Source organism: Pseudomonas entomophila, assembly GCF_013523165.1.
GTDB lineage: Bacteria > Pseudomonadota > Gammaproteobacteria > Pseudomonadales > Pseudomonadaceae > Aquipseudomonas > Aquipseudomonas entomophila_A.
On sequence record NZ_JAAMQI010000004.1, the window covers coordinates 57672 to 114071 of the forward strand.

Below are 56400 nucleotides of genomic sequence, written 5' to 3' on the forward strand. Positions count from 1 at the left end.
CATCCCCGAAGCCCTGCCGCTGTTCGCGCCCAACGTCAACTCGTTCCGCCGCTTCCTGCCCGACACCTCGGCGCCGGTCAACGTCGAGTGGGGCGAGGAGAACCGGACCGTAGGGCTGCGCGTGCCGGACGCCGGCCCACAGAGCCGTCGCGTCGAGAACCGGCTGCCGGGCGCCGACGCCAACCCGTACCTGGCGATCGCCGCCAGCCTGCTGTGCGGCTACATCGGCATGGTCGAGGGGATCGCCGCCAGCGCGCCGGTGCAAGGGCGTGGCTACGAGCGACGCAACCTGCGCCTGCCGCTGACCATCGAGGACGCCCTGGAGCGCATGGAGCAGAGCCGTGCGCTGGAGCAGTACCTGGGCAAGAAGTTCATCAGCGGCTACGTGGCCACCAAGCGCGCCGAGCACGAGAACTTCAAACGCGTGATCAGTTCCTGGGAGCGCGAGTTCCTGCTGTTCGCGGTGTGATCAACCGCCGCCCTGCGGCCGACCGACTTTGGAGAACCCCATGAGCGTCAACGATTCACGAACCCAGCACTGGCAGACCCTGAGCGGCGAACACCACCTGGCGCCGTTCAGCGACTATGGCCAGTTGAAGGAAAAAGGCCCGCGCATCATCACCCGGGCGCACGGCGTGCACCTGTGGGACAGCGAAGGGCAGAAGATCCTCGACGGCATGGCCGGGCTGTGGTGCGTGGCCATCGGCTACGGACGCGAAGAGCTGGTCGACGCCGCGCAGCGGCAGATGCGTGAATTGCCCTACTACAACCTGTTCTTCCAGACGGCCCACCCGCCTGCGCTGGAGCTGGCCCACGCCATTACCGAGGTAGCGCCCGAGGGCATGAGCCATGTGTTCTTCACCGGTTCCGGCTCCGAAGGCAACGACACCGTGCTGCGCATGGTCCGCCACTACTGGGCGCTCAAGGGCAAGCCGCAGAAGCAGACGCTGATCGGCCGCATCAACGGGTACCATGGCTCGACCGTGGCTGGCGCCAGTCTCGGCGGCATGAGCGGCATGCATGCCCAGGGCGGGCTGCCGATCCCGGGCATCGCGCACATTCCTCAGCCGTACTGGTACGGCGAGGGCGGCGACATGACGCCGGAAGCCTTCGGCCTCTGGGCGGCCGAGCAACTGGAGCAGAAGATTCTGGAACTGGGCGAAGACCAGGTCGCGGCCTTCATCGCCGAGCCGATCCAGGGCGCCGGCGGTGTGATCATTCCGCCGGACAGCTACTGGCCCAAGATCAAGGAGATCCTTGCCCGCTATGACATCCTGTTCGTCGCCGACGAGGTGATCTGCGGGTTCGGTCGCACCGGTGAGTGGTTCGGCTCGGACTACTACGACCTCGAGCCGGACCTGATGACCATCGCCAAGGGGCTGACCTCTGGCTACATCCCCATGGGCGGTGTGATCGTGCGCGATTCGGTGGCCCAGGTGCTGGCCGAGGGCGGCGAGTTCACCCACGGGTTCACCTACTCGGGCCACCCCGTGGCAGCCGCGGTCGGGCTCGAGAACCTGCGTATTCTGCGCGAGGAACGCATCATCGAGCGCGCCAGGACGGAAACGGCACCCTATTTGCAACGTCGTCTGCGCGAGCTGGAGGACCACCCGCTGGTCGGCGAAGTGCGCGGTCTGGGGATGCTCGGTGCGATCGAGCTGGTCAAGGACAAGGCCACGCGCAGCCGTTACGAGGGGCAGGGCGTGGGCATGATCTGCCGCAACTTCTGCTTCGCCAACGGGCTGGTGATGCGCGCGGTGGGCGACACCATGATCATCGCGCCGCCCCTGGTGATCAGCCACGAGGAGATCGACGAGCTGGTGGAGAAAGCCCGCCGGTGCCTGGACCTGACCTTGCAGTCGCTCGAATGAGCAATCGACCACCCACGCGTGTTGTAACAGCGGTCGGTAACTTGCCAGACTAGCGAGCGTTCCAGCGCTTGCAGCGATTGGCCTGGCCGCTGAACACAAGAATTCACGAACTATCCGGAGCAAACGCATGAAGAAATTGGGCAAGACGCTGCTGGCCGCTACCCTTGCAGGTGCAGTGGCCACCGCTGTTCAGGCTGACGACAAGGTCCTGCACGTCTACAACTGGTCGGACTACATCGCTCCAGACACGGTCGCCAAGTTCGAGAAGCAGACCGGCATCAAGGTGGTCTACGACGTCTTCGACAGCAACGAGACCCTGGAAGCCAAATTGCTGGCGGGCAAGTCCGGCTACGACATCGTCGTGCCGTCGAACAACTTCCTCGCCAAGCAGATCAAGGCCGGCGTCTACCAGGAGCTGGACAAGTCCAAGCTGCCGAACTGGAAGAACCTCGACCAGGACCTGCTCAAGGCCGTCGGTGACGCCAGCGACAAGGACAACCAGCACGCCTTCCCTTACATGTGGGGCTCGATCGGCATCGGCTACAACCCGGAGAAGGTCAAGGCCGCGCTGGGCGTGGACAAGATCGACTCGTGGGACGCGGTGTTCAAGCCCGAGAACATGGAGAAGCTCAAGAGCTGCGGCGTGAGCTTCCTCGACGCGCCGACCGAGATGATTCCGGCCGCGCTGCACTACCTGGGCAAGCCGACCGACAGCAAGGACAAGGGCGACCTGAAGGCCGCCGAAGACCTGTTCCTGAAAATCCGTCCGTCGGTGGCCTACTTCCATTCGTCCAAGTACATCTCGGACCTGGCCAACGGCAACATCTGCGTCGCCGTCGGCTACTCGGGCGACCTGGAGCAGTCCAAGGCCCGTGCCGCCGAAGCCGGCGGCAAGGTCAAGCTCGACTACGTGATCCCGAAAGAAGGCGCTGGCACCTTCTACGACATGGTTGCCATACCCAAGGACGCCGAGAACGTCGACGCCGCGTACAGCTTCATGAACTTCCTCATGCAGCCGGAAATCATGGCCGAGATCACCAACGCCGTGCGCTTCCCCAACGGCAACAAGGCCGCCACACCGCTGGTGGACAAGGACATCTCGGGCGATCCGAGCATCTATCCCTCCGATGACGTGAAGAAGAAGCTCTACGCGATCAGCGACCAAGAGCCAGCCACCCTGCGCCTGATCACCCGTAGCTGGACCAAGATCAAGTCGGGCAAGTAACCGCTCGACAGGTCCACCGGCCTTGGTCCTGTCAGGGCCGGCGGACCTTCGGGACAAATAAGTTTGCGGCAGCGAAGCTGCGAAGGTAAGTTGCGCGCCGGTTTGACGTATGCGGCAGCGTGCGTCGCGACCACGGGCACTAATTGTGAGGACCAACCCTTGTCCATTTCTGTATTTCGCAAGGCCATGCTGGCCGGAGCGGGTCTGACGCTGGCGCTCGGCGTCCAAGCGGCCCCCACGGTGCACCTGTACAACTGGTCGGACTACATCGGGCCCAACACCCTCGCGGACTTCGAACAGGCCACCGGCATCAAGCCGGTGCAAGACGTCTTCGATTCCAACGAAACCCTGGAAGGCAAGCTGCTGGCCGGTCATACCGGCTATGACGTGGTGGTGCCGTCCAACCATTTCCTGGGCAAGCAGATCAAGGCCGGCGCGTTCATGAAGCTTGACCGCACCCTGCTGCCCAACTATGCCAATCTCGACCCGGCGTTGATGAAGCGCCTGGAGAAGAACGACCCCGGCAACCAATACGCCGTGCCCTACCTCTGGGGCACCAACGGCATCGGCTACAACGTCGAGAAGGTCAAGGCCGCCCTCGGCGTGGACACCATCGACTCGTGGGCGGTGCTGTTCGAGCCCGAGAACATGAAGAAGCTCTCCCAGTGTGGCGTGGCCTTCCTCGACTCGGCGGACGAGATGCTGCCGGCGGTGCTCAACTACCTGGGCCTCGATCCCAACAGCACCAACCCCAAGGATTACCAGAAGGCCGAGCAGAAGCTGCTCGCGGTCCGTCCCTACGTGACCTACTTCCACTCCTCCAAGTACATCACCGACCTGGCCAATGGCGACATCTGCGTCGCCGCCGGTTTCTCGGGCGACGTGTTCCAGGCTAAGGCCCGAGCCGAAGAGGCGAAGAAGGGCGTCGAGCTGGCGTACGCCATTCCCAAGGAAGGAGGCAACCTCTGGTTCGACGTGCTGGCGGTGCCCAAGGACGCCAAGAACGCCAAGGAGGCGCATGCGTTCATCAACTATCTGTTGAAACCCGAGGTCATCGCGCAGGTCAGCGACTATGTCGGGTACGCGAACCCCAACCTCAAGGCCGGCGAGCTGATGGATCAGGACGTGTACAAGGACCCGGCGGTCTACCCCTCGCAGGCCGTGCTGGACAGGATGTTCGTCAACGCCGAGCTGCCACCGAAGGTGCAACGACTGATGACCCGTAGCTGGACCAAGGTCAAGTCGGGCAAATAATCATCCAGGCCCGCCGTCACAGGAGCGGGCCCTAGCAAATCTTGTTGGGAGTTTCATTCATGGCAGTTGCCTCCGGTGCCTCCAAGCCCCCCCTTGACGGTGGTGTCCAGCAGTCCAAGCAGGTGCTGGTCAAGATCGACCGGGTCACCAAGAAGTTCGACGAGACCGTCGCGGTCGACGATGTGTCGCTGGAGATCCGCAAGGGCGAGATCTTCGCCCTGCTGGGTGGTTCGGGCTCGGGCAAGTCGACCCTGCTGCGCATGCTGGCCGGGTTCGAGCGGCCGACCGAAGGGCGCATCTACCTCGACGGCGTCGACATCACCGACCTGCCGCCCTACGAGCGGCCGATCAACATGATGTTCCAGTCCTACGCGCTGTTCCCGCACATGAGCGTGGAGCAGAACATCGCCTTCGGCCTGCAGCAGGACAAGATGCCCAAGGCCGAGATCCAGGCCCGCGTGGCCGAGATGCTCAAGCTGGTGCACATGACCCAGTATGCCCGGCGCAAGCCGCACCAGCTGTCCGGTGGCCAGCGCCAGCGGGTAGCCCTGGCGCGTTCGCTGGCCAAGCGGCCCAAGCTGTTGCTGCTCGACGAACCCATGGGCGCGCTGGACAAGAAGCTGCGCTCGCAGATGCAGCTGGAGCTGGTGGAAATCATCGAACGGGTCGGCGTGACCTGCGTGATGGTCACCCACGACCAGGAAGAGGCCATGACCATGGCCCAGCGCATCGCCATCATGCACCTGGGCTGGATCGCCCAGATCGGCAGCCCGGTGGACGTCTACGAGACCCCGACCAGCCGCCTGGTGTGCGAGTTCATCGGCAGCGTCAACCTGTTCGAGGGCGAGGTGGTGGACGATGCCGAAGGCCACGCCCTGATCGCCAGCTCCGAGTTGGAGCGCAACATCTACGTCGGCCACGGGGTTTCCACCTCGGTCGAGGACAAGCACATCCTCTACGCGCTGCGGCCCGAGAAACTGCTGGTCACGACCGTGCAGCCGACCGACGACTACAACTGGTCCCACGGCAAGGTGCACGACATCGCCTACCTGGGCGGGCATTCGGTGTTCCACGTGCAGCTGCCCAGCGGCAAGATCGTCCAGTCGTTCGTGGCCAACGCCGAACGCCAGGGCGCCCGGCCGACTTGGGGCGACCAGGTCTACGTCTGGTGGGAAAACGACAGCGGCGTGGTGCTGCGCTCATGAAGATCCGCAAGCTCAAGCGAGCGTTCAAGCGCCTGACGCCGGACGGGCGGCAGCTGGTGATCGGTGTGCCGTTCCTCTGGCTGTTCCTGTTCTTCCTGCTGCCGTTCTTCATCGTCCTGAAGATCAGCTTCGCCGAAGCCGACGTGGCGATTCCGCCCTACACCGAGGTCTTCAGCTACCTCGACGACAAGCTTCAGGTGGTGCTGAACCTGGCCAACTACGGCCTGCTCGGCGAGGATGAGTTGTACCTGGCGGCCTACCTGGGGTCGTTGAAGATGGCCTTCGTCAGCACGGTGCTGTGCCTGCTGATCGGCTATCCGATGGCCTACGCCATCGCCAACGCCCGCAAGGAAACCCAGACCGTCCTGCTGCTGCTGATCATGATGCCGACCTGGACGGCGATCCTGATCCGGGTGTATGCCTGGATGGGCATCCTCAGCAACAACGGCCTGCTCAACAGCTTCCTGATGTGGCTGGGGCTGATCGACCAGCCGCTGCAGATCCTCAACACCAACCTGGCGGTTTACATCGGCGTGGTCTATTCGTACCTCCCGTTCATGATCCTGCCGCTGTTCGCCAACCTGGTGAAGCATGACCAGAGCCTGCTCGAAGCGGCCTCGGATCTGGGCTCGAGCACCTTCAACAGTTTCTGGAAGATCACCGTGCCGCTGTCGAAGAACGGCATCATCGCCGGCTGCATGCTGGTGTTCATCCCGGTGGTGGGCGAGTTCGTCATCCCCGAGCTGCTCGGCGGTCCGGAAACCCTGATGATCGGCAAGGTGCTATGGCAGGAGTTCTTCAACAACCGTGACTGGCCGGTGGCGTCCGCGCTGGCGGTGGTGATGCTGGCGATCCTGATCGTGCCGATCCTGCTGTTCAACCGCAGCCAGGCCAAAGAGATGGAGGGCAAGGCATGAAACGCTTTGGTTTCTCGAAACTGATGCTGGTGCTGGGCCTGCTGTTCATCTACCTGCCGATGCTGATCCTGGTGATCTACTCGTTCAACGCCTCCAAGCTGGTGACGGTCTGGGGCGGCTGGTCGGTGAAGTGGTATGTCGGCCTGCTGGACAACACCCAGCTCATGGGGTCGGTCATGCGCTCGCTGGAGATCGCGCTGTATACCGCGATCGCCGCCGTGGCGCTGGGCACCATGGCCGCCTTCGTCATGACCCGCATCCGCCGTTTCAAGGGCCGCACGCTGTTCGGCGGCCTGGTGACCGCACCGCTGGTCATGCCCGAGGTGATCACCGGCCTGTCGCTGCTGCTGCTGTTCGTGGCCATGGCACAGATGATCGGCTGGCCGCAGGAGCGCGGCATCATGACCATCTGGATCGCCCACACCACGTTCTGCTCGGCCTACGTGGCGGTGGTGGTGTCGGCACGCCTGCGTGAGCTGGACTTGTCCATCGAGGAAGCGGCCATGGACCTGGGTGCGCGGCCGTGGAAGGTGTTCTTCCTGATCACCATCCCGATGATCGCACCTTCCCTGGCAGCGGGCGGCATGATGTCATTCGCCCTGTCGCTGGATGACCTGGTGCTGGCCAGCTTCGTGTCCGGGCCAGGCTCGACCACCTTGCCGATGGAGGTGTTCTCGGCGGTGCGCCTTGGCGTGAAACCCGAGATCAACGCCGTGGCCAGCCTGATCCTGCTGTCGGTGTCGCTGGTGACCTTCTTCGTCTGGTTCTTCAGCCGCCGTGCCGAAGAACGCCGGCGCAAGGCTGTCCAGCAGGCCATCGAGGAAGGCGCTGCAGCCAACGCGGCGGCGCCGCCGGTCAAGCGCGCGAGCATCGCGCCGGTCTGAGCCGAACACACCCTGGGGCGGCCCGAATGCCCTCCCAGGGTGAGCGGTGGTCAGGGTCTCCCAGGGGAACATCGCCTCCCCAGCCCCTCTTTCTCGCACTTCCTCACATCCCCCTTGAATCCCGCCGCCCATCATGGAACCCTCACCCGGGCCATCAGTCCATGATCTGATCAATTCGACATACGCAAGGAGCCGGCATGAAAGTAGCGCGTGCGCTAGGGGGGCTGGGCCTCGGAGTGCTGTTCGTGCTGGCCGGCTGCGACAAGCAGACCGCTGAGCCGCATCACCCACGGGTTGGCGTGCAACGGGCCACGTCCGACGCCTTTGCGGCGACCGTCACGCTGACAGGGGACATCCAGGCGCGGGTGCAGACTGACCTGTCGTTCCGCGTAGGCGGCAAGATCATCTCGCGCAGCGTCGACGTCGGTGATCACGTCAAGGCCAACCAGGTGCTGGCGCGACTGGACCCCAAGGACCTGCAGAACAACGTCGCCTCCGCCAAGGCGGAAGTCTTCGCCGCCCAGGCACGGGTCGCCCAGACCAGCGCAGCATTCGTGCGCCAGCAGAAACTGCTGCCCAAGGGCTACACCAGCCAGAGCGAGTACGACACCGCCGAAGCGTCGCAACGCAGCAGCCAGAGCGCGCTCAAGGCCGCCCAGGCGCAATTGGCCAACGCCCAGGAGCAGCTCGGCTACACCGCGCTGGTGTCCGAGGCCGATGGCGTCATCACCGCACGCCAGGCCGAAGTGGGCCAGGTGGTGCAGGCCACCATGCCGATCTTCAGCCTGGCCCGCGATGGCGAGCGCGATGCGGTGTTCAACGTCTACGAATCGCTGCTGGGCGCACCCGACAGCGACAAGCGCCTTACCGTACGCCTGCTGGACGATCCGGCCGTGGTTGCCGACGGCCAGGTGCGCGAAATCACCCCGACCGTCTCCCAGCAGACCGGCACCGTTCAGGTCAAGGTCGCTCTACGCAACGTGCCCGAGCGCATGCAGCTCGGCTCGCTGGTGACCGCCACGGCCAAGGGCCAGGGCACCCCGAGCATCGAGCTGCCGTGGTCGGCCCTGAGCAAGACCGTGCACACGCCGGCGGTCTGGGTGGTCGGCGAGGGTGACAAGGTGGACCTGCGCGAGGTCAGCATTGCCCGTTACCTGACTGGCAGCATCGTCATCGACAAGGGCTTGAAGGGGGATGAAGACGTGGTCGTGACCGGCGCGCAATTGCTGCACCCCGGCATGCAGGTCGAGAAGGTTGCCGTGAAGAAAGCTGTCGAGAAGCCGGGAGGGCTGGCGCCATGATGCGTCTGGCATGGACGTTGTGCGTGGGGGTGGCGCTGGCGCTGGTCGGCTGCTCCGACAAGGAAGAAAAACCCGACCCGGTGCGCCCGGTGCTGTCGATGGAAGTCCAGCCGCAGTTGCAGTCGCAGCTGGGCCGCTTCGCCGGCACCATCCAGGCGCGCTACGAGAGTACCTTGGGCTTTCGGGTGCCCGGGCGCATCGCTCGTCGCTGGGTCGATGTCGGCGCCCAGGTCAAGGCCGGGCAGGTCCTGGCGTCGCTGGACCCCACCGACCAGCAGAACCAGCTGCGCGCCGCCGAAGGCGACCTGGCGCGGATCCAGGCCCAGTGGATCAATGCCAAGGCCAACGCCAACCGTCAGCAGCAGCTGTACGACCGTGGCGTGGGCGCCCAGGCGCAACTGGACATCGCTCAGACCGACCTGAAGACCTCGGGCGCCTCGCTCGAGCAGGCACGCTCGTCGGTCAGCCAGGCGCGTGACCAGCTCAGCTACAGCGAGCTGCGCAGCGATCACGCGGCCGTGGTCACCGAGTGGCAGGCTGAAGCCGGGCAGACCGTCGGCGCCGGGCAGGCCGTGGTGACCCTGGCCCGGCCCGACGTCAAGGAAGCGGTCATCGACCTGCCGACCTCCCTGGCCGAGCAGTTGACGCCCGATCTCGTCTTCACCGTGGCCTCGCAACTGAACCCCGCCATCAGCACCACCGCTACCCTGCGCGAGCTGGAGCCCCGGGCCGATGCGACCACCCGCACCCGACGGGCGCGCCTGACCCTGGCCGAAACGCCGGCCGGGTTCCATCTGGGCACCGCGATCAGCGTGAGCCTGACCCAGGCCGTGTCTCCCCGCAGCGAGCTGCCCCGCACGGCGCTGCTCGAGCGCGAGGGCAAGACCCAGGTGTGGGTCGTGGACACTGAACAGAACACCGTCTCGCTGCGCGACGTCACCCTGATCGAGCGGCACGACGACAGCATCGTCGTGACCGACGGCGTGCAGCCGGGCGAGCGCGTGGTCACCGCCGGCGTCAACAGCCTCAAACAAGGCCAGAAGGTCATCGTCGAGAAGGAATCCACCCGATGAAAGGCAGTTTCAACCTCTCGGAGTGGGCGCTGAAGCACCAATCCTTCGTCTGGTATCTGATGTTCGTCGGCTTGCTGATGGGCGTGTTCTCGTACATGAACCTGGGCCGCGAGGAAGACCCCTCGTTCACCATCAAGACCATGGTCATCCAGACCAGTTGGCCAGGTGCGACCCAGGACGAGACCCTGCTGCAGGTCACCGACCGCATCGAGAAGAAGCTCGAGGAGCTCGATTCGCTCGATTACGTCAAGAGCTACACCCGCCCCGGTGAATCCACGGTCTTCGTCTACCTGCGCGACACCACCCAGGCGGAGGACATCCCGCAGATCTGGTACCAGGTACGCAAGAAGATCAACGATATCCGCGGCGAATTCCCCCAGGGCATCCAGGGGCCGGGCTTCAACGACGAGTTCGGCGACGTGTTCGGCTCGATCTATGCCTTCACCGCCGATGGCCTATCGCTGCGCCAGTTGCGCGACTACGTCGAGCAGGTGCGCGCCGAAGTCCGCGAGGTGGACAACCTGGGCAAGGTCGAGCTGATCGGCCTGCAGGACGAAGTCCTGTACCTGAACTTCTCCACCCGCCGCCTGGCAGCGCTGGGGATCGACCAGCGTCAGGTCATGCAGGCGCTCCAGGCGCAGAACGCCGTGACGCCGGCGGGGGTCATCGAGGCCGGCCCAGAGCGGATCTCGGTACGCACCTCGGGCCAGTTCGCGTCGGAGAAGGACCTGCAGGCCGTCAACCTGCGCATCAACGATCGCTTCTACCGCCTGGCCGACATTGCCGAGATCGAGCGCGGCTACGAGGACCCGCCAGCCCCGATCTTCCGCTACAACGGCCAGACCGCGCTGGGCTTGGCGATCGGCATGAAGAAGGGCGGCAACGTGCAGTCGTTCGGCAAGGCCCTCAAGGAGAAGATGGAGCAGGTCGAAGCGCAACTGCCGGTCGGCGTCGGCGTGCACACCGTGTCGGACCAGTCGCTGGTGGTCGAGGACGCCGTGGGCGGCTTCACCAGCGCCCTGTTCGAAGCCGTGGTGATCGTGCTGGTGGTCAGTTTCGTCAGCCTGGGGATCCGCGCCGGCCTGGTCGTGGCCTGCTCGATCCCGCTGGTGCTGGCGATGGTCTTCGTGTTCATGGAGTACAGCGGCATCACCATGCAGCGGATCTCGCTGGGGGCACTGATCATCGCCCTCGGCCTGCTGGTGGACGATGCCATGATCACCGTCGAGATGATGGTCACGCGCCTGGAGAAGGGCGAAAGCAAGGAGGCGGCGGCCACCTATGCTTACACCTCGACCGCCTTCCCGATGCTCACCGGCACCCTGGTGACCGTGGCAGGCTTCGTGCCGATCGGCCTGAACGCCAGTTCGGCGGGGGAGTACACCTTCACGCTGTTCGCGGTGATCGCCGTTGCCCTGCTGGTGTCCTGGGTGGTGGCGGTGTTCTTCGCGCCGGTGCTGGGCGTGCACATCCTGAGCCAGAACGTGAAGAAGCCCGACGAGAAGCCCGGCCGTGTCGGGCGCGCCTTCGAGGGCAGCCTGGTGTGGTGCATGCGTCACCGCTGGCTGACCATCATCGGCACCGTGGTGCTGTTCGCCCTGGCCTTGTTCAGCATGCGCTTCGTGCAGAACCAGTTCTTCCCCTCGTCCGACCGGCCGGAGATCCTGGTGGATCTGAACCTGCCGCAGAACGCCTCGATCAAGGAAACCCGCCGCGTGGTGGACAGCCTCGAGGCGACGCTCAAGGACGACCCGCAGATCGCCCACTGGAGCACCTACATCGGCCAGGGCGCGGTGCGTTTCTACCTGCCGCTCGACCAGCAGTTGCAGAACCCCTACTACGCGCAGCTGGTGATCGTCAGTACCGGCCTCGAAGAACGCAACGAACTCATCGGCCGCCTCAAGGAGCGCCTGCGCAAGGACTTCGTCGGCATCGGCACCAACGTCCAGTCCCTGGAGATGGGGCCACCGGTAGGGCGCCCGATCCAGTACCGCGTCAGCGGCAAGGACATCGACCAGGTGCGCAAGCACGCCATCGAGCTGGCGACCCTGCTCGACGACAACCCCAACGTCGGCGAGATGATCTACGACTGGAACGAGCCGGGCAAAGTGCTGCGTGTGGACATTGCCCAGGACAAGGCCCGCCAGCTGGGGCTGTCGTCCGAGGACGTCGCCAACGTGATGAACAGCATCGTCAGCGGCGCGCCGGTCACCCAGGTCAACGACGAGATCTACCTGATCAACGTCGTGGCCCGTGCCCAGGACAGCGAACGTGGCTCGCCGGAGACCTTGCAGAACCTGCAGATCGTCAACCCCAGCGGTGTCTCCATCCCCCTGCTGGCGTTTGCCACGATCCGCTACGAGATGGAGCAGCCGCTGGTCTGGCGGCGTGATCGCAAGCCCACCATCACCCTCAAGGCGTCGGTCAACGGCGACATGCAGCCCACCGACCTGGTCGCCGAGCTGAAGCCGAAGATCGACGAGTTCGCCAGCAAGCTGCCGACCGGCTACGAAGTGGCCACCGGCGGCACCGTCGAGGAAAGCGGCAAGGCCCAGGGCCCGATCGCCCAGGTGATCCCGCTGATGCTGTTCCTGATGGCGACCTTCCTGATGATCCAGCTGCACAGCGTGCAGAAGCTGTTCCTGGTGATCAGCGTGGCGCCGCTCGGCCTGATCGGCGTGGTGCTGGCGCTGGTGCCGACCGGTACCCCGATGGGCTTCGTGGCGATCCTCGGCATCCTGGCGCTGATCGGCATCATCATCCGCAACTCGGTGATCCTGGTGACCCAGATCGATGCCTACGAGCGGGATGGCTACACGCCCTGGCAAGCCGTGCTGGAAGCCACCAACCACCGCCGTCGCCCCATCCTGCTGACGGCTGCCGCCGCCAGCCTGGGCATGATCCCGATCGCCCGCGAAGTGTTCTGGGGCCCCATGGCCTACGCCATGATCGGCGGCATCGTCAGCGCCACCTTGCTGACCTTGTTGTTCCTGCCGGCCCTTTACGTGGCCTGGTACCGCATCAAGGAAGATGACGGCGATCAGAAAGGCGCGGCGGGCAGCCAGTCGCAACCGGTGAGCGGCAAGTCGTAAGCGGCGAGCTGCAAGCGAGAGCGGATCGATATCGGCCTGACGGGTATCGATCCGCGCCGACGCCCTTGTGGGAGCGGGCTTGCCCGCGAGGCAGGCGGCGCCGGATCGGACGCTATCGCGGGCAAGCCCGCTCCCACAGGCCCGTGACAACCTGCCTCACTGCGGCGTGGTCAGGGGGGCGCGGTCCTGTCGGGCGGCGGGCGGACGCTCACCGTGATCAGCGTACGGCTTACAGCCAACTGCTCGCGACCTGCCCTTCTCAAACCTATATTTCAGTTATATAAAAATTCTTAAATAGTATTTTTAAGAATAAATCTGCCTGGCTACTATGCGCTCAAGCCAGGCCGCTCTTCCTCATGCTGCCCGGCACTTCGACTCAAGGGAGAACGAGCATGAGTGCATCACTGCGTAGCGTCGACGGTCAGGACGAAGCCACCCTCCTGCGCGAGATCCAGAACGCGCTGCGGGACCTGCGGTTCGGCGCGGTAGAGATCACCGTGCACAACGCCCAGGTCGTGCAGATCGAGCGCAAGGAAAAATTCCGTCTGCAACAGCCGGGCAGCAAGTCCGGCTGATACCGCCCATGTCCAATTAGAAAAAACGCCATTCGGGAGCTTCACCATGTCCATCCGCCGTTACGCGCTCGCCGCTTTGGCCAGTGCCGTGTTTGCCGGTTCTGCCATCGCCAAGGACTACGAACTGCTGAACGTGTCCTACGACCCGACCCGTGAGCTGTACCAGCAGTACAACGCCGAGTTCATCAAGCACTGGCAGGCGAGCCATCCGGACGACACGGTCAAGATCCAGCAGTCCCACGGCGGCTCGGGCAAGCAGGGCCGGGCGGTCATCGACGGTCTGCGGGCCGACGTGGTGACCCTGGCCCTGGCCGGCGACATCGACGAGATCGCCAAGCTCGGCAAGACCCTGCCTGCGGACTGGCAGACGCGCCTGCCGGACGCCAGCACGCCGTACACCTCCACCATCGTGTTCCTGGTGCGCAAGGGCAACCCCAAGGGCATCAAGGACTGGGGCGACCTGGTCAAGAACGACGTGTCGGTCATCACCCCGAACCCGAAGACCTCCGGTGGCGCCCGCTGGAACTTCCTGGCCGCCTGGGCCTACGGGCTGAAGGCCGGCGGGAGCGAGGACAAGGCCAAGGCCTACGTTCAGACGCTGTTCAAGCACGTCCCGGTGCTGGACACCGGTGCACGCGGCTCGACCATCACCTTCGTCAACAATGGCCAGGGCGACGTCCTGCTGGCCTGGGAGAACGAAGCCTTCCTGGCGCTGAAGGAAGACGGCGGTGCCGACAAGTTCGAGATCGTCGTGCCTTCGCTGTCGATCCTGGCCGAACCGCCCGTGGCCGTGGTCGACAAGAACGCCGAGAAGAAGGGCAATACCGAGATCGCCACCGAATACCTCAAGCACCTGTACAGCCCGGCCGGCCAGACCATCGCTGCGCAGAACTTCTACCGCCCGCGCGACGAGAAGGTCGCCGCCGCGTTCGCCAAGCAGTTCCCGACGCTCGACCTGGTCACCATCGACAAGGACTTCGGCGGCTGGAAGACGGCCCAGCCGAAATTCTTCAATGACGGTGGGGTGTTCGATCAGATCTACCAGGCACAATGAACCGTGCCTGACCCACGCGATACCCTTCAGTAGCCTGCACCGGCCCGGGAGTTCTCCCGGGCTTCGTGCGTTCAACCAGGGACTTTTATGTCACGACGCATTTCCCCTGTCATACCCGGCTTCGGGCTGACACTGGGCTACACCTTGGTGTACCTCAGCCTGATCGTTCTCATTCCGCTGGCGGCCATGTTCGTGCACGCCGCGCAGCTCACCTGGGACCAGTTCTGGGCCATCATCAGCGCGCCACGGGTGATCGCCGCGCTCAAGCTGAGCTTCGGCACCGCCTTGTGCGCCGCGCTCATCAACGGCGTCATCGGCACGCTGCTGGCCTGGGTGCTGGTGCGCTACACCTTCCCTGGGCGCAAGGTCATCGACGCGATGATCGACCTGCCGTTCGCCCTGCCCACGGCGGTCGCCGGCATCGCCCTCACGGCGCTGTACGCACCGGCCGGCTGGGTCGGGCAGTTCGCCACCGACCTGGGTTTCAAGATCGCCTACACCCCGCTCGGCATCACCCTGGCCTTGACCTTCGTCACCCTGCCGTTCGTGGTGCGCACGGTGCAACCGGTCCTGGCCGACATTCCGCGGGAAGTCGAGGAAGCTGCCGCGTGTCTCGGTGCGCGGCCCTTGCAGGTGTTTCGCCATGTGCTGGCGCCGGCCCTGCTGCCGGCCTGGCTGACCGGCTTCGCCCTGGCCTTCGCGCGAGGGGTCGGTGAGTACGGTTCGGTGATCTTCATCGCCGGCAACATGCCGATGAAGACCGAGATCCTGCCGCTGCTGATCATGGTCAAGCTCGACCAGTACGACTACACCGGCGCGACGGCCATCGGCGTGCTGATGCTGGTGGTGTCCTTCATCCTGCTGCTGCTGATCAACCTGCTGCAGCGCCGCATCGAAACCCCTTGAAGGAGGCCCGGCCATGTCCCGTTCGACTCTGAACGCCGCCACGGCGGCCAACGCCGCCCGGCGCAGCAGCGCCACCTCGCGGCGCATCCTGATCATCCTCGCCTGGCTGGTGTTCGCACTGTTCCTGGCGTTGCCGCTGGTGATCGTCGTCTCGCAAGCGTTGAAGAACGGCTTCGGCACGTTCTTCGAAGCGATCTTCGAGCCCGACGCACTGGCCGCCCTGCGCCTGACCCTGCTCGCCGTGGCCATTTCGGTCCCGCTGAACCTGGTATTCGGCGTGTGCGCTGCCTGGTGCGTGAGCAAGTACACCTTCACCGGCAAGAGCATCCTGGTGACCCTGATCGACCTGCCGTTCTCGGTCTCGCCGGTGATCGCCGGCCTGGTGTACGTACTGATGTTCGGCGCCCAGGGCCTGCTCGGGCCGTGGCTCCAGGACCACGACATCCAGATCGTCTTCGCCCTGCCGGGGATCGTTCTGGCCACCATCTTCGTCACCGTGCCGTTCGTGGCGCGTGAACTGATCCCGCTGATGCAGGAGCAGGGCACGCAGGAAGAGGAGGCCGCGCGCCTGCTTGGCGCCAATGGCTGGCAGATGTTCTGGCACGTGACCGTGCCGAACATCAAGTGGGGCCTGATCTATGGCGTGGTGCTGTGCACGGCGCGGGCCATGGGCGAGTTCGGCGCGGTGTCGGTGGTGTCCGGACACATCCGTGGCGTGACCAACACCTTGCCGCTGCATGTCGAGATCCTCTACAACGAATACAACCACGTCGCGGCGTTCAGCGTGGCCAGCCTGCTGCTGATCCTGGCGCTGTTCATCCTACTGCTCAAGCAGTGGAGCGAATCCCGAATCAACCGTCTGCGCCACGCCGCAGCGGAGGACTAATCCATGTCGATCGAAGTGCGTAACGTCAGCAAGCGTTTCAACAGTTTCCAGGCCCTGGACGCCATCAACCTGGACATCAACAGCGGCGAACTGGTAGCGCTGCTCGGCCCTTCCGGCTGCGGCAAGACGACCCTGTTGCGGATCATCGCCGGGCTGGAGACCCCGGACCAGGGCAGCATCGTGTTCCATGGCGAGGACGTGTCCGGTCATGACGTGCGCGATCGCAACGTCGGGTTCGTGTTCCAGCACTATGCGCTGTTCCGTCACATGAGCGTGTTCGACAACGTCGCCTTCGGCCTGCGCATGAAGCCCAAGGGCGAGCGGCCGAACGAAACCCGCATCGCCGAGAAGGTCCACGAGCTGCTGGGCATGGTGCAGCTCGACTGGCTGGCCGATCGTTACCCCGAGCAACTCTCCGGCGGGCAACGCCAGCGGATCGCCCTGGCCCGTGCGCTGGCGGTCGAACCCAAGGTGCTGCTGCTCGACGAGCCGTTCGGCGCGCTCGATGCCAAGGTGCGCAAGGAGCTGCGGCGCTGGCTGGCGCGCCTGCACGAGGACATCAACCTGACCTCGGTCTTCGTGACCCATGACCAGGAGGAGGCCATGGAGGTGGCCGACCGGATCGTGGTGATGAACAAAGGCGTGATCGAGCAGATCGGCTCGCCTGGCGAGGTCTACGAGAAGCCGGCCAACGACTTCGTCTACCACTTCCTGGGGGACTCCAATCGCCTGAGCCTGAGCGAAGGCCACCACGTGCTGTTCCGGCCGCACGAGGTCTCCCTGTCGCGCCATGAAATCGAAGGCCATCACCCGGCCGAGGTACGCGACATCCGTCCGCTGGGAGCCACCACACGGGTCACCCTCAAGGTCGAAGGGCAAGGTGAGCTGATCGAAGCCGAAGTGGTCAAGGACCATGACAGCCTCACGGGGCTGGCACGGGGCGAGACGCTGTTCTTCAAGCCGAAGACCTGGCAGAAGCTGAACGACGCCTGAGGCCTCGTGCGTGCGCCCGACGCCCTTGCACGAGGGTTTCGGGCGCGATGCAGCGGGGGGCGTGACGAAAAGCAGGAGGCTACCGCGTTCGAGATACGTGCGCGGTGGTGTGTTGCACGGGTGCGGCGAAAGCACCTGAGTTCCCGCGCGGGCTGGCGCTTTTAATATTCTAAAAAAGCCTAGATATAAGATTAAATATTCCTTCCAGAGATAAGCTTCTGGCGTCGATGATTCAGTCATGCGCGGGCAGTCACTGCCCCCCACGAACTGCCTCATGAACCCCCAGGAGTGTGATCAATGGGTAATGTCCAGTCGGCCATCAGGGCCCATGACCTGCCAACGCGCTCCGCGCCTGGCGACCTGGTCGAGCTGGGACGTACGTGGCGTGTGCCGTTGGCGCACCTGCGTCTGCAACGCACGCCGGCCAGCGGCCTGAAGCGTCGCGACCTCGTCGTGCTGGGTCTGCTGGTACTGGCGCTGCATGCCGCGGTCGCCTACTGGATCCATCGGACGCCGACGCCCGCCTTGCCGGTCGAACCGCCGAAGATTCCGCCCATGACCATCGAGTTCGCCGCGCCGGCGCCTCCGGTGGCCGAGCCGCCACCCCCTGTACCGGTCGAGCCGCCCCCGCCGCCACCGGCGCCCATGATCGACGAGTTGGCCGCCAAGCCGGCACCCAAGCCCGCGCCGAAACCCAAGCCGACGCCCAAGCCCGCGCCCAAGCCGGCACCCACACCGGTTACCAAGCCTGCACCGCCCGCCAGGCCGGTCGACACGCCGCCACCGACGGCGGCCCCTGCACCCCCTGCGCCTGCGCCCGCCAAGCCCGCGCCGCTGACCCCGGCGTCGGCCAACGCGGCCTACCTGAAGAACCCGGCGCCGGACTATCCGCAACTGGCCCAGCGTCGCGGGTGGGAAGGCAGGGTGACCTTGCGTGTCGAGGTCCTGCCCAGTGGCAGCCCTGGCCAGGTGCAGGTCCAGACCAGCAGCGGACGGCAGGTGCTGGACGAGGCTGCCTTGGCCGCCGTCAAGCGCTGGCGCTTTGTGCCGGCCAAGCAGGGAGAGGTCGCCCAGGTCGGCTGGGTCAGCGTGCCCATCGATTTCACCCTTCGCTAATTCGCGTCCCTCAGAACGACCCTTCGGAGCATCATGATCATGAGTGTACTGGCATCTCCCCTTGCATCTGTCGAAAGCGCCGTCATCTGGTTGCTGGTTGGTTTCTCCACCGCGACCTGGGCGCTGGCCCTCGTCAAGGCCGTACAGTTCGCCCGCCTGAAGCGCCAGGACAAGCGCTTTCACACGCAGTTCTGGGCGGCATCGAGCTTGGACGCAGCGGCCGAGCCGAGTCACGAGCTGCCGGGGCCGGCTGCACGGGTGGCGCAGTCCGGCTATGCGGCCATCGCAATCGGCGAGCCTTCCCAGGCCAGCGACCTGAGTCAGGCCATCAATCACCAGGATCGGCTGGAGCGGGCACTGCGTCAGCAGATCGTTCGTGAGCGACGTTCGTTGGAAACCGGCCTGGCGGTGGTCGCCAGCATTGGCAGTACCTCGCCGTTCATCGGCTTGTTCGGCACCGTCTGGGGCATCATGGAGGCGCTCAAGGGGATCAGTGCGGCCGGCTCGGCGAGCCTGGAAACCGTCGCCGGTCCGATCGGCGCGGCGCTGGTCGCCACGGGCGTCGGGATCGCGGTCGCCGTCCCGGCCGTGCTGGTCTACAACTACTTCCTGCGGCGCCTCAAGCTGACCGCCGCCGACCTCGATGACTTCGCCCACGACTTCTACGGCCTGGCCCAGAAGAGCGCGTTCCGCGTACTGGTCCACCCTGCCGCACGCCGCGCCCAGGCAGGCTTCACCCAGCCTGTGCAGGAGGCGTCCTGACATGGCCTTTTCGACCCAGGACAGCGACGAAGTCCTCAGCGAGATCAACGTCACGCCCTTGGTGGACGTCATGCTGGTGCTGCTGGTGGTGTTCATCGTCACGGCACCGCTGTTGACCAACGCCATCCCCATCAACCTGCCCAAGACCGAGGCGGTGGCACCGGTGGAGCAGAAGGCGCCGCTGGTGGTGAGCATCGACGGCAGCGGCAAACTGTTCATCGACAAGGACGAGATTCCGGCCGACACGCTGGAAGCTCGGCTCAAGGCAGCCAAAGGCAAGGATGCCGAATTGCGCGTGCAGCTGCAGGCCGACGATGGCGTCAACTATGGCGAAGTGGCCCGGGCGATGGCTGCCATCGAACGGGCCGGGATCACCAAGCTGGCGGTGATTACCGCGCGGTGAGGGGCACGTTCTCCAGGCAAGGGTTTTGGGGCCATCGTCGCACTGCGGCGTGGCCTCTTTTTTTACTGGCGATGCAGCCGCTGGTCGATCACGCTGACTTGCATTGGCATCCACCTGTGCAGGCTGTGTGAAACGCTAAGGACCAGCACAGAGATCTGGAATGACGTTCACATTGTGTGGGAGCAACTGTCTTTTTCTACTCGGCCCATGCCCGACCGCATGGGCTGATGTGTGCGCTTACCCGCGACGCAGGTGTGGCTGCGCAAGCAGCTTGTGGGAGCGGGCTTGCCCGCGATGAAGCCGCCGCTATCGAGAGCAAGTACCCCATCCATGTTCATTTAAGTTATTAACAAATATCTTCTTATTCCTTTACGCTCAAAGCAGCGCCTTTATACTGACCACCAAGCACGCAAACCTCAGTGGAGGCGTCCCCCATGCGCACCGAATCCATTCGCTACCTCATTGTGCCGGGTTGGCAAGGATCGCCAGACAATCATTGGCAAAGTCACTGGCAACGCAGCCTGCCCAACAGCCTGCGCGTCGAGCAGCGCGACTGGCTCACGCCGCAGCGTCACGAGTGGGTGCGTACGTTGGAGCAGGCCATCGACGCCGATCCTTCCCCCGTGATCCTGATCGCCCACAGCCTGGGGTGCATCACCGTCGCGCAGTGGGCGGCCCAGGCCAGCCCACGCCTGCTGCGTCAGGTGCGCGGTGCCCTGTTGGTGGCGCCGGCCGATGTCGAGCGCCCGGCCTGCGCGCCTGCCTTGCGCAACTTCGCGCCGATTCCCCTGCAACGGCTGCCCTTTCCCAGCCAGGTGGTCAGCTCCGACAACGATCCGGCGGTCAGCGTCCCGCGCGCCCTGTACCTGGCACGCGCCTGGGGTGCGGAAACCGGGCTGCTGTCCAATGCCGGACACATCAACGTCACGTCAGGCCACGAGCGTTGGGAGCAGGGCTTCGCCTACCTCTATCGTCTTCAAGGCCGTATCGAACAGCGCGGTCTGCGGCGCGCCTGAGGCGCTTCCGTCGATGCCACAACGCCTGGTCATCGCGATCCAGGCGGGAGTCCGTCATGAGTGTGCACCCTGTTTTCGGCCAGCCCCTGCTGACCTTCCCTGAGCTGGACAAGAGCCCGCTGAGCATTCGCGCCAAGGCGCTGGTGTTCGTCGACCCGCGCTCCCGTGCGTTGCGCGAGCGACTCGAAGAGGTGGCGCGCCTGCCGTTGCCGGTGCTGATCCGCGGCGAGACCGGGACTGGCAAGGAGTTGCTGGCCCGGCAGGTTCACCGTGCCAGCGACCGTTCCGGGCTGTTCGTCTCGGTCAACTGCGCGGCCATCAGCCCCACGTATGCCGATGCCGAGCTGTTCGGCTACAGCGCTGGCGCCCAGGGCGGCACGGCCAGCAGTCGAGCAGGCTGGTTCGGCTCGGCCAATGGCGGCACCCTGTACCTGGACGAGATCGCCGACCTGCCGCTGACCATCCAGACCAAGCTGCTGGCGGCCCTTGAGCACCGAGAAGTCACGCGCGTGGGCGCTGCCCATCCCTTGCCCGTCGATGTGCGCCTGGTGGCCGCGTCCAGCATCGACTTGTCCAGCGCGGTCGCAGCAGGTCGATTCAACGAACGGCTGTACCAATACCTGCACGAGGGTGAACTCGAACTACCGGCCTTGCGTGAGCGAGTCGGCGACATCCTGCCGTTGGCCGACTATTTCGTTGGCATCTACAGCGCGCGCCTGGGGCGGTCCTTGCCTTTGATCGGCGAGGCTGCACAGCTGGCCCTCGAAGCCCACCCCTGGCCAGGCAACACACGGGAGCTGGAGAACGTCATTCACTTCGCGCTGCTGGTCGGTCAGGGTGACGAAGTGCTACCGGAACACCTTGGGCTGCCCGATACCGCCCCATTGACCCGCCTGGAAACCGCACTCGAGCAACTGACGCAAGTGCGCGAGCCGTTCTCAGTCGAGGGGATACGTCGCGTGTTGGAGGCAGCGCTGGCACGTTTGCCAAGTCACGGGAGCGCTGAAACTCGATAAAACCAAAAGGAATAGGCAGGCAACTAAAAGATATTACTGAGTAATAAAAATTACAGGTATCGTCCGCACACCCTCCTTTGGCTCGCCGCCCCTGCGGCATTCGTTGTGCAAGGATCTCCCATGAAGAACACCCTGCTGTTGACCGCCCTCGCTGCCGCGCTGTCCCTGAGCTCCCTGGCCCAGGCCGCCGAGAAGCTGATCGTGGCCGCTACGCCTGTGCCGCACGCCGAGATCCTCGAACTGGTCAAGCCGACCCTGGCCAAGGAAGGCGTGGACCTGGAGATCAAGGTCTTCACCGACTACGTTCAGCCCAACGTGCAGGTCGACCAGAAACGCCTGGATGCCAACTACTTCCAGACCCTGCCGTACCTCAAGAGCTTCAACGAAGGGAAGGGCACGCACCTGGAAACCGTGGTCGGCGTGCACGTCGAACCCTTCGGCGGCTATTCCAAGAAGGTCAAGAGCCTGGAAGAGCTGAAGGATGGCGCGACCGTGGCCATTCCCAACGAAGGCAGCAACAGTGGCCGTGCGTTGATTCTGCTGCAGAAGGCCGGGCTGATCACGCTGAAAGACCCGAAGAACGCCTTGGCCACGCCGAAGGACATCGCCGAGAACCCGAAAAAGCTGAAATTCCGCGAACTGGAATCGGCCATGCTGCCACGCGTGCTGGACCAGGTCGACCTGGACATGATCAACACCAACTACGCCCTCGAAGCCGGCCTGAACCCGGCCAAGGACGCCTTGGTGATCGAAGGCAGCGACTCGCCCTACGTGAACTTCCTGGTCGCCCGTCCTGACAACAAGGACAGCGACGCCATGCAGAAACTGGCCAAGGCGCTGACCAGCCCGGAAGTGAAGGCGTTCATCGAGAAGAAGTACAGCGGCGCGGTGCTGCCGGCGTTCTGATGTTCGTGTGATGCCTGTCGAATGAGTGACTGGGGCCGCCATGCGGCCCCATTTTTTTGGAGCGACGTGGTGGGCCTGGACCCAGATTCAAGTTGCTTCACGCGTCTTCATCGTCGACCACTGACGGGTGCCTGCCGCTCGTTTCGACAAGCTACAGCGCGACGTTGCCTTTCAAAACGTCAGGGCGTGACACCTGTTGCGTAGAAACTTCCTAAAGTGTTGTAGCCCCTTTCCCAAACTCCGTTGCTTTACAGAAATCCCGTTTCCAGCCTGCTAGTTTCCAGCGTTTCGCACAGGGAACTTGCACATGGCGCGCGTGAGTCTGGATGGCAAAGGTCAGGCGGTCGATGGGGATCTCACCACCACTGGCGCGCTCTGCATCGCCAGTGGCAGATCGTATGCCGCAGGTGGCCGGAACGTCCTGCGCGAGGGTGACACCACCACGGCATGCCCAGCCTGTGGCAAGCCTGGTGTCATCGTCGAAGGCTGCCCCCATTTCCTTAGCGACGATCGCAGGGTCGCGATCGATGGCGCGCTGATTGCGTGTGGATGCCCGTCCGGGGCCAATCGAGTCGTCGCGCCGCTGCACGAGAGCCCTGGCAACACACGGGCTTCCGAGGCAAGCACCGCCATGGCCAATGCGGGGTCAACCCCTCCCGGCTCTCAATCCCTGCAGCCTCGACCGTCCCAACCTGCTTCCCTCCAACCAACCTATTCCGAACCCATGCTCGTCGCGCCACCGGGCACGCTAGAGCCAGGGTTCTTCATCGTTCCGCGCAGCATGTCCGGTCCAGACGTTCTGTTCTATCTGTCGGACCGGCAGTTGAAGATGCCGATCGAGTACGTGAAGCGGCTGAATCCCACGTTCGACGAAGGCTTCAAGGCGGGTGAGATGTTCGTGCTGGCCGATCCCGACAGTCAGCAGGCGTGCAGTCGGATGGAGGCACAGTTGATGGCCGCGGCAGAACGTGTACGTCGACACGTGTCTTCGCTGAGTGTCGAGGAGGCGGATTTCATGACACGCAACTTGCCTGAAATCGCCGCACTGTTGGGCAAGGCGAGTAGCGCCATGGGCGTGGTGGGGGCGATGGCGGGAAAGATTCTGGACGACGTGTCGCGAAGTCTGAAGGCGTTATCGCAATTGCACAGGGATGAGTTTGATCGGACAGGCAAGCTTCAAAGCCAGGCGTTCTTTGACCAGCGTAAGACAATATTCAAGGATCTGGAAGCTCAGTTGAAGGTTGGGTTCTTGAACAAACGGATGAATCTTGGGAACTATGACACGCTGCGCCGTGATCTGGGTATTTCCTCGAAAAGTCTTGTTCATCACTGGAGCAAGGCAGGTGTGGCAGGTGAGATACCGGGCTATGCAACACACATGGATAAGGTGACGGCGATGAGTAAATATCTGCATTCAGGAGGTTATATCGGCATAGGTGTAGGTGGTGCTTCGTCTGCGCTTAAAATAAAAGAAGTTTGCGCCGCCGGTCGCAACGAAACCTGTAAAAGGATAACAATCACCGAGGTGTCAAGTTTCGGTGTGGGTTTGGGTGGAGGCGCAGCAGGTGGCAAACTATCAAACATGGTTGCCGCCAAACTGTGCATTAGTGCTTCACCGCTGCGCACTGTTGTCTGTAGCGTAGCTGTCGTAGGTGCAGGCGCTTGGACAGGTGCTTCGGTAGGGGCAGCGATAGGTGAGGGAGTGGGCAATTACACAGGAGAGCTCATCTATGATCATACATTTATTGACTGATTTCCTGCACTCACTTTGGGGGTTGCTTTTTCTTTTGGCACCTTTTGTTTTGATTGTAATCGCGTTAGGGATTGATGTGCATATTGTCATCTCTAATCAATTTAATATTATGTTACGTGCGTTGACGAACAGCCCAGCGATATCGAGCTTTTCCCTGATGTGGAATGGGCGCAGTCTAAAGTCAAAGGTCATGCTCATTTCCAGCGTCAGCGCTTTGTTCATGTGGCCCGAGTACTTCATGCGCAAGGGTTTATTGGATGTACAGGACAATCGCTCATTTCCGATAGGCCTAAGACGTAAGATAATGATCTCCGCATGGCTCAATACGATCGGATGTGTATGGCTCGTCCTGGCAGGCGGCGCTGTGAAGATCACGCGGTTATGAGCGGCAGTCAGGCGCTTGTCGTTTGACGCTGTGTTCGAGCTAAGGCCCTTTTGCCAAACCACACACCTGCAAAATCCTTGTGCATTCTCCCCCTCTCCACGGTCCGATCTTCGACGCCTGTCGCGCCCAGCCCTGCCTTGAAGGATCCCCCATGCAATTGACCGAAAAACAGAAGATGCTCAGTGGCCTGCTCTACCGGCCCACCTGCCCGGAGCTGCTGGCCGAGCAGACCGCCAATGCCCAGTGGATGCAGCACTACAACACCAGCGATGTCGCCAACCAGGACCTGCGCAACGGGTTGCTCGACGCGCATTTCGCGGCGGTCGGCGAGGCGGTGACGATTCGCCCGCCGTTCTACTGCGACTATGGCTACAACATCAGCGTCGGCGCACGCAGCTTCCTGAATTTCGGTTGCGTGATCCTCGACGTGCTCCCTGTCCACATCGGCGAGGACTGCCACATCGGCCCAGGCGTGCACATCTACACGGTCGACCATCCTCAACAGGCCGGCATCCGCCGCACGGGGCTGGAAAGCGGCAAGCCGGTGACCCTCGGCAACAACGTCTGGATCGGCGGCGGGGCGATCATCCTGCCAGGCATCACCATCGGCGATGACGCCGTGGTCGGGGCGGGCAGTGTGGTGACCCATGACGTGCCGGCCGGGACGGTGGTCGTGGGCAATCCGGCACGTGTCCGGGAGCCGCAGGACGCGTAGGCCCTCGCACGGCCTGCGCCTTGCCATCCCTGGCATGACAGCCGAAGATGGCCGCTTCACTGCCCGTGGATGTGCCCGATGTCTCCCTCGTTCCAGCCTGATCTGCTCCGTGCGAGCCTGGCGCCTCTGGCTGATGGCCAGCCCTTGTCCAGCGACGCCGAGGCCTACCGACGCTTCTACAGCCTGGCATTGCCGGGGCAGAGCTGGCTGGGTGGCTTCACGGTGGCGGGCTTCGAGCTGGTCGGGCAGGTCTGGCTGCCGGCCGCCCCGGTCAAGCCGGCCGGTACGGTGTTCGTCCTGCACGGCTTCTATGACCACATGGGGCTTTACCGACATGTGATCGAATGGGCGTTGGCCCGTGGTCAGGCGGTGATCAGTTGCGATTTGCCGGGTCATGGGCTGTCCAGCGGCACGAGGGCCAGCATCGCTGATTTCGCCATCTACCAGCAGGTTCTGGACGGGCTGCTCGAACAGGCGCGGCTGTTGGACCTGCCGCGTCCCTGGCACGTCTGCGGGCAAAGCACGGGCGGTGCGATCGCGATCGATCATGTGCTGCATCAAGGGGATTCGAGCCCGATCGACGGGCAGGTCGTGTTGCTGGCGCCGTTGGTCAGGCCGTCTGCCTGGCACCGCTCGCGGTTGAGCTACAGCGTGCTCCGGCATTTCGTCGACGGCATCGACCGGCGCTTCACGGCCAACAGCAACGACCCCGCCTTCCTGCCGTTTCTCCAGGCCGATCCGTTGCAGCCGCGCCGTCTGCCGACGGCCTGGGTCGGGGCGATGTTCAACTGGGTCAAGTACATCGAGGCCGCGCCCAGCAGCCTGCGCACGCCATTGATCATCCAGGGCCAGGCCGACGCCACGGTGGACTGGGCGTACAACCTCAAGGTGCTCAAGCGCAAGTTCGAGGGCGCCCAGGTGCTGATGCTGCCCGAGGCGCGGCATCACCTGGTCAACGAGCTGCCCGACATTCGCGAGCGCTACTTCACCTTCATTGGCCAGCGCCTGGGCTGATCAGCGCAGGTCGCCGTTCGCCTGGCCGACGGCCAACCCGGCGCGGATGGCGGCCAGGGCGGCCTTGTAGTACGCCTGACCGTCGCTGGACTCGGCGAACGTGGAGAACGCTTCGAGCTCTTCGTCCGATAGGTCACGGTAGACGTACAGCAGGGTATTGGGCAGGTCGGCACCGATCTGTTGCATCAAGCGCTGACGCTGCCCGTCCAGCAGGCCCTGGGCCTGACCACCACCGAACAGCCCAGGGATCATCGAACTAAGGCTGTCGGCGGCGACCCCGGCAATGGCCAGGCTGACCTCGGCCCCGGCTTCGCGGGCGGGCAGGGCGTCGATCAGGTGGCCGATGGTCAACAGGCGGTTGTCGCTGGCCTGGACCTTGGGCAGGCCCTGAGCGTTCCGGGCCAACTGGTCCTTGCGCGTGGCCAGCAGCTCGGCGGCGACGATCTTGCGCCCCAGCGGCGACTCGAAGAAGGCCAGGGCGGGCGCCGGATCGGGCAGGTGGGCGCGCAGCTGGGCCTGGGCGCGCGTGTCCATGGCCTGGGGCTGGAAGCGCTGGCTGCTGTTGGTGACCAAGGCCTGGTACACCGCCGGTGGCAGGCTGTCGCGGTAACGCTGCTGGGCAGCGTCCAGCGCATCGGTGAAATGCGCGCGCTGCTCTGGCCAGCCGGCCGCCTTGTACAAGGTGTCGAGGCTGTCGGCCCAGGCAGGCGTGATGCAGATCATCAGCAGAAACGAGTAAAACACGCGGCGCATTCAGGACTCCTGTCGGCAGGGCGCTATTGTCCGTGGCACGGCCTGGCTTTGTCGAGATGTCCGCGCGCGGGGCCGCCAAGTAGCACTGTTGGTTTATCCGGCTTATGGATACTATGCGCGGCATGCACATCTCTCCGGATCACCCCACCCTTTCGCTGATCGTCGACGACCTGGTCGAGCACGGTTGGTCGCAGCGGCAGCTGCCTGTGACACTCGACCTGCTCGAGGGGCTGGCGTTCGAGTGCAGGCAGCGCGCGGCCGACGGAGCGTTGTTGCCCGCCGGCGTCGGGCGTGGTTCGGCGCAAGGCGTACGCGAAGGCATTCGGGGCGACCAGATCCAATGGATCGAGCCGGGTCAGTCAGCCGTCTGCGACCAGTACCTGGACGTCATGGACACGCTGCGCCAGGCGCTCAATCGGCACCTGTTCCTGGGGCTGGAAGAGTACGAATGCCATTTTGCCCTGTACCCGCCAGGCGCTTTCTACAAGCAGCACCTGGACCGCTTCCTCGATGACGATCGACGGATGGTCACTGCCGTGCTCTACCTGAACCCGGACTGGCAGGCAGAGCAGGGCGGCCAGTTGCGCATGGTGCTGCCGGACGGCAGCGGGCATGACGTATTCCCGACGGCAGGATGTCTGGTGGTGTTCATGTCGGACGCCATCCCCCACGAAGTCCTGCCGGCCACGCGTGATCGCCTGTCGCTGAGCGGCTGGTTCAGGCGACGCGGCCAGGAGCCGTTCTGAGCCGGGCACGGGCGCGACCGCACGGGTGACGGGCCCTTGCGCCAGGACGCATCACTGCTCGGCGGTGGTCTCCAGCGGTACCTTGAGCCACTTCTCCTCCAGCGCGGTCAGCCGACCGTCGGCCTTGATCCGTTGCATGGCGTTGTTGACCGCCGACTCGAAGGCCGGGTTGTCCTTCTGGAACGGAATGACCAAGGCCTGATCGCGGTAAGGCTGGCTGACGTCCACGGCCGACCCCTCGGCCGCGGTCGGTTTGGTCTGGTTCAAGGCCATGTCGTACTTGCCGTTTTCGATGCCGTCGAGCATGTCGTCCGCCGGCGTCTCGATGATCGCCGCGCGCACGTCCAGCTCCTGGGCCAGGGCCTGGCCCAACTCGACCTCGAAGCCTGTCAGCCGCTGCGCCTGCTTGAAGGCGTAAGGCGGGGTGTCGGCCTGCACGGCGATACGCAGCTCGCCCCGGTCATTCACTTCGTCCAGCAGTTCGGCCTGCGCCAGTGGACTGAGGAATGTGGTCAGCAGCAAGGCTGTGGTCAATCGCATGAGAAGGCCCCTTCATGTTCGGCAAATAGGTGACGGCTGCCGAGGCTTTTTATCCTTCGCCCCGGTCAAGCGCTGGGTCTGACCGCAAGTTAAGCGCAATGTTTGAGGGCGATCACGCGTTTTTATCGCCGCCGAGCCAGGAGAGGGCCTGACGGCTGGAGAGAAGGCACGATGAACGTGCACAGGAAGCAGCCCGTGGCCGATCGGCCCTGGTGCCTGGAACGACGAAGGGCCGGGGGTCGACGACCGCCCGGCCCTTCAGGCAGACCCCCTCGAGCGGGGGCTGCGGATCAGAACAGTACGCGCGAGCGGATGGTGCCCTTGACCTGTTGCAGCTTCTCTTGCGCCAGGTCGGAGTACTCGGCGTCCACGTCGATCACCACGTAACCGACTTTCTCATCGGTCTGCAGGAACTGGCCGGAGATGTTGATACCGTTGTCGGCGAAGACCCGGTTGATCTCGCTGAGCACGCCTGGGATGTTCTGGTGGATGTGCAGCAGACGGTGCTTGCCAGGGTGCGCCGGCAGGGCCACTTCCGGGAAGTTGACCGACGACACCGAGGTGCCGTTGTCGCTGTACTTGACCAGTTTTTCCGCCACTTCCAGGCCGATGTTGGCCTGGGCCTCGGCGGTCGAACCGCCGATGTGCGGGGTCAGGATCACGTTGTCCAGGCCACGCAGCGGGCTTTCGAACTCTTCGTCGTTCGAGCGCGGTTCGACCGGGAACACGTCGATGGCCGCACCGATCAGGTGCTTGTCCTTGATGGCGGCGGCCAGGTGATCGAGTTCCACCACGGTGCCACGGGCGGCGTTGATCAGGATGCTGCCCTTCTTCATTGCGCGGATCTGCGCTTCACCGATCATCCACTGGGTGGACGGCAGTTCAGGCACGTGCAGCGACACGATGTCGGCCAGGCCCAGCAGCTCGTTCAGGCTCGGGACCTGGGTAGCGTTGCCCAGCGGCAGCTTGGTCAGCGGGTCGTAGAAGTAGACCTGCATCCCGAGGCTCTCGGCCAGTACCGACAGCTGCGTGCCGATCGAGCCGTAGCCGACGATGCCCAGCTTCTTGCCACGGATCTCGAACGAGTTGGCCGCGCTCTTGATCCAGCCGCCGCGGTGGCAGGAGGCGTTCTTCTCGGGGATGCCGCGCAGCAGCAGGATGGCCTCGGCCAGCACCAGCTCGGCCACCGAACGGGTGTTGGAGTAAGGGGCGTTGAACACGGCGATGCCGCGCTCACGGGCCGCACCCAGGTCCACCTGATTGGTGCCGATGCAGAAACAGCCGACCGCGACCAGCTTCTTCGCGCAGTCGAAGACCTCTTCGGTCAGCTGGGTGCGCGAGCGGATGCCGATGAAGTGTGCATCGGCGATCTTTTCCTTCAGCTCGGCCTCTGGCAGCGAGCCGGTGAGGTACTCGATGTTGCTGTACCCGGCAGCCTTGAGAGTGTCCACTGCGTTCTGGTGGACGCCTTCGAGAAGAAGGAACCTGATCTTGCTCTTGTCGAGAGAAGTCTTGCTCATCTGCGTAAACCTGTGTCCCGGAGATAGAAAATGGCAGGGAGGTGAAGCGGCGCGGCATCGGCCTTAGCACGAATGGCGGGAGGGCAATGCTAGCATACGCGACCCGCTCTGAGCCGATTCCGACAGGTGAAGCGTGCTCAGGCTGACCATGAACGTTTCGAGGGTTCACCCTGTGATCGGTTCTCACGCAGTGGCCGCACTGACGACGCTTCTGGATCCTGACAAGCTTCTTGCCGACCCGCCTGGCAGGGGGCACGCTGAGCATGGAGTCGGCATGACCAGGCGCGACTGTCCGGGCTGTAGCGCCCCTGGCAAAAATCACCTGCACGAAGGCGGCCAAGGCCGTATTCGACCCGAACGGCATCATGAATCCGGGTAAGATCTTCGCTTCCGAATGACAGCCGCGTCGGCACAGGAGTCAGCAATGAGCTACAAGCACGCGTACGTGGACGGCACCCCCATCCATTTCCCGCTGGGCAAAGTGGTGTGTATCGGTCGCAACTATGCCGAACATGCCAAGGAGCTGAACAATCCGGTGCCGACCGAGCCCCTGCTGTTCATCAAGCCCGGCAGTTGCACGGTGCCCCTGAACAGCGGCTTCCGCATCCCGACCGAGCGAGGCTCGGTGCATTACGAGGCCGAGATCGCCGTGCTGCTCGGCAAGTCGCTGTCGACCCAGCCCAGCGAAGAGGAAGTGCGTGACGCCATTTCCGGTTTCGCGCCGGCGCTGGACCTGACCCTGCGCGATCTGCAGGCCAGGCTCAAGGAAAAAGGCCTGCCCTGGGAACTGGCCAAGAGCTTCGATGGGGGCTGCGTGCTGCCGCCGTTCGTCCCGGCCAGCGCTTTTGGCGACCTGGCCGACATCGGCATTCGCCTGAGCATCAACGGTGAAGTGCGCCAGGATGGCAGCAGCGCCTTGATGCTCAACCCCATCGTGCCGATGATCCAGCACATGGCCGCCCATTTTTCCCTGCAGGCCGGGGACGTGATCCTGACCGGTACGCCAGCCGGTGTGGGCCCGTTGAACGTGGGCGATACGCTGGTGCTGGAGTTGCCGGGCGTGAGTCGTTTCGAAAGCCGCGTGCTCTGACGTCCATCGGCGGTGACGGCGCATGCCTGTCACCGCCTGCCTGCGGTCGTGACGAGTGTCGATTTTGCCGTTTTTTTCACATCGTTTGCGGATAATCACGCGGCAGACTTTTCGCGCTGGCGCCATGCAGCGTCTTCGGCAAGCTCTCCAGGAACACGTCCATGCCCGTTTTCACCCGTGCCTCTTCCTCGTCCAGACCCAAGGTCCGTGCTGCCCTGCGCTGGCCGCTCGGGCTGGGGCTCGCGGCGCTGGTCGCAGGGGGGCTGGCGGTGACGATGCACTGGGACGATCGCGCCCTGCTGTGGGCCAAGGAGTACTTCGAAAGCCCGGCCGAGCGCCAGGAAAGCACCTGGCTGCCCGATTACCACGTCGACATCGACGCCAAGGTCCTGCCTGGCATGGAGGACGACGAAGCGTCCGACCTGGCCTACGACCCGACCACGCGGACCCTGTTCTCGGTCATGGGCAAGCACCCCTTCCTGGTGCAACTGACCCTGGACGGCGAGGTGATGCGCAAGATTCCGTTGGTGGGCTGGAGCAATCCGGAGGGCGTTGCGGTGCTGGAGGACGGCCGCCTGGCCATCGTCGACGAGCGCCGGCACGACCTGGTGGTGGTCCGGGTCGATGCGAAGACCACCGCGCTCGACCGCGCCGACTTCCAGGCCCATGACCTGGGCGACGCGGACAAGGGCAACAAGGGCTTCGAGGCGGTCGTCTGGGATCCGCGCCGGCAACGGCTGATCATCGGTGAGGAGCGTCCGCCGCGCTTGTTCGCCTGGAACAGCGACGGGCACGGCAACCTGGTCGGCGAGAAATACCCGCTGCCCAGCGATCAGCTCGACCTGCGCAACCTGTCGGCCACCGGCATGGACCCCCGCACCGGGCACCTGCTGGCGCTGTCGGCCAACTCGAACATGCTGCTCGAGCTCGACGAGCACGGCGAGCAGATCAGCTTCATGACCTTGCTGGGCGGTTTCAACGGCCTGCAACAGACGTTGCCGCGCGCCGAAGGCGTGGCCATGGACGAGCAGGGCACGCTGTACATGGTCAGCGAACCCAATCTGTTCTACCGCTTCAGCAAAGACTGAGCCCATCGCCAGACTTTACCTACAACGGTATTAAGCTTTGTTTCAGCCGTCGTGGTTAGATTCGCCTTTCCGAACTCGAGTCTGACTTTCCATGCGCCGTCTGTCCCGTCCCTTCTTGCTGCTTGCCGGCCTCACCCTGTTGGTCCTGATCGTCGTCGCACAGGAGTTTCGTCTGTTCGAACGGGGCTGGTTCAACGTCAAGACCTGGTGGCGACCGGCCGAGCAGGGCATGGCCTTGCAGCACTATCGCGTCGCCGTGGAGGGCAAGGTCATCGAAGGCCTGGACGACGACGTCTCGGCGCTGACCTACGATCCCGACCGCAAGACCTTGTTCACTGTAACCAACAAGCGCTCCGAGCTGATCGAGCTGTCGCTGGAGGGTCGGATCCTGCGGCGCATCGCACTGGTCGGCTTTGGCGACCCGGAGGCCGTGGAGTACGTAGGGCCTGACAGCTACGTGATCACCGACGAGCGTCAGCAGCGGCTGATCCAGGTTCGATTGCAGCAAGACACGCACACGCTCGACGCCAGCCAGGCCGAACAGCTGACCCTGGGCATCGGCCTCAACGGCAACAAGGGGTTCGAAGGGCTGGCCTACGACTCGGCGGGCAAGCGGCTGTTCGTCGCCAAGGAGCGTGACCCGATGCTGATCTACGTGGTCCAGGGGTTCCCGCATCGGGACCCGGCACAGCCGTATGCGGTGCAGGTGGCCCAGGACCGCAAGCGCGATGCCCGGCTGTTCGTGCGCGACCTGTCGAGCCTGCAGTTCGACGAGCGCAGCGGCCATCTGCTGGCGCTGTCCGACGAGTCCCGACTGGTGATCGAACTGGACGAGGAGGGCAAGCCCCTGAGCACCCTGTCGTTGCGTCGGGGGTTCCAGGGGTTGAAGCAGACCGTGCCCCAGGCCGAAGGCATCGCCATGGACGAGCGCGGCACGTTGTACCTGGTCAGTGAGCCGAACCTGTTCTACGTGTTCGAGCCAGGCCAGCCGTGAGCCCCTGGCCCTTGGCGCCTGAAGGCGTCCGAGGGCCAGGGGCCGGGAGATCAGTGCGTACCTGCGCGCAGCGTGCGGACGCCGTCCGCCGTACCCAGCAGCAGGACATCGGCAGGCCGTGCGGCGAACAGGCCGTTGGTGACAACACCGACGATGGCGTTGATCTGGCGCTCCAGGGTCACGGGGTCGGTGATCTGCAGGTTGTGCACGTCGAGGATGACATTGCCATTGTCGGTCAGCACGCCTTCGCGGTAGACCGGGTCGCCGCCCAACTTCACCAACTGGCGGGCCACGTGGCTGCGAGCCATGGGGATGACCTCGACCGGCAGCGGGAAGGCGCCCAGCACGGGGACCAGCTTGCTGGCATCGGCGATGCAGATGAAGGTGCGGGCGACCGCGGCGACGATCTTCTCGCGGGTCAGGGCGGCGCCCCCACCCTTGATCAGGTTCAGGTGTTCGTCGCTTTCGTCGGCGCCGTCGATGTAGAACTCCAGTTCACTCACGGTGTTGAGTTCATAGACCGGAATGCCATGGGCCTTCAGGCGGGCTGCCGTGGCTTCGGAGCTGGCGACCGCGCCGTCGAAGGCGGTCTTGTGCTGGGCCAGGGCGTCGATGAAGCAGTTGGCGGTCGAACCCGTGCCCACGCCCACGATGCTCTTGGCATCGAGCTGGGGCAGGATGAGGTCGACGGCGGCCTGGGCGACGGCCTGTTTGAGTTGGTCCTGGGTCATGCGGGCTCCGGTGGGGCAAGCGTCTGTCAAAGTCGCTCATTATAGCGCCACGCGTCGGTAAAACCTCGGCTTTGCGATGGTCGTCCCGGCGAACGCTACGGTAGACTGCCCGTTCTCGTCCCGTGGCCAGTGATGCTTTCCCGATGCTCGAACAGTACGTCAAGAAGATCCTCACCTCGCGCGTTTACGATGTCGCCGTCGAAACGCCCCTGCACAGCGCCGGGCAACTGAGCAAACGCCTGGGCAACCAGGTCCTGCTCAAGCGCGAAGACCTGCAGCCGGTGTTCTCCTTCAAGATTCGCGGGGCCTACAACAAGCTGGCCCAGCTGAGCCCCGAGGAGCTGGCGCGTGGGGTGGTCACCGCCTCGGCGGGCAACCACGCCCAGGGCCTGGCGCTGGCCGCACGGGAGCTGGGCATCAAGGCGACCATCGTGATGCCCAAGACCACGCCGGAAATCAAGGTCGAGGGCGTGCGCTCCCGGGGTGGCAAGGTGGTGCTGCACGGCGACTCGTTCCCCGAGGCGCTGGCCTACTCCCTGAAGCTGGTAGAAGAAAAGGGCTTCGTCTACATCCACCCTTACGACGACCCCCATACCATCGCCGGTCAGGGCACGGTGGCCATGGAGATCCTGCGTCAGCACCCTGGCCCTCTCGACGCCATCTTCGTGCCGGTCGGCGGCGGCGGGCTGATCGCCGGGATCGCCGCCTACGTGAAGTACCTGCGCCCCGAGATCAAGGTCATCGGCGTAGAGCCGGACGACTCCAACTGCCTGCAGGCGGCCATGGCGGCCGGCGAGCGCGTGGTCCTGCCCCAGGTCGGGCTGTTCGCCGACGGCGTGGCGGTGGCGCAGATCGGTCAGCACACCTTCGACATCTGCCGCCACCATGTCGATGAGGTGATCACCGTCAGCACCGACGAGATCTGCGCGGCGATCAAGGACATCTACGACGATACCCGCTCGATCACCGAACCCGCCGGGGCGCTGGCAGTGGCGGGGATCAAGCGCTACGTCGAGCTCAAGGGCGCCGTCGGGCAGACCCTGGTGGCGATCGAATCGGGCGCCAATGTCAATTTCGACCGCCTGCGCCACGTGGCCGAGCGTGCCGAGCTGGGCGAGCGCCGCGAGGCGATCATCGCCGTGACCATTCCCGAGCGGCCGGGCAGCTTCAAGGCCTTCTGCGAAGCGATCGGCAAGCGCCAGATCACCGAATTCAACTACCGCTACCATGCCGCAGGCGAGGCGCACATCTTCGTCGGCGTGCAGACGCACCCGGACACCGACCCGCGTGCTGCACTGGTCCGCCAGCTGGGCGAGCAGGGCTTCCCGGTGATCGACCTGACCGACAACGAGCTGGCCAAGCTGCACATCCGTCACATGGTCGGCGGGCACTCTGCGGGCGCCGGCGACGAGATGGTGCTGCGCTTCGAATTCCCCGAACGGCCGGGGGCACTGTTCAACTTCCTCAACAAGCTGGGCGGGCACTGGAACATCTCGATGTTCCACTACCGCAACCATGGTGCCGCCGATGGTCGTGTGGTCGCCGGTCTGCAGGTGCCCGAGCAAGAGCGCCACCTGGTGCCCGAGGCCCTGGCGAAGATCGGCTACCCCTACTGGGACGAGACCGACAACCCGGCCTATCGACTGTTTCTCGGCTGAATGACGAACCGTGCCGCTCCACGAGGCCTGCCGACATGGATCCCTTGACCTGGCTCGATAAGGTGCACGTCGCGGCCATGGTGCTGCTGCTTGGCAGCGCGCTCGGCCTGACGTATGCCACGTGGCGCGCGGACAGCACGGGTCGTGAGGAACAGTCGAAACGCTGGCCGCGTGTGCTGGGTTGGTTCGTGTTGCTGGCGAGCCTGGCCGTGCTGCCGTTCACCGGCTGGTGGCTGGTCCATCTCAACGGCTGGCCGCTGGGCCAGGCCTGGATCCTTGGGTCCAGTGTGCTGTACGCCGTCGCGTTGTGTGGCGTGAGTGGGTGGTACCTGTGTCGGCCGCAGCGCCCTGGGACGAAACGGGCGTTGATGGTGGGCCTGCTCGGGTGTTTCGTGGGGATGGTCGTGTTGCTGGTGATGCGGCCGGTATAAGGTGCGGGCGCTGATGGATCCGGGCTGGGCCTGTGGGTTCGGCGTGGCGGATCTTGCGGCTCCTGCGAAGCTGATCGCGGCACTGGGGCCGCTCCTACAGGGGAACTGGGTTGGCCTGTGTCCCAAACTGTAGCTGGACACCGCCGCAGCCCCCTGATATGCCGCAGCGGTACAGGCCATCGCGGCCCCGTGTGGGAGCGGCCCCCGTGCCGCGATTGGGCCCGCAGGGCCCACAAAGCCTATCAGCACGATGCCCGGCCTCACCCCCTCAGTGAAATGACCTTCCAGCCCCGCCGCTCGGCCTCCGCCCGCAACGCCGGGTCCGGGTCCACTGCCACCGGGTGCGTCACCCGCGCCAGCAGTGGCAGGTCGTTCATCGAGTCGCTGTAGAAATAGCTGTCTTCCAGGTCATGCCCATTCTCCAGCATCCAGCGCTCGAGCCGTGTCACCTTGCCTTCACGAAAGCACGGTATATCGGTACTGCGGCCCGTGAAGCGTCCGTCCTGGCGCTCGCACTCGGTGGCCAGCAGCGCGCGCACCCCCAGGCGTCGGGCGATCGGGCCGGTCACGAAGCGGTTGGTCGCGGTGATGATCACCAGCTGGTCGCCGGCCTCGCGGTGCTGCTGCAGCAACGCCAGGGCCTTAGGCAGGATGATCGGCTCGATGCAGTCGCGCATGAAATCCTGGTGCCACTGCGCCAAGGTGGCCGGGTCGGTCACGGCGAGAATGTCCAGGGAAAAGGCCAGGTAGGCCTGCAGGTCGAGGGTGCCGGCCAGGTAGTCCTGGTAGAACGCATCGTTGCGGCGCTTGTAGGCGATCGGGTCGAGCACGCCCCGCGCGCAGAGGTAGTCGCCCCAGGCATGATCGCTGTCACCGCCGAGGAGGGTATTGTCCAGGTCGAATAAAGCCAGGCGCATCGCAGTCGCTCGCAACGTCTTCGGGAGATACCCCGCAGAATACGGAGTTTCCAGGTCGCTGCACATAAGCGGGCAGGCGCGTTGCTGCGCTCGCCGGCTTTGTGGAACAATGCCTGAACATGCGTTTGCGAGGTTGCTGCCGTGATCGACCCGGATGGTTTCCGCCCCAATGTCGGGATCATTCTCACGAATGATGCCGGACAGGTGTTATGGGCTCGACGGATCAACCAGGATGCCTGGCAGTTTCCCCAGGGTGGCATCAACCCTGAAGAGACGCCGGAAGAAGCCTTGTACCGAGAGCTCAACGAAGAAGTCGGCCTGGAACGCCAGGACGTGGAAATACTGGCCTGCACACGTGGCTGGTTGCGTTATCGTCTGCCTCAGCGCCTGGTGCGCACGCACAGCCAGCCCTTGTGCATCGGCCAGAAGCAGAAGTGGTTCCTGCTGCGCCTGGTGAGCAACGAGCAGCGCGTCAGGATGGACCTGACCGGCAAGCCGGAGTTCGATGGCTGGCGCTGGGTCAGCTACTGGTACCCGCTGGGCCAGGTGGTGACATTCAAGCGCGAGGTGTACCGGCGCGCCCTCAAAGAGCTTGCACCGCGTCTTCTGACGCGCGACTGACCACGGAGTTCGACCCCGAGCCATGCTCAATACGCTGCGCAAGATCGTCCAGGAAGTGAACGCCGCCAAAGATCTCAAGACGGCGTTGGGGATCATTGTCTTGCGTGTGAAGGAGGCCATGGGCAGCCAGGTCTGCTCGGTCTACCTGCTCGACCCGGAGAGCAACCGCTTCGTCCTGATGGCCAGCGAGGGTCTGAACAAGCGCTCCATCGGCAAGGTCAGCATGGCGCCCAACGAAGGCCTGGTCGGTCTGGTCGGGACGCGTGAAGAGCCGCTGAACCTGGAAAACGCGGCCGATCACCCACGCTACCGCTATTTCGCCGAGACCGGCGAGGAGCGCTTCGCCTCCTTCCTCGGCGCGCCGATCATCCATCACCGCCGGGTCGTCGGCGTCGTGGTCATCCAGCAGAAGGAGCGCCGCCAGTTCGACGAGGGCGAGGAAGCCTTCCTGGTCACCATGAGCGCCCAGCTCGCCGGGGTCATCGCCCACGCCGAGGCCACCGGTTCGATCCGCGGGCTCGGGCGCCAGGGCAAGGGCATTCAGGAGGCGCGTTTCGTCGGGGTGCCCGGTTCGCCCGGCGCGGCAGTCGGGCGCGCGGTGGTCATGCTGCCGCCGGCCGACCTCGACGTGGTGCCCGACAAGACCGTCGACGACATCGACGCCGAACTGCGGCTGTTCAACACTGCCCTGGAAAGCGTGCGCGAAGACATGCGCACGCTGTCCGCCAAGCTGGCCACGCAGTTGCGCCCCGAAGAACGCGCGCTGTTCGACGTCTACCTGATGATGCTCGAGGACGCCGCGCTCGGGGGCGAGGTGGTGCAGGTCATCCGCACCGGGCAATGGGCCCAGGGCGCGCTGCGCCAAGTGGTCACCGAGCACGTCAACCGTTTCGAACTGATGGACGACGCCTACCTGCGCGAGCGCGCCTCGGACGTCAAGGACCTGGGCCGACGGCTGCTGGCGTACCTGCAGGAGGCGCGGCAGTCGACCCTGGTCTATGCCGACAACACCATCCTGGTCAGTGAAGAGCTGACCCCGGCGATGCTCGGCGAAGTGCCGGAAGGCAAGCTGGCCGGCCTGGTCTCGGTGCTGGGGTCGGGCAACTCCCATGTGGCCATCCTGGCGCGGGCGATGGGCATCCCCACCGTCATGGGCCTGGTCGACCTGCCGTACTCCAAGGTCGACGGCATCGAGCTGATCGTCGACGGCTACAAGGGCGAGGTCTTCACCAACCCCAGCGATGTGCTGCGCAAGCAGTATGGCGAGGTGGTCGAGGAGGAGCGTCAGCTGGCCCAGGGCCTGGATGCGCTGCGTGAATTGCCGTGCATCACCCCGGATGGCCACCGCATGCCGTTGTGGGTCAACACCGGCCTGCTCGCCGACGTCGCCCGCGCCCAGCAGCGGGGCGCCGAAGGGGTAGGGCTGTACCGCACCGAAGTGCCGTTCATGATCAACCAGCGCTTTCCCAGCGAGAAAGAGCAGCTGGCCATCTACCGTGAGCAACTGGCGGCCTTCCACCCTCTGCCGGTGACCATGCGTAGCCTCGACATCGGCGGCGACAAGGCGCTGTCGTACTTCCCGATCAAGGAAGACAACCCGTTCCTCGGCTGGCGTGGCATCCGCGTGACCCTCGATCACCCGGAGATATTCCTGGTGCAGGCACGCGCCATGCTCAAAGCCAGCGAGGGGTTGAACAACCTGCGCATCCTGCTGCCGATGATCTCCGGCATTCACGAGCTGGAAGAAGCGCTGCATTTGATCCACCGGGCCTGGGGCGAGGTGCGGGACGAGGGTACCGACGTGCCCATGCCGCCGGTCGGCGTCATGGTCGAGATCCCGGCAGCGGTCTACCAGACCCGTGAGCTGGCGCGCCAGGTCGACTTCCTGTCGGTCGGCTCCAACGACCTGACCCAGTACCTGCTGGCAGTGGACCGCAACAACCCGCGGGTCGCCGACCTTTACGACTACCTGCACCCGGCCGTCCTGCAAGCCTTGCAGAACGTGGTGCGCGATGCCCATGCCGAAGGCAAGCCGGTGAGCATCTGCGGCGAGATGGCCGGTGATCCGGCGGCAGCCGTGCTGTTGATGGCGATGGGCTTCGACAGTCTGTCGATGAACGCCACCAACCTGCCCAAGGTGAAGTGGATGCTGCGCCAGATCGACATGAGCAAGGCACGCGAGATGCTCGGTGAAGCGATGTCCCACGACAACCCGCACGTCATTCACAGCTCGCTGCAATTGGCGCTGAAGAACCTGGGCCTGGCACGGATGATTGGTCCTGGCGCGGACAAGACGCTCTGAGCCCTCGCTCAGACCGTCAGCCGGACCTCGCCCTGCGCCACCCCCAGCGGGCCATGGCTTCGCTCGATCAACTGCCTTCGCCCTTGCGCGTCGACGATCACCACCGTTCGTGCGCGCGTGCCGTAGTGCGGGCTAGCGATGAAGGCCGTGGACAGCAGTCGCTCGGTGGCCAGCCCTACGCCGGTATCGGGCAGTTCCGCCTCGGGCACGGGTGTTTCATCCGCCAGCAGCGCCAGTAAACGCTCGGGTTCGGGCGTGTCCAGGGTCCGTTCCAGGGCCTGCCGCGCCCTGACCAGCTTGGGCCAGGGCGTGTCCAGCGCCGCATTGGACAGCCCATAGACGCCAGGCGCCAGCACCCGCGGCACCGCGTCGTGGGCATGCAGGTAGCCCAGCACCTGGCCGTCGCCGACCAGCAGGTTGAAGCCTGCGTAGGTGTCCACCTCACCGGCCACTTCTGCCAGGTAGTCGCGCGCCGACAACGCGCCTTCGAGGAAGCCGGCGACCAGGTGCCCGCGCGAGCGCTTGCCGCTCGGCTGCCTGGGCTGGCGGATGTTGGTCAGCGCGGCAAAGCGTCCCCCGGGCCCTACGCCCAGCCAGGTGCCGCCGGCTTCCAGGTCGCGTCCGGCATACACGCCCGGCGCGTCTGGCCATGGGCCGAGCGCCCGGGTCGGGCGTTGGTGGAACTCGTCGCGGTTGGCCGCCACGATCAGCGGCAGCGCGTGACCGGGACGCCAGGCGAAGACGATCAGGCACATGGGTGAACCTCCAGGGTGTCGGCCTACTGTACCAGCGCCTGCCGCGCCCTTCAGCGCCATCACAGAGTTCACTAGGGCCTCGCGCCCGGCTTCCGTTACCATGCGTGCTGGTTTTCTGGAGGACGCTGCATGGAGTTCGCACTCTACCTGCTGTTGGGCACTTGCGCGGGCGTGCTGGCCGGGCTGTTCGGCGTGGGTGGTGGTATCGTCATCGTGCCCGTGCTGGTGTTCAGCTTCACGCTGCAAGGCTTCGATCCGTCGATCCTGACCCACCTGGCCGTCGGCACGTCGCTGGCCAGCATCGTCTTCACCTCGATCAATGCCATCCGCGAGCATCACCGCAACGGTGCGGTGCGCTGGCCGATCTTCGCCTGGATGACGCTGGGCATCCTCGCCGGTGCCCTGCTCGGCGCCAAGACCGCGTCGCTGATTCAGGGGCCGTCGCTGCAAAAGATCATCGGCGTCTTCGCCGTCCTGGTCGCCGTGCAGATGGCCCTCGACCTCAAACCCAAGGCGCGCCGCGAGGTCCCTGGCAACGTCGGCCTGGTGGCGGCCGGAGGCGTGGTCGGCTGGGCCTCGGCGATTTTCGGGATCGGCGGCGGCTCGCTCACCGTGCCATTCCTGACCTGGCGCAGCCTGTCCATGCAGCAGGCCGTGGCGACTTCCTCGGCCTGCGGGCTGCCGATCGCCCTCGCCAGTGCCGCCAGTTTCATGCTGCTGGGCTGGCATGATGAGCGTCTGCCTGCGCACAGCGTGGGCTACGTCTACCTGCCGGCGATGATCGGCATCGCCGTGACCAGCATGATCTTCGCCCGCTTCGGCGCCCGCCTGGCGCATCGACTTTCACCGCGCTTGCTCAAGCGCCTGTTCGCCGCGCTGCTGTTCAGCGTCGGCCTCAGCTTCCTGTTCTGAACCAAGAGGAACCACCATGCTGCCTTACCCGCAGATCGACCCCGTGGCCGTCGCCATCGGGCCGCTGAAAATCCACTGGTACGGCTTGATGTACCTGATCGGCATCGGCGGCGCCTGGCTGCTGGCCTCGCGACGGTTGCACCGCTTCGATCCGACCTGGAGTCGGGAAAAACTCTCCGACCTGGTGTTCTGGCTGTCCATGGGCGTGATCGTCGGTGGGCGCCTGGGATACGTGCTGTTCTATGACCTGTCCGCCTACCTGGCGCAGCCGACGCTGATCTTCGAAGTGTGGAAGGGCGGCATGTCGTTCCATGGCGGCTTCATCGGCGTGATGCTGGCCGCCTTGTGGTTCGGCAAGCGCAACAACAAGTCATTCTTCGAGCTGATGGATTTCGTCGCGCCGCTGGTGCCGATCGGCCTGGGCGCCGGGCGCATCGGCAACTTCATCAACGCCGAGCTGTGGGGCAAGCCGACCGACGTGCCCTGGGCCATGGTCTTCCCGCCTTTCAGCGACCCGGCCCAGCTGCCGCGTCATCCCTCGCAGCTGTACCAGTTCGCCCTCGAAGGCGTGGCGCTGTTCATCATCCTCTGGGCGTTCTCGCGCAAGCCGCGTCCGACCATGGCCGTGTCGGGCATGTTCGCGCTGTTCTACGGCATCTTCCGCTTCATCGTCGAGTTCGTCCGCGTGCCGGATGCCCAGCTGGGCTACATCGCCTTCGGCTGGCTGACCATGGGTCAGTTGCTGTGTCTGCCGATGATTCTCGGTGGCCTGGCACTCATCTGGTGGGCTTATAATCGTACACCGACGGCGAAACCCGCCCTTTGATTCCCACGGCAGGGGCGATCCTCCTGCCGTTTTCGTTACAGGTAGGCCATGAAACAGTATCTAGACCTGGTGCGCGACGTCATCGAGAACGGCACGCTGCAGCAGAACCGCACCGGCGTGCGCACCATCAGCTTGCCCGGCGCCATGCTGCGCTTCGACCTGCAGAAGGGCTTCCCGGCGATCACCACGCGCAAGCTGGCCTTCAAGTCGGCGATCGGCGAGATGGTCGGCTTCTTGCGCGGCGTGCGCGACGCCGGGCAGTTCCGTGACCTGGGCTGCAAGGTCTGGGACCAGAACGCCAACGAGAATGCCCAGTGGCTGGCCAACCCGTTCCGCCAGGGGCACGATGACCTGGGCGAGATCTATGGCGTGCAATGGCGCCAGTGGCCGGGTTACAAGCGCATCCCCCTCAGCAACCCGGCGGCGATCGCCCTGGCCGAGCAGCAGGGGTATAGGCAGATCGCCCAGGACCAGGAGGATGGTCAGGCCTTCGTGGTGCTGTACAAGGCCATCGACCAGGTGCGCCAGTGCCTGGACACCATCGTCAACGACCCGGGCAGCCGGCGTATCCTGTTCCATGGCTGGAACTGCGCCCAGCTCGACGAGATGGCCCTGCCGCCATGCCACCTGCTGTACCAGTTCCACCCCAACATCGAGACCCGGGAAATCTCCCTGACCTTGTACATCCGCTCCAACGACCTGGGCCTCGGCACCCCGTTCAACCTCACCGAAGGCGCTGCACTGCTGTCGCTGTTCGGCCGACTGACGGGCTACACGCCGCGCTGGTTCACCTATTTCATCGGCGACGCGCACGTTTATGAAAACCATCTGGACATGCTGGGCGAGCAGCTCACGCGTGAACCGCTCGCCGCGCCGCGGCTGGTGATCGACGAGCGGGTGCCGGCGTTCGCGGACACGGGCGTCTATGCACCGGAGTGGCTGGAGCGGATCGAGCCGAGCGACTTCCGGCTGGAAGGGTATGAGCACCATGCACCGATGACGGCGCCCATGGCGGTCTGAGAGTGCTGTTCCGTGGGGTGTTGACCTGGTGATCAGAGGCCAGTCCCTCACCGCCTGCATCGCGGGCAAGCCCGCACAAGGGACTAAGCTGCAGCAGCTTGTATCGTGCAATGTGGGTAGGGGTGTGGGAGCGGGCTTGCCCGCGATAGCGCCAGGTCATCCGCTACAAACCCATCGTCTGCCCACGACGCCTAACGCTCGTGACTGCGCCCGACATGCGAATGCTCGACGTCCACCGCCGTCACCGCACCCGTCACCTCCAGGCGCTGGAGGATCGAACACTGCGCTTCCCGGGCCTGGCAGCGCTGGCGCAAATCGGTCAGCTGCATCTGCAAGGCCATCAGCCCGTCGATACGCGCCTGCACGTGTTCGATGTGCTCGTCGATCAGCGCATTGACGCTGGCGCACTGGTCTTCAGGGCTGTCACGCAGGCGCAGCAGGCTGCGGATCTCGTCGAGGGTCATGTCCAGGGTGCGGCAATTGCGGATGAACGTCAGCCGCTCGACATGGGCCTGGGTATACACCCGGTAATTGCCCTCGCTACGCGCTGGCGCAGGTAGCAGGCGCTCGCGCTCGTAGTAGCGAATGGTCTCGACCGCGCAATCGGTGGCCGCCGCCAGCTCTCCAATCTTCATCGCTCACCTCGTCGAAGATGCTTGACCCTATAGTGGCTACAGGGTGTTCACTCTGGCAATACGTTTCTTTGGGGACCTGTCCATGGGCCAGCCTGTCAGCCACGACCATAAACACGCGCATGCTTCGCACGATCACGATCACGATCACGGCCATGAGCACGCCAAACATACCTGCTGCGGCACCCAGGCCGCTCCAGCACACGTGACGCTGACGGACCGTGCCAGCGCCGACGCGCGCCTGAGCCGCTTTCGCATCGAGGCCATGGACTGCCCTACCGAACAAGGGCTGATCCAGGACCAGCTGAGCCGCATGCCAGGCATCGAGCAACTGGAGTTCAACCTGCTCAACCGCGTGCTGGGCGTGCGCCACACCCTGGCCGACATCACCAAGATCCAGCAGGCCATCGCCAGCCTGGGCATGCACGCCGAACCGCTGGCCGACGATGCCGACAGCGCGCCACTCGGCACGCCCACCCGCACGCGCTGGTGGCCGCTGGCACTGTCCGCCTCGGCTGCGCTGGCGGCCGAAATCCTGCACTTCACCGCCCTGGCGCCGGAGTGGGTCGTGGCGTTGCTGGCGCTCGGCGCCATCCTGGGCTGTGGCCTGGGCACCTACCGCAAGGGCTGGATCGCGCTGCGCCACCTGAACCTGAACATCAATGCGTTGATGAGCATTGCCGTGACGGGCGCCGTGCTGATCGGCCAGTGGCCCGAAGCCGCCATGGTGATGGTGTTGTTCACGCTGGCCGAGCTGATCGAAGCCCGCTCGCTGGACCGGGCACGGCGCGCCATCGGTGGGCTGATGCAGCTGACCCCGGACATGGCCACGGTGCGTCAGGCCGAGGGCGAGTGGCGTGAAGTGCCCGTGCGCGAGGTGGCGCTGGGTGCAGCCGTGCGCGTGAAGCCCGGGGAGCGCATTGGCCTGGATGGCGAGGTGGTTAGCGGGCAATCGACCGTCGACCAGGCGCCGATCACCGGCGAGAGCCTGCCGGTGGAGAAGGGCGTGGGCGACAAGGTCTTCGCCGGCACCATCAACCAGTCCGGGGCCCTGGAGTACCGCGTGACCGCCGCCGCTGGCGAATCGACGCTGGCGCGCATCATCAAGGCCGTGGAGCAGGCGCAGGGGGCCAAGGCACCCACCCAGCGTTTCGTCGACCGCTTCTCGCGGCTCTACACGCCCATCGTTTTCGGCGTGGCGTTGCTGGTAGCGCTGGTGCCACCGCTGTTGTTGGGCGGCTTGTGGTTCGACTGGATCTACCGTGCGCTGGTGCTGCTGGTGGTCGCCTGCCCCTGCGCACTGGTGATCTCTACGCCGGTGACCATCGTCAGCGGCCTGGCCGCCGCCGCCCGCAAGGGGATCCTGGTCAAGGGCGGCGTCTACCTGGAGGAAGGGCGCAAGCTCGGCGTACTGGCACTCGACAAGACCGGCACCCTGACGCACGGTCGCCCGGTGCAGACCGATTTCCAGGTCTTGCAGCCGGCCTTCGAGGCTCGAGCCCAGGGACTGGCGACCAGCCTGGCGGCGCGTTCCGACCATCCGGTATCACGCGCCATCGCCGAACAAGGTCGGGCACAAGGGCTGGCCAGCGACACGGTCGAGGCCTTCACGGCCCTGGCAGGCCGCGGCGTGCGCGGCGAGATCGGGGGGCAGACGTACCACCTGGGCAATCACCGCCTGGTCGAGGAGCTGGGGCTGTGCTCGCCCGCACTGGAAACCGAGCTCGATCGGCTGGAGCGCCAGGGCAAGACCGTGGTCCTGCTGCTCGACCGCTCAGGCCCGCTGGCGCTGTTCGCGGTGGCCGACTCGGTGAAGAGCAGCAGCCGCGAAGCCATCGCGCAACTGCATGCCTTGGGTGTGCGTACCCTCATGCTGACGGGGGACAACCCGCACACTGCCCAGGCGATCGCCGAACAGGTCGGTATCGATGAAGCCGAAGGCAACCTGCTGCCAGAGGACAAGCTGCGCCTGATCGAGCGTCATGCCGGGCAAGGGCAGCGGGTCGGCATGGTCGGTGACGGGATCAACGACGCGCCGGCACTGGCGCGGGCCGACATCGGGTTCGCCATGGCGGCGGCCGGTACCGACACGGCGATCGAAACGGCGGATGTCGCGCTGATGGACGATGATCTGCGCAAGATCCCGGCCTTCATCGCACTGTCCCGGCAGACGGCGCGCATCCTGACCCAGAACCTGGCCCTGGCCCTGGGCATCAAGGCCGTGTTCCTGGCGATCACCTTCGCAGGCCTGTCGACGCTGTGGATGGCGGTGTTCGCCGACATGGGCGTCAGCCTGCTGGTGGTGTTCAACGGCCTGCGGCTATTGCGGCACTGAGACGGTTCGACGCGCGGGCAGGGGCAGGCGCTACAGCCCCTGCGCCAGTCGCTCCACTTGTTCTTGTCGCTCTTCCAACCGCGAGTTGCCCTGCGGGTTGAGCGTCGACCAGCGCGGGTGCGCGCGGGCCTTGAGCAGCGGCTCGGGCAGCTTGCCCTTGCGCCATGCCTGCTCGTCCAGGGTCCCCAGTTGCACGCTGCCCTGGGCGGCATGACCTCGGCGATCCAAGGCGACCATCAACTGTTGTTGGCGCAGGGCCAGCAGGCGCAGCACATCGTCGTGCACCGTCAACTCACGTTCGCCCTTGAACTTGCCTATCAGGCGCGCGCCGTAGTTACGCGCCGTCTGCAAGGCGCCGCCCGCCACGGCACCGGCCAATGCCGCCGCGCCCAGGGTCAGCCCGCCCAGCAGCAGGTCGACGCCCGCCCCTGCCGCCGCCCCTGCCGCGACGCCGCCACCCACTCGCACACCCAGCACACGCAGCGTCTCCGGGTTGAACAGGTCGTCGCCCCAGCGACCATCCAGCAGCGGCAGATCGTGGGCGGTGGCATCCTCGCGGCGGAAGGCATACAGACGCAGCAGCGCCTCGACGCAGTGCTGCTCACGCTGGCGCACCGCCTGGCGCAAGGCCTCGATGGCCGTCGCTTCGGCTGCCGGCTCGGCCACCACGCTGCGCCGACAGGCCGCGCAATCGAGCAACAGCTCGGCGATCAGCCGCTTGCCCGCCTGCTGGCGAGCGATTCGTTGCGCCTGGTGATCGTCGATCAGGCGCTGCAAGGCCGGACGTGCCGACTCGAGCAGCAAGGCCAGGCTTTCGTAAAGGCGACGCTCGCCGTCCTCGGGCGGCGCGACACTGTCGAAGCGCACCAGCGCATGCAGACCGAGGCGCGCCAGGGCCTCGCGCCACTGGGGTTCTCGGTGGGTCGGGCTGGCCACGAAATTCAACACCGGCAGCAGGGGCTTGCCGCAATTGGCCAGCACCTCGAGCTCATCGCGGTACTTGGCCAAAACCGGTTCGCGCGCATCGATCACATAGAGACCGGCGTCACTGGCGAGCAGCTGGCGCAGCACCTTGGCTTCCTGTTCGAAACGCTGACGGGCCTCGCTGCCGTCGAGAAAACGCTCGACGCGCGAAGGCCCGTCCAGCCGTTCGCCAGGGCGGTCCAGCCGCTCCAGGTAGTCGAGCAGCGCGATCGCATCCTCCAGGCCGGGGGTGTCGTAGAGTTCCATCAGCGCCTCGCCGTCGACCGACAGCCGTGCACCCTCGACATGACGGGTGGTGCTCGGGCGGTGCGACACCTCGCCGAAGCCGACGTCACGGGTCAGCGTGCGCAGCAGCGAGGTCTTGCCCACGTTGGTGTGGCCGACCACGGCCAGCTTCAGCGGCTCAGTCATGCCCATACTCCAGCCAGGTCAGAGGGGAGGTCGAATCCGAGGACAGCCCCAGGGGCTCCACGGCCTGATGCCAGTCGCCCAGGCGTGCCGGATCCACAGGCAGATCAGGTGCAGCGGGCAGCAGCCAGATCCGTGTGTCGCCAGCCGTACGCGCCAGCTCCGCCAGCAGGGCCAGGCTACCGCGGTCAGGGGAGCGCAACGGGTCGCAGGCCACCAGCAGGCGCGCGGGCGGGTAATGGCTCAATTGCTCGAGCAAGCGCTGGCGTGAAGCACGGCTGTCGAGCACCCCGGCATCGGTGATACGCGCTGGCAGGCTGGGTGGCCAGGGGCGCCGGTCATCCAGCTCCAGGCCAACCAGCACGGCGCCACCCTCCGAGGATGCCGCCGGTGCAGCCTGCACCTGGTGCAGTCGTTCCGGCGCGGCATCCTGTACCCCGAGCCGTTCGCTGCTGGGCATCAGGTGGACGCGCAATTGGCCATAGGCAGGCTGATCGAGGTCGAGCGTCAGACGGTCGCGACCCCGGCGCCAGCGCCACAGGCAGCATACGGCCAGCAGCAGGCGCGGCAGGATGCCGTACACCACCAGCACACCTAGCAGCCAGCCGGCCCAGGCCTGGCGCGCCAGGTCGAACGATGGCTGATCGGCGCCGCTGCTGCGGATCATGGTCACGTCTGGAACGTTGAAGCCCAGCCAGGCGGGCAGGGTGCCCAGGGCCTGGATCAGGCCGACGAAGGTATCGCTGCCCAGGATAGTGGTTTCCCACACGAAGCCATAGCGGCGGGTCGCCAGCAGCACCAGTGCCATGACCAGGGCCGTGCTCAACGTCAGCAACCAGAGCCCGTGCACCAGCAGGCCGAGCAGCCAGCGGTCCAGGCGCTGTCGCTGCAGCAGGACCAGCAGCGCAGGCGCCAGCTGGGTGGCCTTGGCGTCACGGGCCAGCCGGGCACTGAGCCACAACCACAGGCGCCCCAGCCCTTCGCCGTGCTCGCCCGACAGGGAGAAGCCGACGGCCCAGCCCAGCAACAGCAGCAGGTTGACCCCCAGCAAGCTGCCCAAGGCCCAGAAGACATTGACCGGCCGCTGCCCATCGCCCAGCGCGGCGAATGCCAGGCCTGCGCCACTGAACAGTGCCAGCAGCATCAGCCCCAGCAGGGCGAGACGCGCCCCTCGTTTCCAGTGGCGCAGGGCGTCGATCAGGCCATCACGATCGGCCAGCCACAAGGCGCGGCGCTGGACGCGCGTAGCCAGGTCACCGCCCTGCTGGCGGGCGTGCCGGTTGGCCTCCTGATCCTCCAGCGGGCCGGCCTGTGCTTCACGCAGGCGCACCGCTTCGGTCAGCCAATGTGTGTCGAGTTCGGTCAGTTCAGTCACAGCGGCTTCCGTCGGACAGTCCAGCCCACAGCATAACTCAGGCACTCGCCCACCGGCTTTGCTATCCTCGGACCCATGAAAACCTCATTTCCCCTCAGCCTGATCGCGGCGCTCGCCGAGAACCGTGTGATCGGCATCGACAACCGCATGCCTTGGCACTTGCCGGGCGATTTCAAGTATTTCAAGGCCGTCACGCTCGGCAAGCCGATCATCATGGGGCGCAAGACCTGGGATTCGCTGGGCCGACCGCTGCCAGGCCGGTTGAACCTGGTCGTCAGCCGGCAGCCAGGCCTGCAGCTCGAGGGCGCCGAGGTGTTTGCGTCGTTGGAGGAGGCCATCGCCCGGGCAGAGGCGTGGGCAAGGGAACAGGGTGTTCAGGAACTGATGCTGATCGGAGGCGCGCAGTTGTATGCGCAGGCGCTGGAGCAAGGCGTGGTCGATCGTCTGTACCTGACGCGCGTGGCCTTGCAGCCGGAGGGCGATGCCTGGTTCCCGGCGTTCGACGAGACGCAGTGGCAGTTGTCGTCCGACCAGCCTCAGGCAGAAGAGGGCCGCCCTGCCTACCGCTTCGAAGTCTGGGACAGGCGCTGACCCTTTTGCTGGCGCACCTGTACGGGCGCGCCAGCGGCCTTCATCTCACCCTGCCTGGGTCAGCTCGGCCCGTTCTTGCGCCAGCAGCACCTGCCGATCGGTCTGGCCCAACAGCTGGCTGGTGACCACACCCGCTGCCATCGAACCGTTCACGTTGAGCGCCGTGCGCCCCATGTCGATCAATGGCTCGACCGAGATCAGCAGGGCGACCAGCTCGACCGGCAAGCCCATGGCCGGCAGCACGATCAGCGCGGCGAAGGTCGCACCGCCGCCGACACCGGCCACACCGACCGAACTCAGGGTGACGATGGCCACCAGCGTCGCGATCCACCATGGGTCCAGCGGGTCGATGCCGACCACGGGCGCGACCATCACCGCCAGCATGGCCGGATACAGGCCGGCGCAGCCATTCTGGCCGACCGTGGCGCCAAAGGACGCCGAGAAACTGGCAATCGACTGCGGCACGCCAAGGCGCAAGGTCTGCGCCTCGATGTTCAGCGGAATGCTGGCCGCGCTGGAGCGGCTGGTGAAGGCGAAGGTCAGCACCGGCCATACCTTGCGGAAGAAACGCACCGGGCTGACGCCGGTCCCGGCCAGGATCAGTGCATGGACCAGGAACATCAGACCCAGCCCCAGGTACGACACCGCCACGAAGCTGCCCAGCTTGAGGATGTCGTCCAGGTTGGAGCTGGCCACCACCTTGGCCATCAGGGCCAGCACGCCATAGGGCGTGAGTTTCATGACCAGGCGAACCAGGCGGATCACCCAGGCCTGCAAGGTGTCGATGGCGGACAGGGCCCGCCCGCCCTTGTCGGCGTCATCCTTGATCAATTGCAGCGCCGCCAGCCCGACGAACACGGCGAAGATCACCACGCTGATGATCGAGGTCGGTTTGGCCCGTGCCAGGTCGGCCACCGGGTTGCTCGGGATGAACGATAGCAGCAGCTTGGGAATGTCGAGGTTGGCGACCTTGCCGGCGTATTCGCCATGGATAGTCTGCAGACGCGCCGACTCCTGCGCACCGGCCACCAGCCCTTCGGCGGTCAGGCCGAACAGGTTGGTCAGGACAATGCCGATCAGCGCCGCGATGGCGGTGGTCAGCAGCAGCGTACCGATGCTCAGCACACTGATGCGGCCCAGCGAAGAGGCGTTGTGCAGACGCGCCACGGCGCTGAGGATCGAGGCGAAGATCAGCGGCATGATCATCATCTGCAGCAGGCCGACATAGCCGTTGCCGACCAGGTCGAGCCAGCCGATGGTGGCTTGCAGCACGGGGTGGCCGGCGCCATAGATCGTGTGCAGGACCACGCCGAAGACCACGCCCAGCACCAGGCCCAGCAGCACCTTCTTGGCCAGGCTCCAGTCAGTGCGGCGGGTTTGTGCCAGGCCCAGCAACAGGGCCAGGAACGCCAGCAGGTTAAGTGACAACGGCAGGTTCATTGAAGCTCCAGCAATAAAAGGCAGAGGGGGCATCGCCTCTGTGAGCGAGTGCGAACCGGAAATGCTAACAGGCTGAAATCGAACGGATTTATACCCAAATGGAATGTGCATAGTCGTTTATGGAATAAAGTGCATCACCGCTCGAATCTCAAGTCCCCGTTTGGTAGAGAGCAGTGGCTGCTACCGGGCAAAAAAAACCGGCGCCCAAGGCGCCGGTTTCTCATGCCGTCAGTACCTTACAGCCCGTCGAGCATCGCCTTGTTCCGTACCGCACCCTTGTCGGCGCTGGTCGCCAGCAGGGCATAGGCCTTCAAGGCCGTGGTGACCTTGCGTGGCCGGACTTCGACAGGCTTCCAGCCCTTCTTGTCCTGCTCGATGCGGCGGTGCGACAGCTCCTCGTCGCTGACCAGCAGATTGATCGAGCGATTGGGGATGTCGATCAGTACCTTGTCGCCATCCTGCACCAGACCGATGGCGCCGCCTGCTGCCGCTTCCGGCGAGGCATGGCCAATGGACAGGCCCGAGGTGCCGCCCGAGAAGCGGCCGTCGGTCAGCAGGGCGCAGGCCTTGCCCAGGCCTTTGGACTTCAGGTAGGACGTCGGGTAGAGCATCTCCTGCATGCCCGGGCCACCTTTCGGGCCTTCGTAACGGATGATGACGATGTCACCGGCCTTCACCTCGTCGGCCAGAATGCCGCGCACGGCGCTGTCCTGGCTCTCGAAGATCTTGGCGGTGCCCTCGAACACGTGGATCGACTCGTCCACGCCCGCCGTCTTCACCACGCAGCCATCCAGGGCGATGTTGCCGTACAGTACGGCCAGGCCACCTTCCTGCGAGTAAGCGTGCTCGACGCTGCGGATGCACCCGTGCTCACGGTCGTCGTCCAGCGTGTCCCAACGGGTCGACTGGCTGAAAGCGGTCTGGGTCGGGATGCCGGCCGGGCCTGCCTTGAAGAAGGTGTGCACCGCCTCGTCATCGGTCTGGGTGATGTCCCACTGGGCGATGGCGGCTGCCATGCTGGGGCTGTGCACGGTCGGCAGGTCGGTATGCAGCAGGCCGCCGCGGGCCAGGGAACCGAGGATGCTGAAGATGCCGCCGGCGCGGTGCACGTCCTCCATGTGGTACTTCTGGATGTTCGGCGCCACCTTGCACAGCTGCGGCACGGTGCGCGACAGGCGATCGATGTCGCGCAGGTCGAACTCGACCTCGCCTTCCTGAGCCGCGGCCAGCAGGTGCAGGATGGTGTTGGTCGAACCACCCATGGCGATGTCGAGCATCATGGCGTTCTCGAACGCCTTGAAGTTGGCGATGCTGCGCGGCAGGACCGAGGCGTCGTTCTCGCCGTAGTAGCGCTGGCACAGCTCGACGATGGTGCGGCCGGCCTTGAGGAACAGCTGTTCGCGGTCCGAGTGGGTGGCCAGGGTCGAGCCGTTGCCGGGCAGGGCCAGGCCCAGGGCTTCGGTCAGGCAGTTCATCGAGTTGGCGGTGAACATGCCCGAGCACGACCCACAGGTCGGGCAGGCGCTGCGCTCGTACTCGGCGACCTTCTCGTCGGAGGCCGAGCTGTCGGCGGCGATGACCATGGCATCGACCAGGTCCAGGCCATGGCTGGCCAGCTTGGTCTTGCCGGCTTCCATCGGCCCTCCGGAGACGAAGATCACCGGAATGTTCAGGCGCAGGGCAGCCATCAGCATGCCGGGGGTGATCTTGTCGCAGTTGGAGATGCAGACGATGGCATCGGCGCAATGCGCGTTGACCATGTACTCGACCGCATCGGCGATGATCTCGCGACTCGGCAGCGAATACAGCATGCCGTCGTGGCCCATGGCGATGCCGTCGTCGACCGCGATGGTGTTGAATTCTTTCGCCACGCCACCGGCGCGCTCGATCTCGCGCGCCACCAGTTGGCCCAGGTCCTTCAGGTGCACGTGCCCTGGGACGAACTGGGTGAACGAGTTGGCGATGGCGATGATCGGCTTCTTGAAGTCGTCATCCTTCATGCCGGTCGCGCGCCACAGGGCACGGGCGCCGGCCATGTTGCGGCCGTGGGTGGAAGTCTTGGAACGGTAATCAGGCATGAAGCACTCCTGGCGGCTGAATCAGGGTCACAGAAAGGGGAGTGAGCTTCTCTTGTCCTCGCTGGCCAGGGCCGGTAGCCGTTGGCACGGATGGGGTCGCGGACTGCACGGGATCGCCGTGAGCTCGACCAGAGCTCATAAACCCGCCGGGGATGTCTGGCGATGAATACCCCGATTCTACACCCCTGACGCGGGGAGGGAACGGTGAGTTGGCGGGCGGGACGCACGCACGGTGACGCGCTCGGGGCTCGCCTCCTGTGTAGGACGTTTCTGAAAATACGCGAAGTGACGGGTTCGGGGCTGACGCGAACCACCCTTTTCCCTAAGATTGCCGCGCCGCATGTGCGGCTAGACGAGAAAACCCTCAATGGACCTTCCCAGTTTCGATTCCTCAGGAATCCGTCATCTGGCACTGAGCGCGCCGTCGCCAGGGCTACCGCCGGCTTGAGCCCGACAGGGTGAGGTCCGCAGGTGCCTGGACGGCGCCTGGAGACTCTCATGCACCATGATACTCGCTCCACCCTTTCCCCGGACGATCTGCGTCAGGCCGCCCAGGCCCGTCGCGACCAGCTCCTGCAGCTCGGCCATTACCGCGAAGGCACAGCCGGCGTGCTCATGACGAGCCAGTACTCGAGCCTCGATCATGGGCTACAAGCCAGCCAGGCCATCGACATGCTGCGGCGCGAGGCCGCCGATGCCGAGACCATCTACCAGTCCTATGTCCTGGACAGCGCCCGCAACCTGCTCGGCACGGTGTCCTTGCGTGAGCTGATCCTCGCTGCGCCGAACGCGCTAGTGGAACAGATCATGACGCGCGACGTGCTCTGCGTGAGCGTTTCCACCCCTCAGGAGGAGGTGGCGCGGCTGGTTCGCCAGCACGACCTGCTGGCGGTGCCCGTCATCGACGAGGCAGGTCGGCTGGTCGGGATCATCACCTGTGACGAGGCGATGGACGTGGTGGTCGACGAAGCCACCGAGGACTTCCACAAAGGCGTCCTGATCACCAACCACATCGGCAACCTGAAGGATGCCACCCTCGGCCTGCTGTACCGCAAGCGGGTGCTGTGGCTGGTGCTGCTGGTCTTCGGCAACCTGTTTTCCGGGGCCGGGATCGCGGCATTCGAAGACACCATCGCAGCGCACATCGCGCTGGTGTTCTTCCTGCCACTGCTGGTCGACAGCGGCGGCAACGCGGGCGCTCAGTCCGCGACCTTGATGGTGCGCGGGCTGGCCACAGGCGAGGTGGTGCTGCGCGACTGGTGCCACTTGCTCATGCGTGAGTCCGGCGTTGCCTTGGCGCTGGGCGGCACCATGGCGGTAGCAGTCGCCGGGCTGGGCATGTTGCGAGGCGGCCTGGACATCGCGTTGATCGTTGCCAGCAGCATGTTGGTGATCGTGCTGGTCGGCAGCCTGATCGGCATGAGCCTGCCGTTTCTGCTCAGCCGCCTCAAGCTCGATCCTGCGACCGCCAGCGGGCCGCTGGTGACATCGATTGCCGATGCAGCGGGCGTGCTGGTGTATTTTGGCATTGCGTCGCAGGTGTTGGACATCTGAGCAGCATTGACGTGACGGCCACCCCTTTCGGTGGCCGTTTGCGCTGATCAGCGAGCAGACAAAGGTCGTCTGCCGAGGCAAGGCGGCCAAGACGTTGAAACCGCCAAGGCTTGCAGGCGCGGGCGCCCGGTCCGGGCGATGAGCCGGCCAGGCCCGTGACGGGAGCGCAACGCCCTGACTGGCAATGCCTGTCAGCTATTGGGCAGCAACCGGCACGTGATGCTCTTGATGTACCGTGTTTCCGGAATCGCCGGGTGCACCGGGTGGTCCGGCCCCTGGCCGCCGCGCTCGAGCAGTTGCAGGTTGCGGTCCAGGTGACGTGCGCTGGTCAGCAGGATGCCGTTCAGATCGTCCTCGGGCAGGTGCATGGAGCACGAGGCGCTGACCAGGATGCCGTCCTTGGTCAACAGGCGCATGGCCTGCTCATTCAGGCGACGGTAGGCGCCTTCGCCGTTCTTCAGGTCCTTCTTGCGTTTGATGAACGCGGGCGGGTCGGCGACGATCACGTCAAAGCGCTCCTCAGCGGCTTTTAGTTCCTTGAGCGCCTCGAACACGTCACCCTCGATACACGTGAGTCTGTCGGCGATGCCATTGAGCGCGGCGTTGCGCTCGACACCGTCCAGCGCGAAGCCCGAGGCGTCCACACAGAACACTTCACTGGCCCCGAATGCACCGGCCTGCACGCCCCAGCCCCCGATGTAGCTGAACAGGTCCAGCACACGCTTGCCCTTGACGTAAGGGGCCAGGCGCGCGCGGTTCATGCGGTGGTCATAGAACCAGCCGGTCTTCTGGCCTTCACGCACCGGCGCCTCGAAGCGCACGCCGTTCTCTTCCAGCGCGACCCAGTCCGGCACCTCGCCGTAGACCGTTTCCACGTAGCGTTGCAGCCCTTCGGCGTCACGTGCGGCCGAGTCGTTCTTGAACAGGATGCCGCTGGGCTTGAGCACTTGCACCAGGGCCGCGATCACGTCGTCCTTGTGCTGTTCCATGGTGGCCGAAGCCAGCTGCACCACCAGCACGTCGAAGAAACGGTCGACGACCAGGCCCGGCAGCAGGTCGGAGTCGCCGTACACCAGGCGATAGCAAGGCTTGTCGAACAGGCGCTCGCGCAGCGACAACGCGACGTTGAGCCGGTGCACCAGCAGGGACTTGTCCAGCGGCAGCTTGATGTCGCGCGACACCAGGCGTGCGCAGATCAGGTTGTTGGGGCTCAGGGCCACGATGCCGAGCGGCTTGCCGCTGGCGGTCTCGAGGATGGCCTGCTGGCCGGCCTGCAACCCTTGCAGCGGGGTGGCGGCGACGTCGATTTCGTTGCTGTAGACCCACAGGTGGCCAGCGCGCAAGCGGCGATCGGCGTTGGCTTTGAGACGAAGGCTGGGCAGGGACATGACGTCGCTCCGAAAAAAAGAGCGGGAGTATAGCGCGTCGGCCGCCGCCCAGGCGCGGCCGACGACAGGCGTCGATCAGGACAGGGCGTCGACGATCGCCTTGTTGAAGGCCGGAATGTCGTCCGGCTGACGGCTGCTGATCAGGTTGCCATCGACCACCACCTCTTCGTCGACCCACTGGGCGCCGGCGTTGCGCAGATCATCCTGCAGGGTCTTGAAGCTGGTCATGCGACGGCCGGCGACCAGGCCGCTGGAAATCAGCAGCCAGCCACCATGGCAGATGACGGCCAGTGGTTTCTTGTCGGTGGCATGCTTTTTCACGATCGCCTGTGCGCCCTCGCTCAGACGAATGGTATCGGAATTCTGCACGCCGCCCGGCAGGACGACGG

The 56400-nt window shown here is 65.0% G+C and carries 52 protein-coding genes and 1 pseudogene (2 of these 53 running past the window's edge); 40 read left to right on the plus strand and 13 right to left on the minus strand.

The features are described from left to right. The 25 genes from G7Z99_RS04260 to G7Z99_RS04380 form a co-directional block, all read left to right on the plus strand. Positions 1-469, plus strand: the end of a protein-coding gene (locus G7Z99_RS04260; protein ID WP_181092344.1) for a glutamine synthetase family protein. 890 nt of this gene lie to the left of the window's left edge; only the last 469 of its 1359 coding nucleotides appear in the window; its start codon lies beyond the left edge, outside the window; the stop codon is at positions 467-469. Positions 470-509: 40 nt separating this feature from the next. Next, a complete protein-coding gene (locus tag G7Z99_RS04265) occupies positions 510-1871 on the plus strand; it encodes an aspartate aminotransferase family protein (RefSeq protein ID WP_181092345.1) in 1362 nt (453 codons plus the stop codon). 127 nt (positions 1872-1998) lie between these two features. Then, the gene (locus G7Z99_RS04270) at positions 1999-3096 is read left to right on the plus strand and encodes a polyamine ABC transporter substrate-binding protein (RefSeq protein WP_181092346.1); all 1098 of its coding nucleotides are present in this window, start codon (positions 1999-2001) and stop codon (positions 3094-3096) included. 159 nt (positions 3097-3255) lie between these two features. Next, positions 3256-4350: a polyamine ABC transporter substrate-binding protein gene (locus G7Z99_RS04275; protein ID WP_181092347.1), complete on the plus strand. Its 1095-nt coding sequence runs from the start codon at positions 3256-3258 to the stop codon at positions 4348-4350. Between the two features lie 59 nt (positions 4351-4409). After that, positions 4410-5555, plus strand: coding sequence for a polyamine ABC transporter ATP-binding protein (gene potA / locus G7Z99_RS04280; RefSeq protein WP_181092348.1), 1146 nt, complete (start codon positions 4410-4412; stop codon positions 5553-5555). Then, a complete protein-coding gene (locus G7Z99_RS04285; protein ID WP_181092349.1) occupies positions 5552-6472 on the plus strand; it encodes an ABC transporter permease subunit in 921 nt (306 codons plus the stop codon). Before potA ends, G7Z99_RS04285 begins: the two co-directional genes overlap by 4 nt. Next, the gene (locus tag G7Z99_RS04290) at positions 6469-7356 is read left to right on the plus strand and encodes an ABC transporter permease subunit (protein WP_181092350.1); all 888 of its coding nucleotides are present in this window, start codon (positions 6469-6471) and stop codon (positions 7354-7356) included. The genes G7Z99_RS04285 and G7Z99_RS04290 overlap by 4 nt, the downstream gene beginning before the upstream one ends. Before the next feature lie 197 nt (positions 7357-7553). Beyond that, entirely contained in the window at positions 7554-8657 is a 1104-nt protein-coding gene (locus G7Z99_RS04295) for an efflux RND transporter periplasmic adaptor subunit (protein ID WP_181092351.1), read from the plus strand. Next, complete coding sequence (locus G7Z99_RS04300) at positions 8654-9730, plus strand: efflux RND transporter periplasmic adaptor subunit (protein WP_181092352.1); 1077 nt, start codon at positions 8654-8656, stop codon at positions 9728-9730. Before G7Z99_RS04295 ends, G7Z99_RS04300 begins: the two co-directional genes overlap by 4 nt. After that, positions 9727-12822, plus strand: a complete 3096-nt coding sequence (locus G7Z99_RS04305) for an efflux RND transporter permease subunit (RefSeq protein WP_181092353.1) — start codon at positions 9727-9729, stop codon at positions 12820-12822. The genes G7Z99_RS04300 and G7Z99_RS04305 overlap by 4 nt, the downstream gene beginning before the upstream one ends. A gap of 392 nt (positions 12823-13214) precedes the next feature. Then, positions 13215-13397: a sulfur starvation response protein OscA gene (gene oscA, locus G7Z99_RS04310; protein ID WP_181092354.1), complete on the plus strand. Its 183-nt coding sequence runs from the start codon at positions 13215-13217 to the stop codon at positions 13395-13397. 46 nt (positions 13398-13443) lie between these two features. Beyond that, positions 13444-14451 (plus strand): sulfate ABC transporter substrate-binding protein, encoded by a 1008-nt coding sequence (locus tag G7Z99_RS04315; protein ID WP_181092355.1) that lies wholly within the window; start codon positions 13444-13446, stop codon positions 14449-14451. An 87-nt stretch (positions 14452-14538) separates the two neighbouring features. Continuing rightward, positions 14539-15357, plus strand: coding sequence for a sulfate ABC transporter permease subunit CysT (gene cysT, locus G7Z99_RS04320; RefSeq protein WP_181092356.1), 819 nt, complete (start codon positions 14539-14541; stop codon positions 15355-15357). 13 nt (positions 15358-15370) lie between these two features. Further along, complete coding sequence (cysW, locus tag G7Z99_RS04325; RefSeq protein ID WP_181092357.1) at positions 15371-16243, plus strand: sulfate ABC transporter permease subunit CysW; 873 nt, start codon at positions 15371-15373, stop codon at positions 16241-16243. 3 nt (positions 16244-16246) lie between these two features. Next, positions 16247-17236 carry a sulfate/molybdate ABC transporter ATP-binding protein gene (locus G7Z99_RS04330; protein ID WP_181092358.1) on the plus strand — a complete coding sequence of 330 codons (990 nt, stop codon included), beginning with the start codon at positions 16247-16249 and terminating at the stop codon, positions 17234-17236. 297 nt (positions 17237-17533) lie between these two features. Continuing rightward, positions 17534-18352 (plus strand): energy transducer TonB, encoded by an 819-nt coding sequence (locus tag G7Z99_RS04335; protein ID WP_181092359.1) that lies wholly within the window; start codon positions 17534-17536, stop codon positions 18350-18352. Between the two features lie 39 nt (positions 18353-18391). After that, positions 18392-19114 carry a MotA/TolQ/ExbB proton channel family protein gene (locus G7Z99_RS04340; RefSeq protein ID WP_181092360.1) on the plus strand — a complete coding sequence of 241 codons (723 nt, stop codon included), beginning with the start codon at positions 18392-18394 and terminating at the stop codon, positions 19112-19114. 1 nt (position 19115) lies between these two features. Continuing rightward, positions 19116-19517, plus strand: coding sequence for an ExbD/TolR family protein (locus tag G7Z99_RS04345; RefSeq protein WP_181092361.1), 402 nt, complete (start codon positions 19116-19118; stop codon positions 19515-19517). 434 nt (positions 19518-19951) lie between these two features. Beyond that, entirely contained in the window at positions 19952-20533 is a 582-nt protein-coding gene (locus tag G7Z99_RS04350; protein WP_181092362.1) for an alpha/beta hydrolase, read from the plus strand. Between the two features lie 56 nt (positions 20534-20589). After that, positions 20590-21549 (plus strand): sigma 54-interacting transcriptional regulator, encoded by a 960-nt coding sequence (locus G7Z99_RS04355; protein ID WP_181092363.1) that lies wholly within the window; start codon positions 20590-20592, stop codon positions 21547-21549. Between the two features lie 120 nt (positions 21550-21669). Continuing rightward, positions 21670-22455 carry a MetQ/NlpA family ABC transporter substrate-binding protein gene (locus tag G7Z99_RS04360; protein ID WP_181092364.1) on the plus strand — a complete coding sequence of 262 codons (786 nt, stop codon included), beginning with the start codon at positions 21670-21672 and terminating at the stop codon, positions 22453-22455. A 307-nt stretch (positions 22456-22762) separates the two neighbouring features. Beyond that, complete coding sequence (locus G7Z99_RS04365) at positions 22763-24208, plus strand: PAAR domain-containing protein (protein WP_181092365.1); 1446 nt, start codon at positions 22763-22765, stop codon at positions 24206-24208. Next, positions 24186-24593 (plus strand): hypothetical protein, encoded by a 408-nt coding sequence (locus G7Z99_RS04370; RefSeq protein ID WP_181092366.1) that lies wholly within the window; start codon positions 24186-24188, stop codon positions 24591-24593. Before G7Z99_RS04365 ends, G7Z99_RS04370 begins: the two co-directional genes overlap by 23 nt. Positions 24594-24744: 151 nt before the next feature. Beyond that, positions 24745-25308 (plus strand): sugar O-acetyltransferase, encoded by a 564-nt coding sequence (locus G7Z99_RS04375; protein ID WP_181092367.1) that lies wholly within the window; start codon positions 24745-24747, stop codon positions 25306-25308. Positions 25309-25386: 78 nt separating this feature from the next. Next, the gene (locus tag G7Z99_RS04380) at positions 25387-26322 is read left to right on the plus strand and encodes an alpha/beta hydrolase (protein ID WP_181092368.1); all 936 of its coding nucleotides are present in this window, start codon (positions 25387-25389) and stop codon (positions 26320-26322) included. Here the strand turns inward: G7Z99_RS04380 and G7Z99_RS04385 are convergent, their stop codons facing one another. Continuing rightward, positions 26323-27075 carry a DUF2059 domain-containing protein gene (locus G7Z99_RS04385; RefSeq protein ID WP_181092369.1) on the minus strand — a complete coding sequence of 251 codons (753 nt, stop codon included), beginning with the start codon at positions 27073-27075 and terminating at the stop codon, positions 26323-26325. A gap of 113 nt (positions 27076-27188) precedes the next feature. Between G7Z99_RS04385 and G7Z99_RS04390 the strand changes: the two genes are divergently transcribed. Then, positions 27189-27821, plus strand: coding sequence for a 2OG-Fe(II) oxygenase (locus G7Z99_RS04390; RefSeq protein WP_181092499.1), 633 nt, complete (start codon positions 27189-27191; stop codon positions 27819-27821). 51 nt (positions 27822-27872) lie between these two features. Here G7Z99_RS04390 and G7Z99_RS04395 read toward each other — a convergent pair whose 3' ends face one another. Beyond that, positions 27873-28361 (minus strand): transporter substrate-binding domain-containing protein, encoded by a 489-nt coding sequence (locus tag G7Z99_RS04395; protein ID WP_181092370.1) that lies wholly within the window; start codon positions 28359-28361, stop codon positions 27873-27875. 290 nt (positions 28362-28651) lie between these two features. After that, entirely contained in the window at positions 28652-29881 is a 1230-nt protein-coding gene (serA, locus tag G7Z99_RS04400; RefSeq protein ID WP_181092371.1) for a phosphoglycerate dehydrogenase, read from the minus strand. Positions 29882-30137: 256 nt separating this feature from the next. On the opposite strand from serA, the pseudogene G7Z99_RS19830 reads away from it, so the two are divergent. The 4 genes and pseudogenes from G7Z99_RS19830 to G7Z99_RS04420 all read left to right on the plus strand — a co-directional run. Continuing rightward, positions 30138-30279, plus strand: a pseudogene (locus tag G7Z99_RS19830) (FAD-linked oxidase C-terminal domain-containing protein); the annotation flags it as partial. 26 nt (positions 30280-30305) lie between these two features. Then, complete coding sequence (locus G7Z99_RS04410; RefSeq protein ID WP_181092372.1) at positions 30306-30971, plus strand: fumarylacetoacetate hydrolase family protein; 666 nt, start codon at positions 30306-30308, stop codon at positions 30969-30971. A 161-nt stretch (positions 30972-31132) separates the two neighbouring features. Next, positions 31133-32059, plus strand: coding sequence for an SdiA-regulated domain-containing protein (locus tag G7Z99_RS04415; RefSeq protein WP_181092373.1), 927 nt, complete (start codon positions 31133-31135; stop codon positions 32057-32059). Between the two features lie 91 nt (positions 32060-32150). Beyond that, positions 32151-33053 (plus strand): SdiA-regulated domain-containing protein, encoded by a 903-nt coding sequence (locus tag G7Z99_RS04420; protein ID WP_181092374.1) that lies wholly within the window; start codon positions 32151-32153, stop codon positions 33051-33053. 50 nt (positions 33054-33103) lie between these two features. Here G7Z99_RS04420 and rpiA read toward each other — a convergent pair whose 3' ends face one another. Next, entirely contained in the window at positions 33104-33784 is a 681-nt protein-coding gene (gene rpiA, locus G7Z99_RS04425) for a ribose-5-phosphate isomerase RpiA (protein ID WP_181092375.1), read from the minus strand. 122 nt (positions 33785-33906) lie between these two features. Between rpiA and ilvA the strand changes: the two genes are divergently transcribed. Together ilvA and G7Z99_RS04435 are read left to right on the plus strand one after the other, a co-directional pair. After that, positions 33907-35442, plus strand: a complete 1536-nt coding sequence (gene ilvA, locus G7Z99_RS04430; protein ID WP_308812277.1) for a threonine ammonia-lyase, biosynthetic — start codon at positions 33907-33909, stop codon at positions 35440-35442. A gap of 35 nt (positions 35443-35477) precedes the next feature. After that, entirely contained in the window at positions 35478-35873 is a 396-nt protein-coding gene (locus tag G7Z99_RS04435) for a DUF2269 family protein (RefSeq protein ID WP_181092377.1), read from the plus strand. 260 nt (positions 35874-36133) lie between these two features. Here the strand turns inward: G7Z99_RS04435 and G7Z99_RS04440 are convergent, their stop codons facing one another. Further along, positions 36134-36790, minus strand: coding sequence for a histidinol-phosphatase (locus G7Z99_RS04440; RefSeq protein ID WP_181092378.1), 657 nt, complete (start codon positions 36788-36790; stop codon positions 36134-36136). 141 nt (positions 36791-36931) lie between these two features. On the opposite strand from G7Z99_RS04440, the gene G7Z99_RS04445 reads away from it, so the two are divergent. Continuing rightward, positions 36932-37411: an RNA pyrophosphohydrolase gene (locus G7Z99_RS04445; RefSeq protein ID WP_060395339.1), complete on the plus strand. Its 480-nt coding sequence runs from the start codon at positions 36932-36934 to the stop codon at positions 37409-37411. A gap of 22 nt (positions 37412-37433) precedes the next feature. Further along, positions 37434-39713 (plus strand): phosphoenolpyruvate--protein phosphotransferase, encoded by a 2280-nt coding sequence (ptsP, locus tag G7Z99_RS04450; protein WP_181092379.1) that lies wholly within the window; start codon positions 37434-37436, stop codon positions 39711-39713. An 8-nt stretch (positions 39714-39721) separates the two neighbouring features. Here the strand turns inward: ptsP and G7Z99_RS04455 are convergent, their stop codons facing one another. Next, complete coding sequence (locus G7Z99_RS04455; protein WP_181092380.1) at positions 39722-40468, minus strand: NRDE family protein; 747 nt, start codon at positions 40466-40468, stop codon at positions 39722-39724. A 129-nt stretch (positions 40469-40597) separates the two neighbouring features. On the opposite strand from G7Z99_RS04455, the gene G7Z99_RS04460 reads away from it, so the two are divergent. The 3 genes from G7Z99_RS04460 to G7Z99_RS04470 are packed head-to-tail and all read left to right on the plus strand — an operon-like array spanning position 40598 to position 43226. Beyond that, positions 40598-41380: a sulfite exporter TauE/SafE family protein gene (locus G7Z99_RS04460; protein WP_181092381.1), complete on the plus strand. Its 783-nt coding sequence runs from the start codon at positions 40598-40600 to the stop codon at positions 41378-41380. Positions 41381-41396: 16 nt separating this feature from the next. After that, on the plus strand, positions 41397-42206 hold the full coding sequence (gene lgt, locus G7Z99_RS04465) for a prolipoprotein diacylglyceryl transferase (RefSeq protein ID WP_181092382.1): 810 nt from the start codon (positions 41397-41399) through the stop codon (positions 42204-42206). A gap of 48 nt (positions 42207-42254) precedes the next feature. After that, complete coding sequence (locus G7Z99_RS04470; RefSeq protein ID WP_181092383.1) at positions 42255-43226, plus strand: thymidylate synthase; 972 nt, start codon at positions 42255-42257, stop codon at positions 43224-43226. A gap of 191 nt (positions 43227-43417) precedes the next feature. Here the strand turns inward: G7Z99_RS04470 and cadR are convergent, their stop codons facing one another. After that, positions 43418-43861 carry a Cd(II)/Pb(II)-responsive transcriptional regulator gene (gene cadR / locus G7Z99_RS04475; protein WP_181092384.1) on the minus strand — a complete coding sequence of 148 codons (444 nt, stop codon included), beginning with the start codon at positions 43859-43861 and terminating at the stop codon, positions 43418-43420. An 82-nt stretch (positions 43862-43943) separates the two neighbouring features. Here cadR and G7Z99_RS04480 point away from each other — a divergent pair, with 82 nt between their 5' ends. Further along, positions 43944-46193, plus strand: coding sequence for a heavy metal translocating P-type ATPase (locus G7Z99_RS04480; protein WP_181092385.1), 2250 nt, complete (start codon positions 43944-43946; stop codon positions 46191-46193). A 30-nt stretch (positions 46194-46223) separates the two neighbouring features. On the opposite strand, the gene G7Z99_RS04485 is transcribed toward G7Z99_RS04480, so the two are convergent. Both G7Z99_RS04485 and G7Z99_RS04490 read right to left on the minus strand, forming a co-directional pair. Then, complete coding sequence (locus G7Z99_RS04485) at positions 46224-47588, minus strand: GTPase/DUF3482 domain-containing protein (RefSeq protein WP_181092386.1); 1365 nt, start codon at positions 47586-47588, stop codon at positions 46224-46226. Next, positions 47581-48960 carry a DUF2868 domain-containing protein gene (locus G7Z99_RS04490; RefSeq protein ID WP_181092387.1) on the minus strand — a complete coding sequence of 460 codons (1380 nt, stop codon included), beginning with the start codon at positions 48958-48960 and terminating at the stop codon, positions 47581-47583. The genes G7Z99_RS04485 and G7Z99_RS04490 overlap by 8 nt, the downstream gene beginning before the upstream one ends. Positions 48961-49035: 75 nt before the next feature. On the opposite strand from G7Z99_RS04490, the gene G7Z99_RS04495 reads away from it, so the two are divergent. After that, on the plus strand, positions 49036-49551 hold the full coding sequence (locus G7Z99_RS04495; RefSeq protein WP_181092388.1) for a dihydrofolate reductase: 516 nt from the start codon (positions 49036-49038) through the stop codon (positions 49549-49551). Between the two features lie 45 nt (positions 49552-49596). Here G7Z99_RS04495 and G7Z99_RS04500 read toward each other — a convergent pair whose 3' ends face one another. Together G7Z99_RS04500 and ilvD are read right to left on the minus strand one after the other, a co-directional pair. Then, entirely contained in the window at positions 49597-50991 is a 1395-nt protein-coding gene (locus G7Z99_RS04500; RefSeq protein ID WP_181092389.1) for an L-cystine transporter, read from the minus strand. A 236-nt stretch (positions 50992-51227) separates the two neighbouring features. Beyond that, on the minus strand, positions 51228-53069 hold the full coding sequence (gene ilvD / locus G7Z99_RS04505; protein WP_181092390.1) for a dihydroxy-acid dehydratase: 1842 nt from the start codon (positions 53067-53069) through the stop codon (positions 51228-51230). A 498-nt stretch (positions 53070-53567) separates the two neighbouring features. On the opposite strand from ilvD, the gene mgtE reads away from it, so the two are divergent. Next, complete coding sequence (gene mgtE, locus G7Z99_RS04510) at positions 53568-54623, plus strand: magnesium transporter (protein ID WP_181092391.1); 1056 nt, start codon at positions 53568-53570, stop codon at positions 54621-54623. A gap of 191 nt (positions 54624-54814) precedes the next feature. On the opposite strand, the gene G7Z99_RS04515 is transcribed toward mgtE, so the two are convergent. Both G7Z99_RS04515 and G7Z99_RS04520 read right to left on the minus strand, forming a co-directional pair. Continuing rightward, positions 54815-56011 carry a class I SAM-dependent rRNA methyltransferase gene (locus G7Z99_RS04515; RefSeq protein WP_181092392.1) on the minus strand — a complete coding sequence of 399 codons (1197 nt, stop codon included), beginning with the start codon at positions 56009-56011 and terminating at the stop codon, positions 54815-54817. A 75-nt stretch (positions 56012-56086) separates the two neighbouring features. Then, positions 56087-56400, minus strand: partial view of a type 1 glutamine amidotransferase domain-containing protein gene (locus G7Z99_RS04520; RefSeq protein ID WP_181092393.1) — the 3' portion only. Its footprint extends 223 nt past the window's final position; 314 of the gene's 537 nt are visible here — the last part of the coding sequence; its start codon lies off the right edge, out of view; the stop codon is at positions 56087-56089.

Bases quoted from the DNA above. Each gene is read 5' to 3' on its own strand.
- G7Z99_RS04265 (WP_181092345.1), top strand. From the start codon at position 510: ATGAGCGTCAACGATTCACGAACCCAGCACTGGCAGACCCTGAGCGGC.
- G7Z99_RS04270 (WP_181092346.1), top strand. From the start codon at position 1,999: ATGAAGAAATTGGGCAAGACGCTGCTGGCCGCTACCCTTGCAGGTGCA.
- potA (WP_181092348.1), top strand. From the start codon at position 4,410: ATGGCAGTTGCCTCCGGTGCCTCCAAGCCCCCCCTTGACGGTGGTGTC.
- G7Z99_RS04285 (WP_181092349.1), top strand. From the start codon at position 5,552: ATGAAGATCCGCAAGCTCAAGCGAGCGTTCAAGCGCCTGACGCCGGAC.
- G7Z99_RS04290 (WP_181092350.1), top strand. From the start codon at position 6,469: ATGAAACGCTTTGGTTTCTCGAAACTGATGCTGGTGCTGGGCCTGCTG.
- G7Z99_RS04295 (WP_181092351.1), top strand. From the start codon at position 7,554: ATGAAAGTAGCGCGTGCGCTAGGGGGGCTGGGCCTCGGAGTGCTGTTC.
- G7Z99_RS04300 (WP_181092352.1), top strand. From the start codon at position 8,654: ATGATGCGTCTGGCATGGACGTTGTGCGTGGGGGTGGCGCTGGCGCTG.
- G7Z99_RS04305 (WP_181092353.1), top strand. From the start codon at position 9,727: ATGAAAGGCAGTTTCAACCTCTCGGAGTGGGCGCTGAAGCACCAATCC.
- oscA (WP_181092354.1), top strand. From the start codon at position 13,215: ATGAGTGCATCACTGCGTAGCGTCGACGGTCAGGACGAAGCCACCCTC.
- G7Z99_RS04315 (WP_181092355.1), top strand. From the start codon at position 13,444: ATGTCCATCCGCCGTTACGCGCTCGCCGCTTTGGCCAGTGCCGTGTTT.
- cysT (WP_181092356.1), top strand. From the start codon at position 14,539: ATGTCACGACGCATTTCCCCTGTCATACCCGGCTTCGGGCTGACACTG.
- cysW (WP_181092357.1), top strand. From the start codon at position 15,371: ATGTCCCGTTCGACTCTGAACGCCGCCACGGCGGCCAACGCCGCCCGG.
- G7Z99_RS04330 (WP_181092358.1), top strand. From the start codon at position 16,247: ATGTCGATCGAAGTGCGTAACGTCAGCAAGCGTTTCAACAGTTTCCAG.
- G7Z99_RS04335 (WP_181092359.1), top strand. From the start codon at position 17,534: ATGGGTAATGTCCAGTCGGCCATCAGGGCCCATGACCTGCCAACGCGC.
- G7Z99_RS04340 (WP_181092360.1), top strand. From the start codon at position 18,392: ATGAGTGTACTGGCATCTCCCCTTGCATCTGTCGAAAGCGCCGTCATC.
- G7Z99_RS04345 (WP_181092361.1), top strand. From the start codon at position 19,116: ATGGCCTTTTCGACCCAGGACAGCGACGAAGTCCTCAGCGAGATCAAC.
- G7Z99_RS04350 (WP_181092362.1), top strand. From the start codon at position 19,952: ATGCGCACCGAATCCATTCGCTACCTCATTGTGCCGGGTTGGCAAGGA.
- G7Z99_RS04355 (WP_181092363.1), top strand. From the start codon at position 20,590: ATGAGTGTGCACCCTGTTTTCGGCCAGCCCCTGCTGACCTTCCCTGAG.
- G7Z99_RS04360 (WP_181092364.1), top strand. From the start codon at position 21,670: ATGAAGAACACCCTGCTGTTGACCGCCCTCGCTGCCGCGCTGTCCCTG.
- G7Z99_RS04365 (WP_181092365.1), top strand. From the start codon at position 22,763: ATGGCGCGCGTGAGTCTGGATGGCAAAGGTCAGGCGGTCGATGGGGAT.
- G7Z99_RS04370 (WP_181092366.1), top strand. From the start codon at position 24,186: ATGATCATACATTTATTGACTGATTTCCTGCACTCACTTTGGGGGTTG.
- G7Z99_RS04375 (WP_181092367.1), top strand. From the start codon at position 24,745: ATGCAATTGACCGAAAAACAGAAGATGCTCAGTGGCCTGCTCTACCGG.
- G7Z99_RS04380 (WP_181092368.1), top strand. From the start codon at position 25,387: ATGTCTCCCTCGTTCCAGCCTGATCTGCTCCGTGCGAGCCTGGCGCCT.
- G7Z99_RS04385 (WP_181092369.1), bottom strand. From the start codon at position 27,075: ATGCGCCGCGTGTTTTACTCGTTTCTGCTGATGATCTGCATCACGCCT.
- G7Z99_RS04390 (WP_181092499.1), top strand. From the start codon at position 27,189: ATGCGCGGCATGCACATCTCTCCGGATCACCCCACCCTTTCGCTGATC.
- G7Z99_RS04395 (WP_181092370.1), bottom strand. From the start codon at position 28,361: ATGCGATTGACCACAGCCTTGCTGCTGACCACATTCCTCAGTCCACTG.
- serA (WP_181092371.1), bottom strand. From the start codon at position 29,881: ATGAGCAAGACTTCTCTCGACAAGAGCAAGATCAGGTTCCTTCTTCTC.
- G7Z99_RS04410 (WP_181092372.1), top strand. From the start codon at position 30,306: ATGAGCTACAAGCACGCGTACGTGGACGGCACCCCCATCCATTTCCCG.
- G7Z99_RS04415 (WP_181092373.1), top strand. From the start codon at position 31,133: ATGCCCGTTTTCACCCGTGCCTCTTCCTCGTCCAGACCCAAGGTCCGT.
- G7Z99_RS04420 (WP_181092374.1), top strand. From the start codon at position 32,151: ATGCGCCGTCTGTCCCGTCCCTTCTTGCTGCTTGCCGGCCTCACCCTG.
- rpiA (WP_181092375.1), bottom strand. From the start codon at position 33,784: ATGACCCAGGACCAACTCAAACAGGCCGTCGCCCAGGCCGCCGTCGAC.
- G7Z99_RS04435 (WP_181092377.1), top strand. From the start codon at position 35,478: ATGGATCCCTTGACCTGGCTCGATAAGGTGCACGTCGCGGCCATGGTG.
- G7Z99_RS04440 (WP_181092378.1), bottom strand. From the start codon at position 36,790: ATGCGCCTGGCTTTATTCGACCTGGACAATACCCTCCTCGGCGGTGAC.
- ptsP (WP_181092379.1), top strand. From the start codon at position 37,434: ATGCTCAATACGCTGCGCAAGATCGTCCAGGAAGTGAACGCCGCCAAA.
- G7Z99_RS04455 (WP_181092380.1), bottom strand. From the start codon at position 40,468: ATGTGCCTGATCGTCTTCGCCTGGCGTCCCGGTCACGCGCTGCCGCTG.
- G7Z99_RS04460 (WP_181092381.1), top strand. From the start codon at position 40,598: ATGGAGTTCGCACTCTACCTGCTGTTGGGCACTTGCGCGGGCGTGCTG.
- lgt (WP_181092382.1), top strand. From the start codon at position 41,397: ATGCTGCCTTACCCGCAGATCGACCCCGTGGCCGTCGCCATCGGGCCG.
- G7Z99_RS04470 (WP_181092383.1), top strand. From the start codon at position 42,255: ATGAAACAGTATCTAGACCTGGTGCGCGACGTCATCGAGAACGGCACG.
- cadR (WP_181092384.1), bottom strand. From the start codon at position 43,861: ATGAAGATTGGAGAGCTGGCGGCGGCCACCGATTGCGCGGTCGAGACC.
- G7Z99_RS04480 (WP_181092385.1), top strand. From the start codon at position 43,944: ATGGGCCAGCCTGTCAGCCACGACCATAAACACGCGCATGCTTCGCAC.
- G7Z99_RS04485 (WP_181092386.1), bottom strand. From the start codon at position 47,588: ATGACTGAGCCGCTGAAGCTGGCCGTGGTCGGCCACACCAACGTGGGC.
- G7Z99_RS04495 (WP_181092388.1), top strand. From the start codon at position 49,036: ATGAAAACCTCATTTCCCCTCAGCCTGATCGCGGCGCTCGCCGAGAAC.
- G7Z99_RS04500 (WP_181092389.1), bottom strand. From the start codon at position 50,991: ATGAACCTGCCGTTGTCACTTAACCTGCTGGCGTTCCTGGCCCTGTTG.
- ilvD (WP_181092390.1), bottom strand. From the start codon at position 53,069: ATGCCTGATTACCGTTCCAAGACTTCCACCCACGGCCGCAACATGGCC.
- mgtE (WP_181092391.1), top strand. From the start codon at position 53,568: ATGCACCATGATACTCGCTCCACCCTTTCCCCGGACGATCTGCGTCAG.
- G7Z99_RS04515 (WP_181092392.1), bottom strand. From the start codon at position 56,011: ATGTCCCTGCCCAGCCTTCGTCTCAAAGCCAACGCCGATCGCCGCTTG.